Origin of the sequence: Roseovarius sp. (assembly GCF_048262375.1) — a bacterium.
Taxonomy (GTDB): Bacteria; Pseudomonadota; Alphaproteobacteria; order Rhodobacterales; family Rhodobacteraceae; genus Roseovarius.
Genome location: NZ_JBLXFE010000011.1, coordinates 56238 through 113908, shown reverse-complemented (window position 1 = coordinate 113908; position 57671 = coordinate 56238). Strand labels below are relative to the sequence as shown.

The following is a 57671-nucleotide window of genomic DNA, read 5'->3' as shown; positions in this document are numbered from 1 at the left end:
GCGCATGACCCCCACTGCGCGCGGTCAGTGCCTGCGCCGTCTGGGTGATCTTCTGGCCGACCACTCGGAACGCTTGGGCGAGGTAGAGACCCGCGATTCCGGCAAGATGTTCAAGGAAACCCGCTGGCAGGCCAAGTATATCGCCGAATTCCTGCATTTCTACGGCGGGGCCGCCGACAAGATCACCGGCGAAACCCTGCCCATCGACAAGCCCGACATGTTCGTCTTTACCAACCGCGAACCCTTGGGTGTGGTGGCGGCCATCGTGCCGTGGAATTCCCAGCTTTTCCTGACGGCGGTCAAACTCGGCCCGGCGCTGGCGGCGGGCAATACGCTCGTGCTCAAGACCTCGGAACACGCCCCCGCCGTGATCCTCGAATTCGGGCGGCTCATCGCGCAGGCGGGCATCCCCGACGGCGTGGTCAATATCGTCACCGGCCACGGCGACCCCTGCGGACGGGTGCTGACCTCGCATCCGCTCATCGCCCGGATCAGCTTTACCGGCGGCCCCAACGCCGCGCGCCATGTGCTGATGAATTCCACCCAGAACTTCGCGCAGGTCAGCCTTGAGTTGGGCGGAAAATCCCCTTTCATTGTCTTTGCCGACGCCGATATCGAGAGCGCCGTAAACGGCGCCATCGCGGGTATCTTTGGGGCTTCGGGCCAAAGCTGCGTCGCAGGTTCGCGCCTCATCGTGCATGCGGACATTGCCGATGACTTCCTCGCCCGCCTCAGCGCCATCACCAGCGCCATCCGCATTGGCGACCCGATGGACGAGGACACGCAAATGGGCCCGCTCTGCACCCGCGCGCAACTGGATCATATCGAGCGCGAGGTCGCCCATGCTCAATCCCAGGGCGCACGGCTGATCTGTGGCGGCAAACGGGCGGCGGCAGGCGAGATGTTCTTTGAACCGACGATTCTCGACTGTCCCTCACCCGATCTGCGCATCCTCGACACCGAGCTTTTCGGCCCGGTCCTGTCGGTCCTGCGGTTCAAGACCGAGGCCGAGGCCCTGACCCTCGCAAATGGGTCAGAGCATGGTCTTGCCGCCGGCATCTTTACCCGCGACAGCGCCCGCGCGCTGCGGATGTCGCGCGCCGTGCGCGCAGGCATCGTCTGGGTCAACACCTACCGCGCCATCAGCCCTATTGCGGAATTCGGCGGCACGAAATCCAGCGGCTATGGCCGCGAGAGCGGCTTTCAGGCGCTCTATGACTACACCCGGCCCAAGACCGTTTGGATGAACATGTCCGACGCTCCCATGGCCAACCCCTTTCAGATGCGCTGATCATAGGAGACAGACATGAAATTCCACCTCGCAATCAACCTTGAGCGGCTCGATCCCACCGCAGATATGAAGGCGCTGCGCGATCACACCCTCGAAATGGTGCAGATGGCCGAAGCGGCAGGCTTTGAAATCGCATGGGCGGCAGAGCATCACGCGCTGGAAATGACCATCGCCCCCAACCCGTTTCAGATCCTGACATGGTGGGGCGAACACACCAGCCGCATCCGGCTGGGCGTGGGCGTGGTCAACGCCGCCTATTGGCATCCCATCCGTCTGGCCGGTGAGGCGGCGATGCTCGATCTTCTGAGCGACGGACGCCTCGAATTCGGCATCGGCTCGGGCGCCTATCAGCGCGAATTTGACCGCATGATGCCCGGACTCGCGCAGCCCGACAGCTGGCGCTACATGCAGGAATCGTTGCCCGTGGTGCAACGCCTCTGGGAAGGCGACTATGCCCATGACGGCGAATACTGGCAGTTTCCCACCGCCACCTCCTGCCCCAAGCCGGTGCAGACGGAGGTGCCGATCTGGGTCGCCGCCCGCGCGCCCATCACCTTTGACTACGCTGTGGAACATGGTTGCGACATCATGAGCTGGCCGCTCACCATGCCCTTCTCCGAGGCCGAGTCTTACCGCGCCCGGCTCGACGCGGCGATTGCCAAAAACGGCGGGCGTTATGACGGACGCTGGGCGCTGATGCGGCACACGGCTGTCTATGAAACCGAGGAGGACCGGCAGGCGGCCTTGGCCGCACTCCGCCGCGTGCTGGGGCAATTCGGCAATCTGATGATGAAACGCGGCGAGGTGGTCAACGGCTTCCCCGATCCCGTCCCGCTGGCAGAACTGGAGGGCAACGCCCGCACCGACCCCGCCATGCTCGAGGAAAATCTCGCCTTCGGCAGCCCCGAAACCGTGGCCGAAAAGGTGCGCCAATACGAGGCTTTGGGCGTCGATGCCTTCATCTATTACGCCTCGATGGGCCTTGATATGGAGCGCCAGAAACGCTCGCTGCAACTCTTCATCGACAAGGTAATGCCGCAGTTCGCCGGGCAAAGCATCGCCGCAGCGGAATAACCCAACCGGGCCGGTCTGTCATGCATGTGAGGGAAAATGGCGCGGTTGACGGGGCTCGAACCCGCGACCCCCGGCGTGACAGGCCGGTACTCTAACCAACTGAGCTACAACCGCCCGCAGCAACACCGGGGGTCACCCCCCGACGTGTGGCGCTTCTATGCCGGGGCCACGCGCCCGTCAAGCGCCCGGTTGCGGAAAATTTCAACTTTCAGTCACCGCATCGCACCACAGGCAAATCGTGATCCGCGGCCCGCCCGAAAGGTTTGATTTTCCGCGTCAGCCTTGCCACACTCCGCCCAAGCCTCGGGGAGAGATGTCAATGCGGCCCATCCTGCTGTCGATCCTGTGCCTTATGTTCGCGGCGCCCGTCGGCGCGGCACCGTCCGGCACCTTTCGGCATGCCCATAACGTGGGCTTTGGCGCACATTCGAGTCTCGATCCCGCCTCCAAGGGACGGGTCCTGCAAATCATCGAGAAAATCCAGAGCCGCCTCGTGCGCCCCGGTCGCGGCGGCAAACCTGCCCCCGATCTTGCCACCTCCTGGACGCCCAATGCCGATGGCACCGTCTGGACCTTTCAAATCCGCGACGGCGTGCGCTTTCACGACGGCCGCGTGCTTGATGCGGAGGACGTGGTCTATTCCATTGCCCGCGTGATCGATCCCGATTACGGCAGCCCCGCCCGCGCCGCCGTCAAGATGATCACCAGCATCACCGCCACCGGGCCGCTCAGCGTTGAAATGCGCCTCGATTCGCCATTTGCCGATCTGCCGCTGCAATTGATGGACCCCCGCCTGCGCATCATCCCCGAAGGCTCGGGTGAGACCATAGATCAGACCGGCATCGGCACCGGACCGTTCCGGGTCGAGAAATTTGACCCCGATGGCATCACCGTGCTGACCGCCAATGAGGAGTATTGGGAAGGCCCCCCCGCCCTCGCCCGGATCGAGGTGATCGGTGTGCCCGACGCGCAGGCGCGGCTTCAGGCCTTTCTTAGCGGGCAGTTGGACATGGAACGCGGCATCGTACCGATGCTGCGCCGGGCGCTGGATAAATCGTTGCGTTATCAACTGCTGGAGATTCCAACCGGCAACTGGATGGGGCTGGCGTTTCGCACAGATGTGCCACCGTTCGATGACCCGCGGGTCCGGCAGGCGCTGCGCCTCGCGGTGGACCGTGACGAGATGCTGCAACTGGCACTGGATGGCGGCGGGGTGATTTCCTGTGACACGCCCGTGGCCCCCAATGACCAATACCGCGCCGAGATGGACTGCCCCCCCGATCCAGAGCGGGCCCGCGCCCTGCTGACCGAGGCGGGCTACCCTGACGGGATTGATGTCGATGTGCATGTCTCGGTGCTTGATCCCAGTTGGCCGGTGATCGGTGTCACATTTCAGGAACAGGCAGCGCGGGCAGGCATCCGCGTCAACCTGATCAACGCCGCCGCCGATGGCTATTGGTCAAATATCTGGATGAAAAAGGACGCCTTCAGCACCAGTTGGGGTGAACGCCCCGCCGATCAGGCGCTGAATGAGGCGTTTCATTCCACCGCCAAATGGAACGAGACCCATTACACCAGCCCAGACTTCGACCGGCTGATCGAAACCGCCCGCGCCGAACTGGATTTCAAACGCCGCCGCGCGCTCTATGTCGAAGCGCAGGAATATCTGGCGATGAACTCGGGCACACTGATTCCCTTTCACGTCACACAATTGGTGGTGCTCTCGAATCGCGTGACGCATTTCGACCCCGTGCCCAACGACGCGCTGCGCTGGCATCTGGTGACGGTGGTGGATTGAGGGGGTAGAGAGAAAAACAAGTCGCGGGAGCATAGCCGCGCCGGGCCCGACCGCCGGGTGGGCGTCGCAACACAAGTAATGGGCACTTTATGCCTGCCAAGTCTTTCGCGTTTTCAATCGCAGGAAACCTTGCAAAAGCGCCCGCCTGAGGGGGCCGTCGGGCGCTGCGCGGCGGCACCTGCGGTGCCTTGATTCCGCGCTATGGTGATTGGGGCGAATGTCCGTTCAAAGCCCCCCTCAATACGTCCCCGCCACATATTTCGCGATGGCCCCGCCGCGCGAGTTCACGTCGAGCTTCTGATAGATCGCCTTGAGGTAATATTTGACCGTATTCTCCGACAGCCCCAGCCGCGCCGAAATCTGGAAATTCGTCAGCCCATCGACCAAAAGCCCCAGAATTTCATGCTCGCGCCGGGTCAGGCTGTCGCCTTGCTCGCCCATCAACCGTTTGAGGATTTCCACCGGCAGGATGCTATGCCCCTCGACCAGATGACCCAGCACGCGCGGCAGACTGGTCAGAACCTGTCCCATCATGCAGACCGAATGCGCCCCCGCTTTGACGGCCGTGCGGATAAACGCAAACTCTGCCTCTTCGGCGACCACCACCACCATCACGCGCGGATGATCGCGCCGCAGCATATCAAGCACCCGACCCAGATCGGCATCCGCCAAACGCACTCCCAACACGAGGATCACCCGACCCGACCGCTCGCCCAGCGCCTTGCGCAGGCTCGCCAGATCGGTGGCAAAGGGACCAAGTCGCACGGCCTCGATCTGCGCCACCAGCGATCCCAGCCCCTGACAGACAATCGCCTGCCGGTCGGCAACGATCACCTCGGGCAGGTCCAATCCTGCGTCCTCAACGGTCGCGTTAATCATATCTCGCACAGTCTCCTCCTCCTGCCCCCTTATACAAGACCAAGGAACGTCCTGAAATCAAACGATTTTTCAGAATGCAACGGCATACCGCCGCGCCCCCACCGGGTAGCCCCCGCCTACCCGCCAGGGCTATGCGCGCCCCGCATGGCCGCGCTTTTCCATGCGCGCGGGCATTACGCCACGTCCCCGCCGGCCGCATAAAGAAGGCCAGCCTGAAGGAGGACAGACATGAACGGCCATTCCCATCTTTTCATTCCCGGACCCACAAATGTGCCTGACGAGGTGCGTCGCGCCATGAACATTCCCATGGAGGATATGCGCGCCCCCGATTTCGGCGACTTCATCCTGCCGCTGCTCGCGGATCTGAAAAAGGTGTTCCGCCTGACGCATGGCCGCGTCTTTGTCTATCCGACCTCCGGCACCGGCGCGTGGGAGGCGGCGATTTCCAACACACTCAACACCGGCGATCGCGTGCTCATGTCACGTTTCGGCCAGTTTTCAACGCTTTGGGTCGATATGGCCGAACGGCTTGGTCTCGATGTGGACCTCTGCGAGGTCGAGTGGGGCAAAGGCGTGCCGGTCGAGGACTACGCCGCCAAACTCGCCGCCGATAAGGAGCACAAGATCAAGGCGGTCTTTGCCACCCATAATGAAACCGCAACCGGCGTCACCTCAAATATTGCCGCCATTCGCGCCGCCATGGATGCTGTGAACCATCCCGCCCTGCTCTTCGTCGATGGCGTCAGCTCCATCGGCTCGATCGAATTCGAGATGGAGGATTGGGGCGTCGATCTCGCCGTCGCAGGCTCGCAAAAGGGCTTCATGCTCCCCGCCGGTCTGGGCCTGCTCGGGGTCAGCAACAAGGCGCTTGACGCCCATGAGCGCGCGCAAATGCCGCGCTGCTACTTCAGCTTTGCCGATATGATCAAACTGAACGACACCGGCTATTTCCCCTATACCCCCGCCACGCAGCTCCTGCGCGGCTTGCGCTGCTCGCTCGACATGCTGCTGGCCGCGGGAATGGAGAGCGTGTGGGACCGTCACCACCGCCTCGCCTCCGGCGTGCGCGCTGCCGTGGCCGAATGGCAGGGCTGCCGCCTCGTCGCACATGGCCCGGTATGGCAATCCGATACCGTCTCAGCGATCTATGCCCCCGACGGCGTTGATGCCCGCGACGTGATCGCAACCGCCTATCACAAATACCAGACCTCGCTCGGCTCGGGCCTCGCCAAGCTGGCCGGTCGCGCGTTCCGCATCGGGCATCTGGGCTCGCTCAACCCGGTGATGCTCTGCGGTGCCATTTCCGCCGCAGAAATGGCACTGCGCGATGCAGGCGCCGCGATTGAACCGGGCTGCGGCATTGCCGCCGCGCAGGAACATTTCCGCGCCTCCACCCCCACCCTGCAGGCGCGCACCGCGCCCGCCCGTGCCGCCTGATCGGGGAACACCATGAGCTACACACTTCACCCGCTGAAAAAACAACGCCTGCAACGCTCGGAACTCGCTGTTCCCGGCTCCAATCCCGCGATGATCGACAAGGCGGCAGACTCTGACGTTGATTACATCTTTTTCGACCTAGAGGATGCCGTCGCCCCCCCGGACAAGGTGCAGGCCCGCGCCAATATCATTCAGGCGCTCAATGACATCGACTGGAAGGCCAAGGGCAAGACCATCTCGATCCGCATCAACGGGCTGGATACCCATTACATGTATCGCGACGTGGTCGAGATCGTGGAACAGGCAGGCCAGCACCTTGATACCATCCTCGTCCCCAAGGTGGGCGTGCCTGCCGATCTCTACACCGTGGAAACCATGGTCAGCCAGATCGAGACGGCGATGGGCTTTACCCACCGCATCGGCCTTGAGGCCCTGATCGAAACCGCCCTCGGCATGGCCAATGTCGAGGCGATTGCCGCGGCCCCCGGACGGCTTGAGGCGCTGCATTTCGGCGTGGCGGATTACGCCGCCTCCAACCGCGCCCGTACCGTGGTCATCGGCGGGCTCAACCCCGATTACCCCGGCGACCAGTGGCACTTCGCCCTGTCGCGCATGACCGTCGCCTGCCGCGCCTACGGGCTGCGCGCGATCGACGGGCCGTTCGGCGATTTCTCTGATCCAGACGGCTATACGCTCAGCGCCAAACGCGCCGCCGCCTTGGGGATCGAAGGGAAATGGGCCATTCACCCCAGCCAGATCGCGCTCGCCAATGAGGTGTTTTCGCCTCCCGAGGCCGAAGTCACCCGCGCCCGCCGCATCATCGAGGAACTGCGCAAGGCCGAAGCACAGGGCAAAGGCGCCGCCAGCCTCGATGGCAAGATGATCGACGCCGCATCCGAGCGCATGGCCAATAACGTGATCAGCGTCGCCGACGCCATCGCCGCCAAAGGCTGAAGGCCAACCAGAAAAGCCCAACCAGAAAAGGGAGGACTACCAAATGGATATCCATGAATTCCAAGCCAAGGAACTCTTGAAACGCTTTGGCGTGCAAGTGCCGCGCGGCGGCATCGCCTATAGCCCCGAACAGGCGGTCTACCGCGCCTCGGAACTGTCGGGCGACCGCTGGGTGGTCAAGGCTCAGATCCACTCTGGCGCACGCGGCAAGGCAGGCGGAGTACGAATCTGCAAGAACGAGGCCGAGATTTCCGAGGCCGCGCAATGGATGCTGGGCCGCATGCTCGTCACCCATCAGACCGGGCCACAGGGCAAACTGGTGAGCCGCCTCTATGTCGAAGAAGCCACCAGCATCGCGCAGGAAATCTATCTGGCCTTCGTGATGGACCGCAAGGAAGAGCGCGTCGTCGTTGTGGCCTCCGGTCAAGGTGGGATGGAAATCGAAGAGATTTCCGCGCAGGAACCCGAATCGATCATCCGCTCTGTGGTTGATCCGGCGGTCGGCATGCAGGCGTTTCAGGCGCGCGAGATCGCCTTTTCCCTCGGGCTTGACGCCGCCCTCATCCCGCAGGCGGTCAAGACCATCATCGGCTGTTACCGCATGATGGAGGAAACCGACGCCAATATGGTGGAAATCAACCCGCTCGTCGTCACCACCTCGGGCGAGATCATGGCGCTGGACGCCAAGGTCAGCTTTGACGACAACGCACTTTTCCGTCGCCCCGAAATCTCGGAACTGCGCGACAAGAGCCAAGAAGACCCGCGCGAAACCTTCGCGGGCGACCGGGGCCTCAACTACATTGGTCTCGATGGTGAAATCGGCTGTATCGTCAACGGCGCGGGCCTTGCGATGGCGACGCTCGACATGATCAAGATGGCGGGCGGCGAGCCTGCCAACTTTCTCGACGTGGGCGGCGGGGCCAGCCCGGAACGGGTGTTGATGTCCTTCAATGCCGTGCTCAACGACCGCAACGTCGAGGCGATTCTCGTCAATATCTTTGCAGGCATCAACCGTTGCGACTGGATTGCCGAGGGCGTCATTCGCGCGGTGCGCGAATTGAACCTCACCCTGCCCCTCGTCGTGCGCCTGTCGGGCACCAATGTCGAAGAGGGCCGCAAACTGATCGCGGAAAGCGGCCTGCCTATCCTGACTGCCGAAACCTTGGCCGACGCCGCCGATCTGGTGGTGCGCGCCTGGTCTGATACGAAACCCGCTGCAAAAGGAGCCGCATGATGGCCATTCTCATCGACAAGTCGAGCCGCGTACTGGTGACCGGCCTTACCGGTCGCATCGGCAGCTTTCATACGCAGGACATGATCAACCACGGCACCAATGTCGTGGGCGGCGTGACCCCGGGCAAGGGCGGCACCAAGCATAACGGCCTGCCTGTCTTCAACACTGTCAAGGGGGCCGTGGCCGAGACCGGCGCCGATCTGGTGATCTGCTTTGTGCCGCCCCCTTTCGCCGCCGATTCGATCATGGAGGCGGCGGATGCTGGTATTCAGACATGCGTTTGCATCGCGGATGGCATCCCGGCGAGCGACATGATCAAGGTCAAGCGCTACATGCGCCGCTACAAGGCGGAAAAGCGCATGCGCCTGATTGGCCCCAACTGCGCCGGTATCATCACCCCCGGACAGGCCTTTGCCGGTCTCATGCCGCCGCATATCTACAAACCCGGCCGCGTGGGCATCATCGGGCGCTCGGGCACGCTTGGCTATGAGGCCGCATCCCAGATGAAAGAACGCGGCATCGGTGTCTCGACCTCGGTGGGCATCGGCGGCGATCCGATCAACGGCTCCTCCTTCCGCGACATTCTCGAACTGTTCGAGAATGACGAAGGAACCGACGCCGTGGTCATGGTCGGCGAAATCGGCGGCCCGCAAGAGGCCGAGGCCGCCGCCTATATCCGCGACCACATGACCAAGCCGGTCGCCGCCTATATCGCCGGTCTGTCGGCCCCCAAGGGGCGGCGCATGGGCCATGCCGGGGCGATCGTGTCTGCCTTTGGCGAATCGGCACAGGAAAAGGTCGAGATCCTCTCCGAGGCGGGCGTGACCATCGTGCCGACCCCCTCATCGTTTGGCGACGTGGTTGAGCGCATGGTCGCCTGAAACCCGTCCCTCCGGGGTCGCCTGTCCCTGCGGGCGGCCCCACCGGGCCTTGTGTACACAAATCGCGTACAGAATGGACACTCTGTACACACTTGCCCCGCCCTGCACCCCGCCCTAGGTTGCCCGAAACTCTAGCCATAGGTGCCTGATGCGCGCAGCCCTCCTGACCCGCTATAACACTCCCACCGAAATTACCGACGTCCCCGATCCCGAATGTCCACGCGACGGCGCGGTGATCGCCGTGCGGGCCTGTGGCGTGTGCCGCTCTGACCATCATGCATGGAAAGGGGCCGATCCCGATGTCATCCTGCCGCATGTCATGGGGCATGAGTTTGCAGGTGAAGTCATTGAAATCGGAGAAGAATGTAAAAGTTTCGCCGTTGGCGACCGGGTCACGGCACCGTTCATTCTGGGCTGTGGCATCTGTCCCGATTGCCGGGGCGGCGAACCCACGATCTGCAACCATCAACAGGTAATCGGCTTTACCGGCTGGGGTGCCTTTGCTGAGCGGTTGGCAATTTCACGCGCCGATTTCAACCTCGTGCGCCTGCCGGACGCGATGGATTACGCCGCCGCCGCTGGCATGGGATGCCGCGTCACCACCGCCTTTCGTGCGGTAGTTGACCGGGCAAAAACCAAACAAGATGAATGGCTTACCGTGCATGGCTGCGGTGGCGTGGGGCTCTCGGCGATCATGATCGGGGCTGCTATTGGTGCCCGCGTGCTCGCCGTGGACGTTAACCCCAAGGCGCTCCAGATCGCGCAATCGCTCGGCGCAAACGTGATCCTCAATGCCAGCCAAACATCAGATGTTGGGGCCGCAGTGCGCGATCTCACGGATGGCGGCTCTCATGTTTCGCTCGACGCGCTCGGGATCACGGAAACCTTCCACAACTCTCTGAAAAGCCTACGAAAAATGGGGAGACATGTGCAAATTGGCATGCCCCTTGGTCGCCATGCCACGCCCGAACTGCCACTGCTGGAACTGGTTTATTCACGGCAAATCACCCTCCACGGCACCCGAGGCATTGGCGCGGATCGCTTTGCCGCCCTCTTCGACATGATCAGTGCCGGGCGTCTTGACCCAGAGCGCCTGATCACCAAACGCATCGGATTATCGGGGCTGAATGAAGCGCTCCACGCGATGGATAGTTTTCAGGGGTATGGCGTCACCGTGGTGGATCAGTTAAGCGCCTGATTCGTCATAGTTTTGCCACAATCGCTCCCTAACCGCGCCCTCAAAATTACCGATACTTTAACAAGAACAATAGCTAAGCCACCAAGGCTTGCCACCCATGAACGGAGCAGTCCCATGCCACAGGCCATCCCCCCGTCAAGCGGGGCCAAATCAGCGCCTCCGCACCCAGTCCAAAACCCACAGCCCAAGGCCGGCACAGCGCCCGTCTATCAGGATTACGCCAGTATCTGAGCAATAAAAAAGGCCGTATCCCAAAGGGATACGGCCTTTTCTTTAGGTATCGCTTTAAGATTAACCGACCAACTCGAGACCCGAGAAGAAATAGGCGATTTCAACTGCAGCGGTCTCGGCTGCATCAGAACCGTGAACAGAGTTTTCACCAACCGACTCGGCAAATTCCGCGCGGACGGTGCCGGCGGCTGCATCGGTGGGATTGGTCGCGCCCATCACTTCGCGATTCTTGGCAACAGCACCTTCGCCTTCGAGAACCTGAACGACAACCGGGCCAGATGCCATAAATTCGCACAGCTCGCCGTAAAACGGGCGCTCTTTGTGCACTTCATAGAAGACTCCCGCCTGTTCCGGGGTCAACTGGATACGCTTCTGCGCGACGATGCGCAGACCGGCATCTTCGAACTTGGCATTGATCTTGCCGGTCAGGTTGCGCTTGGTTGCGTCGGGTTTAATGATGCTCAGCGTGCGTTCAACAGCCATTTCAGCCTCTTTTCCGTAGGTTTTACCGGCCCGGCCCCTTGCCCGACCGCGTTTGATCGCGGGTCCGATAGCATGCGCGCCGCCCCTTGAAAAGCCGCGATTGACGGCGGCGCGCGCATGCGGCATGCGGGGGCCATGTTACATATTGATGATATCACCTATTCGGTCGCCGGGCGCACCCTGATCGAGAACGCCTCTGCCAGCATCCCCGACGGCCACAAGGTTGGCATCGTGGGCCGCAACGGCACGGGCAAAACCACCCTCTTTCGGTTGATCCGGGGCGAGTTGGCACTGGAAGGCGGCAGCATCAACCTGCCACCGCGCGCACGGATCGGAGGCGTGGCACAAGAGGTGCCGGGAAACGAGGTGTCGTTGCTGCAAACCGTGTTGAGCTATGACACCGAACGCACTGAATTAATGGAAGAATCTGAGCGATCGACCGATGGCGCACGGATTGCTGAAATTCAGACAAGGCTCGCGGATATTGACGCTTGGTCCGCCGAGGCACGGGCAGCTTCCATTCTCAAAGGGCTGGGATTTAACGACGACGAACAGCTCATGCCCTGTTCTGCCTTTTCAGGTGGCTGGCGCATGCGCGTGGCCTTGGCGGGGGTGCTCTTTTCGCAACCCGATCTGCTGCTCTTGGACGAACCAACCAACTATCTCGACCTTGAGGGCGCGCTGTGGCTGGAAACCTATCTGGCGCGGTATCCGCATACCGTGTTGATCGTTAGCCATGATCGTGGGCTTTTGAACCGGGCTGTAGGTTCAATCCTACATCTTGAGGACAAAAAACTTACGCTTTATCAAGGGGGTTACGAGACATTCGCCGAAACCCGTGCCGCGCGTCTGGCAGCCGCGGCCTCTGAGGCCAAAAAGCAGGATGCGCGGCGCGCGCATCTCCAGAGCTTTGTGGACCGTTTCCGCGCCAAGGCAAGCAAGGCGGTGCAGGCGCAATCCCGCCTCAAGATGATCGCCAAGCTCAAGCCGATCACGACACCGCAAGAGGCAGCGCTGAAACGCTTTACCTTTCCCACGCCTGAAGAACTCTCGCCCCCCATCTTGCGGATCGAAAGCGGATCAGTTGGCTATGACGGCGTGCCAGTACTGCGGCGGCTCAACCTGCGGATTGATCAGGATGACCGGATCGCCCTATTGGGTCGAAACGGAGAAGGAAAATCTACTCTTTCCAAGCTTTTGGCGGGAAAACTTCAACCTCTTGAAGGGCAAATTCACAAAGCATCCAAGCTGCGCGTTGGCTATTTTGCGCAGCATCAGGTCGAAGAACTGCACCTTGATGAGACCCCAATCGACCATATTCGCCGCATGCGCCCAACCGAAACGCCCGCCAAGTTAAGAGCTCGTTTAGGGGGCTTTGGTATTGGAGCGGAACAGGCGGAAACGCTGGTGGGCAAACTGTCGGGGGGACAGAAGGCGCGGTTGTCTTTGATGCTGGCGACGTTGGATGCGCCGCATATGCTGATTCTGGACGAGCCGACAAACCACCTTGATATCGAGAGCCGCGAAGCGCTGGTAGAAGCGTTGACCGCCTATTCCGGGGCGATCATTCTGGTCAGTCACGACATGCATCTCCTCGGTCTGGTGGCGGATCGGTTGTGGCTGGTACGCGGCGGCGAAGTCGCCCCCTATGAGGGCGATCTGGAGAGTTATCGCGCCATGCTGCTGAGCGGCTCCGACACAGAGAAGCCCGCCGAAAAACCAAAAGAAATCAAAGTGAAACGGCCATCTCGAGATGCGATCCTCAAGCTGCGGCAGGATGTCAAACGCTGCGAGGAGCGCATTGCAAAGCTGCAGGATATGGAGCGCAAGGTGGCCGACAAACTGGGCGACCCGGCGATCTATGACGACATCCACGGGCTGACCCAATGGCAAAAGAAATATGCCGAGATCAAGGATGGTCTGGCACTTGCCGAAACGCTCTGGATGGAGTCGCTGGAGCGGCTAGAGACAGCGGAGCGCTGAGGTGCGCCGTACGGTTGTGCGGTTAAACCGTACGGCCGTACGATGCTTATCTCGATGACGCTGTGGGTCGCGGCAGGGCGCGCCACTGCATCCCTCCCATTGTGCCGACGACGAGGGCAACGATCCCCGCCGCGATCTGTCCGACGGGATTGGTGATCCAGAGACCCGAGCCGATAAGGCCAACAGTCATCGCCACCCAAGCGAAATCACCGAGACAGAAGAACAGCACCTCGGATCGTTGGGGGGTTCGGCCACGAGCCTGGCTGAGCCAGAGCAGAACGCCGTTGCCGAGCAGTCCCGCGCCAAGCGCCGCAACGAGCCAGACCGGGGGCGAGCCAAGAATGCCCGCCACACCCCCCGGCGCGACGACAAAGAGAAGGCCAAATCCAAGGCAGGAGGCGGCGTTCAGACGTAAGACGGTTGCAAGGTGCATGAGAGTCCTCCATTGTTGTCAACGTAATTGACAAGATACTGGAGCCATCCAAGATGTCAACAAAGTTGACAACCTCCATGTCGGACAGCCTGACGCTCGACCTCTACCATGCGGCGCGGGGCTTTGAGGAGCGGCTAACGCGGCATCTGGCGGCGGCACTCAGCGCACAGCACGGTATCGCGCTCAGTCCGGCGCAGCTTGGGTTCCTGGCCGCGCTGATCTGTGGCGAGAATACCGCCTCGGATGTGGCAAGGCGGATGGGGGTCAGCAGACAGGCGACACAGCGACAGGCGACGGCGCTGGCCAATCTGGGATATCTTGAAGTCATGCCCGATCCGGTGCGGCGCAACCAGAGCCGGATCACCTTTACCGATGACGGCACGCGGCTGATGGCGCTCTGCCGCGCCAAGCTGGCGGAGTGGGATACCGAACTGCTAGCAGAGGCCGATACCCTACGCCGGGCGGCTGAAATCATGGCGCTGTCCCTGCCGGAGTGAGATTGCGCTTGGCAAGGGTCACGCAACATGGTGCAAGGCGCACAAAACCGCGCTAGGCTGACCTGTATGGATACCGCATTTCTGATCACCGCCTTTGTCACGCTCTTTGTGATCATTGATCCTATCGGCATGACGCCGCTTTTCGTGGCACTGACCCAAGGCATGCGCACGGAGCGGCGGCGGGCGATTGCCATTCGTGCCTGCGTCACCTCGGCGCTGCTGCTCATTCTCTTTGCCGCGCTTGGCGAGGCGGTTCTGGGCTTTATCGGCATTTCCATGCCTGCGTTTCGCATCGCGGGCGGGCTGCTGTTGTTTTTGACCGCGCTCGACATGCTGTTTGAGCGGCGTGGTCAGCGCCGCAAGGGACAGGCCGATGCGGCGGAAGAGGAAGATGGCGACGATCCGTCGATCTTTCCCATCGCCATTCCACTGATTGCCGGGCCCGGGTCGATTGCCACGGTGATCCTCTTGGCCGGGCAGAACCCGGGGGCAGAAGGGCTGATCTGGGTGATTGGTGTCATGCTGTCGGTGATCGCACTGGTGTTTGTGATGTTCCTGACCTCAGGGCTGTTAGAGCGCGCGCTTGGCAATGTTGGGATCAATGTGGTGACACGGCTTTTGGGCATGTTGCTGGCGGCGCTTGCGGTGCAATTCGTCCTAGATGGCTTGCGCGGCTTTGGCCTTGCGGGCTGAGCGCCTATATCCGAGCCATGGAACAGATTAATTACTCACAATTGACCTATCTTGTCATTCTAGGGTCGGTGATCCTGCTGTGGTTCGTGGTTCAAAACCGCGCGTCGCTGGGAAAGTTGATGCAGCAGGCGCTGATCTGGGGGTTGATTTTCCTCGGGGTGTTGGCCGCGGTCGGGCTGTGGGAGGATATTCGTCAGACGGTGCGCCCGATGCAGAGCGTGGTGTCAGGCGACCGGATCGAGCTGCCGCGTGCACCGGATGGACATTATTACCTGACCGCAGAGGTCAGCGGTGTGCCCGTGCGCTTTGTCGTCGATACCGGCGCAAGCCAGATCGTGCTGAACCAAGCCGACGCCGAGCGGATCGGGATCGACACCGGGGCGCTGGCCTATATGGGGCGGGCGTTCACCGCCAATGGCGCGGTGCGCACCGCATCCGTGCGGTTGGAGAGCGTGGCGGTGGGCCCGGTGCGCCATGCCGATGTACGCGCGGTGGTGAACGAGGGCGACATGGGACAATCCCTGTTGGGAATGGAGTATTTGCAGCGGTTTTCCAGCATTGAGATCACAGGGGGCACGCTGGTTTTGACCCGCTAGGCCGCACATGGCAGATTAAGGCCAATGGTCACCCCAAGGCTAAAGCCGCAACAAAGCATTTCGGTCTTTCGTTGACATAGCGAAATGCTTTAAATCTTTGATTGGTCGCGGTTTCACACCTAAAAAGTCTATCGACTTTCTCTTGAACTTCTCTCGATCGCCTTTACCGAATGACGATTTCGTCGCTGCGCAGCAGGCCCAGAACTTCGCGCGCCTGTTGGTCCAGAAGATCAAGATCAAGATAGCTGTCCGACAACCGCCGCGTCAGGTTCTCCATCCGCGCAACCCGCGCGTTGAGCGCCTCTAGCTGCGCCTGCAATTCCACACTCTGCGCCACGATTTCGGCACGGCGGAACAGGCCGTAATCCCCCTGCACAGCGGCAAAGGTGAAATAAGCCCCCAGAAAGAAGGCGATCATGAAAAAGATCAACAGGCCCCAAGGGCGGCTGCGGGGTATCATGCTGTGCTCTGCCTCGTCATTCCGCCTCGTGCCGGGCGTTGGTTGCACCATGCCACAGGAGATTTGCTTTGTGAATCCCCTTTCACCACGGCACGACCCGCTCTAGCATACTCGCAAAAGGAGAGCCCGATGCACGAAAGCCCGGCTGAGGATATGTTTGACAGTCATCAGGTCGTGAACCAGCCTGCAGCGCGCGGGGATCTCGATCTCTGGGCAGGCGATCCGGCGTTGCGGACGCATGTTCAGGCCGCCGGGGCCGATCCTGAAAGTCTCGCGGTTTACGGTGCGCGACTGGGCAGCGAGGCGTTGCGCGCGGCCGGGCGCGCCGCCAACCGCCATCCGCCCGAACTGTTGCTCTTTGATGCGGGCGGCCGCAGGCGCGACGAGGTGATGTTTCACCCGGCCTATCACGAACTGATGCGGGTGGGCATTGGCGCGGGCTATGCCGCCCTGCCATGGGAGGGGGCGCCGGGTGGGCACGCCACCCATGCCGCGATGGTCTATCTTACCTCTCAGGTAGAGCCGGGCGTCTGCTGTCCGATGACCATGACCTATGCCGCGGTGCCAGCCCTCAAGGCCGACAAGGCGCTCTTTTCCGAATGGGTGCCAAAGCTGACCGCGCGCACCTATGACCCGAGTACCAAGCCGCTGGCGCGCAAGCCCGCCGCGACGCTGGGCATGGCGATGACCGAAAAGCAGGGCGGATCGGATATCCGTGCCAATGCCACCACGGCCACGCCGGAGGGCGATCACTACCGCCTCTTGGGTCATAAATGGTTCTGCTCTGCACCGATGTCAGATGGATTTCTGACGCTGGCGCAGGCGCATGGCGGGCTCACCTGCTTTCTGGTGCCGCGCTGGCTGGAGGGGGCGCGCAACCCTATCCGTATCCAGAGGCTCAAGGACAAGCTGGGCAATCGGGCCAATGCCTCGGCTGAGATCGAGTATCACGGGGCCCTTGCCTATCGGCTGGGTGAAGAGGGCGCGGGGCTGCGCACCATTCTGGAGATGGTGCATCATACCCGGCTCGATACCGCCATGGCCCCGGCGGGGCTGATGCGGGCCGCACTCGATTCGGCACATCACTGGGCCTGTCATCGGTCAGCGTTCCAGAAACAGCTCATTGATCAGCCGCTGATGCGCGCCGTTCTGGCCGATCTGGCGCTGGACTGGGAGGGCACGCTGGCGCTTGGCCTTTGTGTGGCGCGGGCGTTTGACGGGCGCACCGCACAAGACCGGGCATTTGCCCGGCTTGGGGTGGCCCTGGCCAAATTCCTCGGCAACAAGCTCTGTCCCGGTGTGGTCTATGAGGCAATGGAGGCGATGGGCGGCATGGGATATGTCGAGGATACCCCCCTGCCCCTGCTCTACCGCGAGGCGCCGCTCAATTCGATCTGGGAAGGGTCGGGCAATGTCATCTGTCTGGATATCCTGCGCACCCTGCGTAAAGAGCCCCTGGCCGGTGAGGCGCTGAGCGCGGAGTTGGCGCAGGTGGCCGGGCAGGATCGCCGGTTTGACGCGGCGATGACCGCGCATATGCAGACCTTTCCTAAATTACCGGACGAGGCACAGGCGCGCTGGTATGCCGAAAGCCTTGCCACGCTTTTGACCGCCTCGGTGCTGATGCGGCATGCACCGGATGCGGTTGCGGGGGCCTATATCGCCACACGGCTGAGCGATCCGCGCGGGCGTGTGGCGGGGGCTGTCGGCACGCTCGACACCGCGCCCATTCTGGCGCGGCTGGGCGATGGAGTTCGTTAAATTCAGAATACGGAATACAGTTGATCCAGATCAAGGTTCGCGTCTGCGCGCGCGGCTAATGGTGCCCCGACAAAACAAAGATCTTTAATTCATCTTTGTCAAAAAGAGGACATCATGCGTAAAACCACCGCAGCTGCGAAACCGTCTGCCGTGGCCGCGCGCCTTCTGGCACAGGAAACGCGGATCATGTCCTCCTAGGGCATGATCCGCGGGGCCGCCTCTCATCCTCATCCGATGTAACGAGTGTTCTGGTTTAGAGCGGAACGATCTTGTGAGGCGGCCCACTATAAAAGGGGGTTTTAACCTCAAGCTGATGTTGGCCGCAAATGATGGGCGGCGCGGTGCCCGTCTACCGGGTTGGTGCTGCAGCATAGTTGGCGGGCACTTAATGCCTGCCAAACGCTTGTGCGTTGTCAATGCGTTGAGCGGTAACCAAAACCCCCGCCCGGTGGGGCGGAGGCGCGCTGCGCGGCGTTAGACCGCGTTGTGGGGATTGGGCCGAACGGCCGCTCTAGACCACAAGCGCCGGCTTCACGCCTCGGCTTTCTTCTCCCAGCGGCCCGCCGCCTCGGACCAGTATTGCGCGGCGCAACCAGCCCCGGTCAGCGCCTTCCACTGTCCACGCGCCACCTGAACCGCCGCATCGTCATTGCCGTCAAAGAGAATGCAGACCCGTTCCAGCGCCTGCACCTCTGCCGCGCTGACCTCGGCCCCGTCGATGGCCATGAGACACACGGCACCATTAGGCCGCTCGGTGCCTGTGGTCAGCAAGACCGGCTGATCGGCGTCCTGCGCGCCGCCCGCGATGCCATGCGGCAGAAACCCGTCCTCCGGCCCCAACCAGAGCCGCTCGTCGAGCGCGGCAAGCCGCGCCGCGTCCTGCCCCCGCACCGCCACCCGCCAACCCGCGCCCAAGGATTTCTCCAAAAGCATGGGCAAGGTTGCCTCAAGCGGCTGGCGCGTGAGGTGATAGAAATAGGCAGCGCCCATCAGCTCTGCTCAAACAGATCCGCCACCAGCCGGTTGAGCGCCATCACACCCCAGCCGGTCGCGCCTTTGGGCGCATAGGTCGTATCCGCCTTGACGCTGGCGACGCCCGCGATGTCGAGATGCACCCAAGGCATGCCATCCTGCACAAAGCGGTGCAGAAACTCTGCTGCCGTGATCGTGCCAGCAGGCCGCCCGCCCGAGTTTTTCACATCGGCGATCTGGCTTTTCATGATGTCGGCATAGCCCTGCCCCAGCGGCAGACGCCATGCGCCTTCGCCCTCGACCTTGGCCGCGCGCAGAACGGCATTGCAGAGGCCGTCATTATTGCTCAGCACGGCGGCATTCTCATGGCCAAGCGCCACGATACACGCCCCGGTGAGGGTTGCCAGATCAACCATGCCACGCGGTTTATAGGTCTCTTGGGCGTACCACATCACATCCGCCAGCACGAGCCGCCCCTCGGCATCGGTGTTGATGACTTCGATGGTGTCACCCTTCATCGAGGTCACAACATCGCCGGGGCGGGTGGCGCGGTCCGAGGGCATGTTTTCCACCAACCCGACCAAACCCACCACATTCGCGCGCGCCTTGCGCAGCGCCAGTGTGCGCATGACGCCCGCGACCACGCCCGCGCCGCCCATATCCATAGTCATCTCTTCCATGCCCGCCGCCGGTTTGATGCTGATGCCGCCGGTGTCGAACACCACACCCTTGCCGATCAGTGCCAGCGGGGCCTCGTCTGCCGCGCCCCCCTGCCATTCCATCACCGCCAGTTTCGAGGGGCTGGCGCTGCCTTGGCCCACAGACAGAATCGCACCCATGCCGAACTTTTCCATGTCGGATTCTTCTAGAACGGTGATTTTCAGCCCCAAATCCTGCATCGCGGTAATGCGGTTGGCAAATTCCGTGGTGGTCAGGTGATTTGCAGGCTCGTTGACCAGATCGCGGGTGAAGAACACGCCCTCTGCCACGGCCAGCGCCGGGGCGGCCTCGGACTCGATCTCGTCGGGCTTGCCGGACATCAGGGTGATGGCCCCCGGCTCTTCTGGGGTTTTATCGGTCTTGGCCTTTGTCTTGTGGGTGGTGAACTCATAGGCACGCAGCACCGCGCCAAGGATCACATCCACCGGGCGGCGTAGCGACGCCCCCAGAATGAGCAACGGCTTGCCGTTCTTGAGGCGGCCAAGGGCGACCCCGGCACGGCGGCTCTCGGCGGGGCTGGCGCTGCGCGGCAGGATCACCACATCCACCGCCTCGGCGGCCATGCCAGTGGGCCAGTTGATCGTGATCACATCGCCGGGTTTCTTTTCGCCAAGCGCCGCCGCCTCGATCAGCCGCGCCAAGGTCCCGCGTGTCAGCCGGTTGATCCGGCGCGCGCCCGCGTCAAGCTTGCCTTCGGGTGGAATGATCACGGCGATCCGACCGGGCGCAGTGGCAAGTACATCAAGGTCGGTCTCGGCGAAGACTACGGGCAAAGGTCGGGTCATCGGGGGCTCCTCAGGGTTCTGCTTTTCCAAGACCTAGCGCGGCTTGCCGCCAAAGACCAGTTAGCAGTTTTCCCCCGCAATCAATTCGGCTAGGTTGCCCGACAATACTGCTGCCACGGGGGATATAAGTGACCAGATTCGACAGATACATGCTGTCGCAATTCATGGTTCTGTTCGGTTTTTTTTCGCTCGTTCTGGTGTCGATCTTTTGGATCAACAAGGCCGTGCGGATGTTTGACCGGCTGATCGGGGATGGCCAGCCCGCTTGGGTTTTTGTGGAGTTCACGGCACTGACCCTGCCGGGGGTGATTGGTGTTGTGTTGCCGATTGCGGCCTTTGCGGCCACTGTCTATGTGGTCAATCGCCTGTCCAGCGAAAGCGAGCTGACCGTGATGCAGGCCACCGGCTATTCGCCGCTGCGCCTCGTCCGTCCGGTTTTGGTTTTTGGTGTGATGGTTGCTGTGATGATGTCTCTGCTGGCGCATTTTCTCATTCCCAACAGCCTGAGCCAATTGCGGCTGCGTCAGGATGAGGTATCACGCAATATTACGGCCAAGCTGCTGAGCGAAGGAGAATTCCTGCACCCTGCTCCCGGCGTTACCTTTTATATTCGCGAAATCACCCTCTCGGGGGAATTGCGCGACGTGTTCCTGTCGGACCGTCGCACCCCCCAAGCGCCGATCACCTATACCTCGTCGCGTGCCTATCTGGTGCAAGAGGGCGGTGGCACGCGGTTGGTGATGGTCTCTGGGTTGGCGCAGAATATCCGCGCCGATCAGAACCGGCTGTTCACAACCTATTTCGATGATTTTTCCTATGATATCAGCAGCCTTATCAGCCGCGATGTGGTTAATCTCGATGAGGTGGCCTTTGCCAACACGCTCGAGATGCTGCGCGACCCCGAGGCTGTGGCGGCGCGCACCGGCACAAGCTATGGCATCGTCATGTCACAGACCCATGGCCGCATCACCGCGGCGCTGCTTTGTGTGATTGCGGCGCTGGTGGGGTTCTGCACCCTTTTGGTGGGCGCCCACAGCCGCTTTGGCGTCTGGCGTCAGGTGCTCTTGGCCTTTGGTCTGCTGGTAGGGATCAAGATCGTCGAGGGCATTGTGGTGGGCCCGGTACTTGTCAATGGTGCGCTCTGGCCGCTTCTTTATCTGCCGGTGCTGCTTGGGTTGGGTCTTTCGGGCCTGCTGCTGTCAATCGCCAGCCATCCGGGCGTCTGGCGGCGGCTGACCGGGCGTGGACGCCGTGCGGCAGAGGTGCAGGCATGATTCTCGAGCGATATTTCGGACGCCGGTTTTTCATGAATTTCTTCGGGGTCACCGTCACGCTTGTGGTGATGCTGGGACTGATTGATCTGGTGGACGAGTTGGAGAATTTTCCCGAACTGGCGTTCGGTCAGGTGCTGGGTATTGTGCTGTTGAAACTGCCGGAAGCCTATTACGAGATCATTCCGCTGGTGATGATCCTCGCCTCGGTCGCGCTTTTTTTACGGCTGGCGCGGACATCGGAACTGGTGGTGCTGCGGGCATCGGGACGCTCTGCGGTGCGCGGGCTTCTGGCACCGGCGGCGGTGGCTTTGGGCATCGGTCTTTTGGGGCTTGCGGTGGGCAACCCGCTGGTGGCGGCCACGTCAAAACGCCATCACGATCTGGTCAACAGTTATTCCGGCGGGGCGTCATCGGATCTGGCGATCGCCTCGGAGGGGTTGTGGCTGCGTCAGGGCGGGGCGACGGGCCAGACGGTGATTTATGCCGCCCGTGCCAGCTCTGATCTGGGCACGCTTTATGCGCCCAGCTTTTACGACTTTGCGCAAAACGGCCAGCCGTTGCGCCGCATCAGCGCCAGCACGGCACAGCTTGAGGCGGGCGCTTGGGTGCTGACCGAAGCCAAGATCTGGGAGCTTGCCCAAGAGGTCAACCCGGAGGCCTCGGCGCGCGAAGAGGCGGTGATGCGGGTTCCCTCGGATCTGACACAAGACCGCATTCTCGATGGTTTCGGCAGCCCTGAATATGTGCCGATCTGGGAATTGCCACGGTTCATTGGTCAATTGGAAGAGGCAGGATTTTCTGCTCGTCGCTACACCGTCTGGTTTCAGAGCGAATTGGCGCAGCCGGTCTTTTTGGTGGCTCTCGTGCTGATCTCGGCCGCGTTCACCATGCAGCACACGCGCGGGGCAAATGTCGGGCTGTCGGTGTTGACGGCGGTGCTCTTGGGGTTTGGCCTGCATTACATTCGAAATTTCGCGCATATCCTTGGGGAAAATGGCCAGATTCCGATCCTGCTGGCAGCTTGGGCGCCGCCCTTGGCCTCGCTCTTTATCGGTCTTGGCATTCTTTTGCATCTGGAGGACGGATGATACGGCACCTGCGCCTCATTTTAGGATTGCTGCTGCTGGTGGCGACGCCGCTTGGCGCGCAGGACAGCACCGGCGACACCGCGGTGCTGGTGGCCGACGATGTGCGGGTCACTGCAGACAACCGACTGATCGCCTCGGGCAATGTCGAGGCGTTGTATCAGGGCCGGCGCCTGAAAGCGCGGGAAATCACCTACGACCGCGCCACCGAACATTTGGTGATCAGCGGGCCACTGACCCTTACGGATGGCGAGGGCACCGTGGTCGTGGCGCAGAGCGCCGAACTGGACCGCGACCTGACCAATGGCATCCTGCGCAGTGCGCGGGTCGTCATGCAGGACCAATTGCAACTTGCGGCGGTCGAGATGCGCCGCACCGATGCCCGCTTTAACCAGCTTTACAAGGCGGCTGTCACCTCTTGCCGGGTCTGTGATACCGGGCGTCCCCCGCTCTGGCAGATTCGGGCGCAGCGGGTGATCCATGACGAGCAAGCGCGGCAACTTTATTTCGACAATGCGCAATTCCGCATTCTGAATACGACCGTGCTCTACCTGCCGCGCCTGCGCCTGCCCGATGCCACACTGGACCGCGCCCGAGGATTTCTGACCCCGTCGCTGGTGAATTCGTCGCTCTTGGGCACCGGCATCCGCGTGCCCTATTTCATTCCCATCGGCGAGAGCCGAGACCTGACGCTGGCGCCGTTCCTTGCGACCAATTCCAAACGGCTGGAGTTCCGTTATCGGCAGGCCTTTCGCACGGGCGAGATTGAATTCAACGGGGCCGTGGCCGAGGATGATTTCAGCCGCGATCCGACGCGCGGCTATCTGTTTGGCCAGGGGCGGTTCGAACTGCCTCGTGATTTCATCCTGCGGTTCAACATCGAGCTGACCAGCGACGACACCTTTCTTCTGGATCATGATTTCTCGGATAAGGACCGCCTGACCAACGAGATTTCGATCGAACGCGCCCGGCGCGACGAATACGCCCGGATTGCGCTGTCTCAGTTTCAGTCGCTAAGGGTGGGTGAAAGCAACACCACCTTGCCAACCGTGGCGGGCAATGCCGAATACGAGCGCCGGTTCTTTCCGACACGTCTTGGCGGCGAGCTGCGGTTTGGGGCAGCCCTGCACAGCCATTATCGCAGTTCTGATTCAACGGTTGCCACGCTGGACCGCTATGCCGATGGGCGCGATGTGACCCGGTTCACCAGCCGGGTTGACTGGTATCGCGGCTGGACCCTGCCTTTGGGCGTGCTGGCCAGTTTCCAGACCGGGTTGATCCTCGATCATTTTGAAATTTCTCAGGCCGGGATCACCTCGGCTGCGGATGCGACCGAACTGACCCCCACTTTGTCGTTTGAAGTGCGCTGGCCGCTGCTGAAATCAACCCACTATGCCGTGACCCATGTGGTTGAACCCGTGGCGCAACTGGCATGGGCTGGCGGGTCCAATCCCGATGTTCCGCTTGATGAGGCGACGCTGATCGAATTTGACGAGGGCAATCTCTTTAACCCGTCACGGTTCAATGCGCCGGACCGGCGCGAACGCGGCTATCGGGCGGCTTATGGGGTCAACTGGACGCGGATTGATCCTGCAGGCTGGCAAGGCAGCCTTGCTTTGGGGCAGGTCTGGCGTAACGAACGGTTGATCGAGCGCGATGGTATTACCCCCACTTTCAGCAAGTCGTCGGGTCTGAGCGATCACAACTCGGATCTGCTTATCGCCGGGCAGTTTCGCAATGCCACCGGATTGACCGTCACGGCGCGCAGCCTGTTTGACTCTGTATTCGACACCACCCGGGCCGAGGCCCGCGCCAGTTGGCGCAACGACTATACGAACATCGGGGCGACCTATGTCTGGCTATCGGCTGATCCGGCGGAAAACCGGCCTTCGAACGTGTCGGAATGGGCCATTGACGGCAGCTACCGCTTTGCCAAACATTGGACCGGCCATGCTGACTGGCGCTTTGACGCGGTGGCGAATCGCAGCGTGCGCGCGGGTGCCGGGCTGACCTATTCCAACGAATGCGTTGACATCACGCTTTCGGTCTCGCGCCGCTTTACCTCTTCGACTATCCTTGAACCGGAAACCAACATCGGCTTTACGGTAGGGTTTACGGGGTTTTCGTCCGCGACCCGTGACAAGAGCTTTACCCGGACATGCAGGAACTGACCAGAATGATACCGATCCTACGCCACCCGATTGCCGCCCTTACCCTTGCCGCGATTGGCCTGACGGGATGGGGTTTGCCCGGAGGGGTGGGCATGGCGCAGGCGCAAAACCTGTTTTCGCCACAGATCCACGTCAACGATCAGGCCATCACCGGATATGAGCTTCAACAGCGCGCGCGCATGCTGACGCTGTTTCGTGCACCGGGCGATGCGCAGCGGTTGGCCCGCGAGCAGCTGATTGAAGAACGCATCAAGCTGGATGCCGCCAAAGCCGCCGGGCTGGTGATCGAAGATGACATGGTGCGATCCGGCATGGAGGAATTCGCCGGACGCGCGAATATGAGCGCCGATCAACTGATCGCCGCGCTTGAAAGCGCTGGGGTGTCGCAGCAATCGTTTCGGGAATTTGTCCGCGCCGGGATCACTTGGCGGGAGTTGACGCGCGCACGCTTTGCCTCACGCGTATCGGTGAGCGAAGACGATCTGGAGCGCGCGACGCGCGCGCTGACGGGGGGCGCTGCCGTGCGGGTGCTGTTGTCGGAAATCATTCTGCCTGTCACCGGGTTGGAGGATTCCGAGGCCAAGCAAGCGTTGGCGTCGTCGATCGCCGAATCTGGCAGCGAAGGGGCGTTCGCAGCCGCTGCACGCCAGTATTCCGCCGCCCCCTCAGCCGGGCGTGGCGGGCGAATGAATTGGGTGGCGCTCTCGGACCTGCCTGCCGGTTTGCGCCCGATCGTTCTGGGCCTTGCACCCGGCGAGGTGTCTGACCCGCTGCCGATCGACGGCGCATTGGCGCTGTTTTACATGCGTGACATCGAGGAAACCTCAGTGCCCGCACCAGAATATTCCGCCATTGAATATGCCGCCTATTACATTCCCGGCGGACGCAGCGAGGCTGCGCTGCAGCGTGCGGCGCAGGTGCGCGCGGCCGTCGATACCTGTGACGATCTCTATGGCGTCGCCCAAGGCCAGCCGCCCGAGGTGCTGGAGCGTGGCTCTAAGGCGCCTGAGGAAATTCCGCAGGATATCGCCGTGGCGCTGGCCCAGCTCGATCCCGGCGAATCCACGACCAGCGTGACCCGTGCCAATGGGCAAACGCTGGTGTTCCTCATGCTGTGTGGTCGTGCGCCCAAGCTGGATGGTGAGGCGCCCACGGTCGAGGATCTGTCGAATTTCATTCGCAATCAGCGGATCGAATCCTTTGCCAATGGGTATCTCGAACAGTTGCGTGCCGAGGCGCGGATCGTAGAGCGGTGAGCGCGCCGATTGCGCTGAGTTGTGGGGAACCGGCAGGCATCGGACCGGAAACAGCCGCCGCTGCGTGGGAGCGCCTGCGCGGGGGGTTGCCGTTCTTTTTCATCGGAGACCCCGCGCATCTGCCCAAGGGCACACCCATCGCCTGCATCACCGACCCTGCGGCGGCCATCGCCGCCTCGGCTCATGCCCTGCCGGTGCTGGTGCATGCGTTTGACGGGCCATTAACCCCCGGCGTCCCTAATCCCGCGCATGCGACATCGGTGATCGACGTGATCGCGCGGGGGGTGGATCTGGTGCAATCTGGTGCCGCGCTTGCGCTCTGCACCGCGCCCATTCACAAACAGGCGCTTCAGGATGGGGCGGGGTTTGTCTTTCCGGGCCATACCGAGTTTCTGGCGCATCTGGCGGGGGTTGACCGCGTGGTGATGATGCTGGCCTCGGATCGCTTGCGCGTCGTGCCCACGACCATTCACATTCCGCTCAAGGAGGTTCCGCAGGCGCTGACGCCCGATCTTCTGGAAGAGACCCTCCGCATCACTCAGGCTGCCCTGATCCGTGACTTTGGCCTCAGCGCACCACGGATGGCTATTGCCGGGCTTAATCCACATGCGGGTGAAGGTGGCAAGATGGGGCGCGAAGAGATTGAAGTGATTGCACCGGTGCTGGCCCGGTTGCGCGCAGAAGGGCTGGACCTGCGCGGGCCGATGTCTGCGGACACAATGTTTCACGCCGCCGCGCGGGCCACCTATGATGCCGCGATTTGCATGTATCACGATCAGGCCCTTATCCCGATCAAGACGCTTGATTTCGACCGGGGCGTCAATGTCACTCTCGGGCTGCCGTTCATCCGCACGTCGCCGGATCACGGTACCGCGCTGGACATCGCAGGGCAGGACCGCGCCAATCCCACCTCGCTGATCGAGGCGTTGAAAATGGCGCAGCTCATGGGCGAGGCACGCCGCAGATGAGCGCGCTCGACAGTCTCCCGCCGCTGGCCAAGGTTATTGCCGCGCATGGTCTCTCGGCGCGCAAATCCTTGGGGCAGAATTTTCTGTTGGATCTGAACCTGACCGCCAAGATCGCCCGGCAGGCCGGGGATCTGACCGGCTGTGACGTGCTGGAAATCGGCCCCGGTCCAGGTGGGTTGACACGCGGGTTGCTCATGGAGGGCGCGCGGCATGTGCTGGCCATCGAGAAAGACACCCGCTGTTTGCCTGCATTGGCCGAAATCGCCGAGGCCGCGCCGGGGCGTTTGACGGTCCTGAACGCCGATGCGCTGGAGCTCGACCCATTGGCGTATCTGACGCCGCCAATCCGGGTGGTATCGAACCTGCCCTATAATGTCGGCACCGAATTGCTCATTCGCTGGCTGACCCCGCCGGACTGGCCGCCGTTCTGGCAATCTCTGACGCTGATGTTTCAGCGCGAGGTGGCCGAGCGGATCGTGGCACAGCCGGGCGGCAAAGCTTATGGTCGTCTGGCCCTGTTGGCGCAGTGGCGCGCGACCCCGCGCATCGTGATGCATTTGCCGCCGGGTGCGTTTACCCCGCCGCCCAAGGTGTCGAGCGCGGTGGTACATCTGACCGCCCTGCCCGCGCCGCGCTATCCTGCCGATCCCAAGATATTGGAGCGCGTGGTGGCCCGCGCCTTTAACCAACGGCGCAAGATGCTGCGCGCCGCGCTCAAGGGGGCAGCCCCGGATATAGAGGACCGATTGTTGGCGGCGGGTATTCAACCCACCGACCGGGCCGAAACCGTGAGCCTTGAGCAGTTTTGCGCGCTGGCGCGGCGCATGCCGGGTGGGGATGAGGCGTGAGGGGTTTGGCCCTGAGCGGTCGCTGGCCGCAGGAATAATCCGCGCGGGCAAGGGAGACTACCGTCCCCTTTAGGCCATGCCCCCAACTTCCCCAAGGTAAAATTCCCTCTCGCAACCGAAGCGCGATTGGTGTATTAGATAGTTTAATGCTAAACTATCTTTGCCAACAAGGAGTCGCCAGCCCATGGTTGCCCGAAAAAGCACTAAGAAATCAAACGTTTCTGCCGAAAATCTCAAAAAATACTACCGCGACATGCTGCTTATCCGGCGATTCGAGGAAAAGGCGGGCCAGCTCTATGGAATGGGTCTGATTGGCGGGTTCTGCCACCTCTATATCGGGCAAGAAGCGGTGGTTGTGGGCCTTGAGGCCGCAGCGGACGAGGGTGATCGGCGCATAACCACTTACCGCGATCACGGCCACATGCTCGCCTGCGGCATGGAGCCGAACGGCGTTATGGCCGAGTTGACAGGCCGCGAGGGTGGCTACAGCCGCGGCAAGGGCGGCTCAATGCATATGTTTTCGACCGAAAAGCGGTTTTATGGCGGGCATGGCATCGTGGGGGCGAATGTGCCCTTGGGTGCGGGTCTGGCCTTTGCTGACAAATACCTTGGCAATGACCGGGTGACCTTTACCTATTTTGGCGATGGCGCGGCCAATCAGGGACAGGTTTATGAGACCTTCAACATGGCGGCGCTGTGGAGCCTGCCGGTGATCTTTGTGATCGAGAACAACCAGTATGCGATGGGCACCTCGCAGAAACGCTCGACCTCCAGTCCCGATATCTACACGCGTGGGCAGGCCTTTGGCATTCCCGGCGAAATGGTTGATGGCATGGATGTGCTGGCCGTCAAGGAAGCCGGCGACAAGGCCGTGGCACACTGCCGCTCTGGTGCCGGGCCCTACATTCTAGAGATCAAGACCTATCGGTATCGCGGCCATTCGATGTCTGATCCAGCCAAATACCGCACCCGTGAGGAAGTGCAGAAAATGCGCGAGGAAAAAGACGCCATCGAGCATGTGCGCGAATTGCTGATTTCCGGTGGCCATGCCTCTGAAGACGATCTCAAGGCGATCGACAAGGAGATCAAGGAAGTGGTGAACGCCAGTGCCGAATTCGCCAAGGAAAGCCCCGAGCCTGCGCTTGAAGAGCTCTGGACCGATATTATTGCCGATGCGGCGCCGCAGAACGCCTGAGGAGGAGAGACGACAATGGCAACCGAAATCCTGATGCCCGCCCTCTCGCCCACCATGGAAGAAGGCACGCTGGCCAAGTGGCTGGTCAAGGAAGGCGACACCGTCAAGGCCGGTGACATCATGGCCGAGATTGAGACAGACAAGGCAACGATGGAGTTTGAAGCGGTCGATGAGGGCACGATTGGCAAGATCCTGATTGCCGAGGGCACCGAAGGCGTCAAGGTCAACACGCCGATCGCCACGCTCTTGGAGGATGGCGAGAGCGCCGAGGACGCCCAGAGTGCCCCCGCCGCCGCCAAGGCCCCCGAGAACAAGCCCGCTGAGGCGCCCAAATCCGCCCCTGCGGTCGCCAAAGCGCCGGAGGCCCCCAAGGCCAACACCAGCCCCGACTGGCCCGAGGGCACCGAAATGCAGACCATGACGGTGCGCGAGGCGCTCAATTCCGCCATGGCAGAGGAAATGCGCCGTGATGACACGGTGTTTGTCATGGGCGAAGAGGTGGCCGAATATCAGGGCGCTTATAAGATCACCCAGAACCTGCTGGATGAGTTCGGCGCCAAGCGGGTGATCGACACGCCGATCACCGAGCATGGCTTTGCCGGAATCGGGGTTGGTGCCTCTTGGGGTGGGCTGCGGCCTATCGTGGAATTCATGACCTGGAACTTTGCCATGCAGGCGATTGACCAGATCATCAACTCTGCCGCCAAGACGCTTTATATGTCCGGCGGCCAGATGGGCAGCCCGATCGTATTCCGGGGCACCAATGGTGCGGCGGCGCGCGTGGGCGCGCAGCACAGTCAGGACTATGCCGCATGGTATGCACAGGTGCCCGGCTTGCGGGTGGTACAGCCCTATTCGGCGGCGGATGCCAAGGGTCTGTTGAAAACCGCCATTCGTGACCCGAATCCGGTGGTGTTTTTGGAAAATGAAATCCTCTATGGCCGTTCCTTTGAGGTGCCCAAGATCGACGATTTCACCATTCCCTTTGGCAAGGCCCGGATCTGGCGTGAAGGCACGGATGTGACCATCGTCAGTTTCGGCATTGGCATGACCTATGCGCTGGAGGCCGCGGATAAATTGGCCGAGGACGGGATCAGCGCCGAGGTGATCGACCTGCGCACCCTGCGTCCGATGGATACGGATACAGTGATTGCGAGCGTGATGAAAACCAACCGTTGCGTGACGGTGGAAGAGGGCTGGCCGGTGGCCTCGATTGGCAACCATATTTCGGCGGTGCTGATGCAAAGGGCGTTCGATTATCTCGATGCGCCGGTGATCAACTGCACCGGCAAGGATGTGCCGATGCCCTATGCCGCCAATCTGGAAAAGCTGGCCTTGACGTCCACCCAAGAGGTGATCGACGCCGTGCGCCAAGTGACCTATCGTTGAGGGAGACCATAAGATGGCAACCGAAATTCTGATGCCCGCCCTCTCGCCCACCATGGAAGAGGGCACATTGGCGAAATGGCTGGTCAAGGAGGGTGACACCGTGTCTGCGGGCGATCTCTTGGCCGAGATCGAGACCGACAAGGCCACGATGGAATTCGAGGCGGTGGATGAGGGCATCGTCGGCAAGATCCTCGTGGCCGAAGGCACCGAAGGGGTCAAGGTCAACACCCCAATCGCGGTGATGCTGGACGAGGGCGAGAGCGTCGATGACATCGGCAGCCCCCCGGCCAAGCCCGCCGAAGCCCCGTCAACCAAGACGACCGAGGCCGCGCCGCAAAAGGCGGCAGAGGCCAAATCCGCGCCCGCCGCGCCGACGACCGGCGATGGCAGCCGGGTCTTTGCGTCGCCGCTGGCACGGCGGATCGCGGCGGACAAGGGTCTGGACCTGTCACAAATCACCGGCTCTGGCCCGTATGGCCGGATCGTCAAGGCGGATGTGGAAGGAGCAAAACCCTCGGCTGCGCCCGCAGAGGCCGCAGCAGCGGCGCCCGCCGCCAAGGCCCCGGCCCCGGTCGCCGCAGCCCCGGCTGGTTCGTCCTCGGATGCGGTCGTGGCCATGTATCAGGGCCGCGAGTATGAGGAGGTCAAGCTCGACGGGATGCGCAAGACCATCGCCGCGCGTCTGACCGAGGCCAAACAAACCGTGCCGCATTTCTATCTGCGCCGCGAAATCCGTCTGGATGCGCTGATGAAATTCCGCGCCGACCTCAACAAGCAGCTTGAGGCGCGTGGCGTCAAGCTGTCGGTCAACGATTTCATCATCAAGGCCTGTGCGCTGGCGTTGCAGGCAGTGCCGGATGCCAATGCCGTTTGGGCCGGGGACAAGGTGCTGCGGTTGAAGCCGTCGGATGTGGCCGTGGCTGTGGCGATCGAAGGCGGGCTGTTTACACCGGTGCTGAAAGATGCCGAGATGAAATCGCTCTCGGCGCTGTCGGCGGAAATGAAGGATCTGGCCAAGCGCGCGCGCGACCGCAAGCTGGCGCCACAGGAATATCAGGGCGGCACGTTTGCGATTTCCAACCTCGGCATGTTCGGGATTGAGAATTTCGACGCGGTGATCAACCCACCGCATGGCGCGATTCTCGCCGTGGGTGCAGGCCTGAAAAAGCCGGTGGTGGGCAAGGATGGCGAATTGACCGTGGCCACGGTCATGTCGGTGACGCTGTCGGTGGATCACCGGGTGATTGACGGCGCACTTGGCGCGGAGCTGCTGACGCAGATCGTCGAGAACCTCGAAAACCCGATGGTCATGCTGGCCTGAGCGCGACAAGGCCCCTGCCCCGGCCTCTTGGTCGGGGTCGGGGTCGAGGGCTGGCCTTTTGCTGAGCCTGGCCCAGAAAGATGAGCCGCGCCTAGGCGCTTGGGGCCTGCGTCATCTTCAGGCCCTGAGCCCCTCAGAGCGGTGCGCGAAAAATCACAAACGCCCCGGCCGCGATCAATGAAAACCCGACGGCGTGATTCCAAGTGATCGGCTCTTTCAGGTAGAGCACGGAAAAACCAGCAAAGATCACCAGCGTGATCACCTCTTGCATGGTCTTGAGTTCAGCCGCCGAATAAACCCGGTGCCCTAGCCGATTGGCGGGCACTGCGAGCATGTATTCGATAAGCGCGATACCCCAGCTGATCAGCACCACAAGCCACAGCGCGGCATGGGGAAACCTGAGATGCCCATACCACGCGAAAGTCATGAAGATGTTGGACAGGCTCAGGAGCACCACCGGCGCCAGCCACAGCCAGAGGCCGTGCATGATCGTCAGTCGCTCGCGTCGTCGTCAGTGCCCCGCACACCCAAAAGCTGATCCATCTTGACCGAGGGCTGATCACAACCCGCCTCGCCCACGATTCTAGCGGGCACACCGGCGACCGTTTTGCAGGGCGGCACCTCTTGCAGCACGACAGAACCTGCCGCAATGCGCGAGCAGTTGCCCACGCGGATATTGCCCAGCACCTTGGCCCCGGCCCCGATCAGAACACCATTGCCGATCTTGGGATGACGGTCCTCTTCTTCCTTGCCGGTGCCGCCCAAGGTGACGGAATGCAGCATGGAGACATTGTCGCCCACTACGGCGGTTTCACCGATCACTATGGAATGGGCATGGTCGATCATGATGCCCTTGCCGATCCGTGCGGCGGGGTGAATATCGACGCCGAACACCTCTGACGCGCGCATCTGGAAAAAGCGCGCGAGATCGCGGCGGCCCGTGGTCCAGAGCCAATGCGCAATGCGGTAAGCCTGAATCGCCTGAAACCCTTTGAAAAACAGCAGCGGCAGCAAAAACCGATCGCAGGCCGGATCACGTTCATTAACCGCAACGATATCGGCGCGCGCCGCGAGACCGATTTCGGAATCAGAGGCGAGCGCCTTGTCGCAGATCTCGCGCAGGATCTGCTCGGGCATCTCGTTCGAGGTGAGCTTGAGCGAGATGCGATAGGCCAATGCCGATTCGAAGGTGTCGTGGTGCAAAACACTGGAATGGATGAGCCCGCCCAACAGCGGCTCATCTGCGATTGCGGTCTTAGCCTCTTGGGCGATTTGCGCCCAAACCGGATCAAGTTCGGCCAGCTTTCGTCTTGTATGCGCCATGGGCTATGCTCCTGTGGATCGGGGTAACTATACCAGATAGGCAGAGCAGGTAAAATGCAAAGGGGTGGGACAAGGGATCACCAAAATGAATGAGAGGGATCAGGCGCGGTTTCGGGCGCAGATATTGCCCTTGGGCGGTTGGACATTGATCCCGCCGCCACGCGCCGTGTGCCCTGCGCCAATGGCTGAGAGGAACCCGGCCCTTTGAATTGGGGCGACGGGGCAATCATCCGGTGATTCAGGCCGTCGGACTCTCGCCGCGTTGCAGGCGCACCGGGATTTCCCGCGCCAGTTTCAGCAGATGCGCCATATAGGGTTTGTCAGCATCCTCATCACGGATCGCAGCATAGAGGCGCTTGGTCTTGCCCTTGGCAGTCAGGGGGCGGGTCACATAATCCGAGCTGGTCTTGACCTCGCGCACCACCCAATCGGGCAGCACCGCCACGCCGCGATTGGACGCCACCAAGAGCAGGATCACCGCCGTCAGTTCCACCTGCCGGATGCTCTTGGGTTCGACCTTGGCCGGGGTCAGCAATTCGGTAAAGACATCCAGCCGCGAGCGGTCCACCGGATAGGTGATCAGCACCTCGTCGCGGAAATCCGCCGCCTCGACATAGGGTTTCTGCGCCAGCGGATGCTGGCTTGAGGCGACGAACACCGGCTCGTAATCAAACAGCGGCTTGAAGCTGATGCCGGGCAGGTCTTCGGGATCCGACGAGACCACAAGATCCACCTCTTCCTTTTGCAGGGCGGGCAGCGCGTCAAAGGCGAGGCCGGGGCGGATATCGACATCAACTTCACCCCAGGTCTTGCGAAACCGCTCCAGCACCGGAAAGAGCCATTCGAAACAGGCGTGGCATTCGATGGCAATATGAAGCCGCCCGGCGCTGCCTTCGCGCAGCCCTTCGAATTCGGCCTCAAGCGCCTCGATTTCCGGCAGAATCCGCTCAGCCAGCCGGAGCAGGCGTTGACCTGCGGCCGAGAGGCGCAAAGGCTTGGACCGCCTCACAAAAAGCTCGACGCCCGCCTGATCCTCCAGCCCCTTGATCTGATGGCTGAGGGCAGATTGGGTGATGTGCAGCAGGTCCGCCGCGCGGGCCAAACCGCCCGCCTGATGAATGGCGCGGATGGTTTTCAGGTGCCGAAACTCAATGTGCATATATTAGCGAACCTCATTCAAACCATGAATTTAATGAAGTTGTCTCACATTGCTGCACCTGCAACAAGTGGGTCAACAGATTTCACTCCTCAACAGGATGCTCCCAGATGAAAACACCACGTATCTCGTTCGAATTCTTTCCACCCAAAACGCTGGAAGCCTCTTTTCGCCTTTGGGACACGGTCAACACGCTGTCCCCGCTTGATCCGCGCTTTGTGTCTGTGACCTATGGCGCAGGTGGCACCACCCGCGAATTGACCCGCGAGGCGGTGGGCACGCTGCACAAGGCCAGCGGCCTCAACGTGGCGGCGCATCTGACCTGTGTTGATGCCAGCCGCGCCGAGACACTTGAGATTGCCGAACAGTTCGCTGCCGCTGGCGTGTCCGAGATCGTGGCGCTGCGGGGCGACCCGCCCAAGGGATCGAACGGGTTTGTTCCCCACCCCGAAGGCTTTGCCAACAGCTGCGAGCTGATCTCGGCGCTGGCGGATACCGGGAAGTTCACCATCCGTGTCGGCGCATACCCTGAGAAGCACCCCGAGGCCGCGGATCAAAAGGCCGATATCGACTGGCTCAAGCGCAAGATTGACGCGGGCGCATCCGAGGCGATCACGCAGTTCTTTTTTGAGGCTGAGACCTTCTTTCGCTTCCGTGACGCCTGTGCCGCGGCCGGTATCAACGCGCCGATCATTCCGGGCGTCCTGCCGATTGAAAACTGGGTTGGCGCGCGCAAATTCGCGGCCTCTTGCGGCACGCAGATCCCGGCATGGCTGGATGAGGCGTTTGACAAAGCAATCCGCGACAACCGTCAGGACCTGCTGGCAACCGCGCTGGCGACAGAGCTATGCAGCGATCTAATTGAAGGCGGGGCTGAGGATCTGCATTTCTACACGCTGAACCGTCCCGAACTGACCCGCGATGTCTGTCATGCATTGGGTGTGACACCCAATGTGGCCCTGCGCAACGTCGCCTGAGCACTTGCCGCCCGCGTCGGCCCCGCCTACCCTGTGAGGAGTAGGGACAGGAGGGGCCGACATGCCGATAAAACACGCCACATCGCTGGAGGAATTGCCAGATTTGCAGGCAATTCTTGCGCGGTCCGGGTTGGCGTTCATCGAAGACCTGATTGCAGGCCGCCTGCCCGCGCCGCCGATTGGTGTGACGCTGGGTTTTGTACCCATCGAAGCCACGCGCGGTCATGTGGTGTTTGAGGGACGGCCCCAATTTGACGCCACCAACCCGATGCGCGGCCTGCATGGTGGCTGGTATGGCGCAATTCTTGACAGTTGCATGGGCTGCGCTGTGATGACGGCACTGGAGCGCGGCGAGACCTATACCACGTTGGAATACAAGGTGAATATCACCCGTGCCCTGCCCTTGGATACGCCGGTTCACGCCATCGGCACGCTAGAGCACAAGGGACGTTCGACCGCCGTCGCCCGGGGCGAATTACGCGGCGTGGCGGATGGGCGGCTCTATGCCACGGGGTCAACCACCTGCATCGTGATGCGGCCAGAGGTGGTTTAGGCGCGCGGCTCCTGAGAGCTGCATGATTGGCCTAGAGCGGCCATTCGACCCATTTCCCACAGCGCGGACTAAAGGCGCGCAGCGCCCGCGTCCCAATGTCTTGGCATTGCTTCAGGCCGCGAAGACCGCGTCCATATTGGCAAATCCCTTGACCTCGACCGGATTGCCCGAGGGGTCGCGAAAGAACATAGTCCACTGCTCTCCGGGTTCTCCCTCAAAGCGCACCGAAGGCGGGATCACGAAAACGACCCCCGCCGACGTCAGGCGCTCGGCCACGCTGCGCCATGTTTCGAGTGGCAGCACCACACCGAAATGCGGCATCGGCACCATGTGATCGCCGACCTTGCCAGTGGCCTGCGTGGCGAAGGGCGTGCCAAGGTGCAGGCTGAGTTGGTGGCCAAAGAAATCGAAATCCACCCAAGTCTGGGTCGAGCGCCCCTCGACCCCGCCCAGAAGGGCCCCATAAAAGCCACGCGCGGCATCAAGATCGGTGACATTGATTGCCAGATGAAAGGGATGTGCCATAACTTACTCCTCATGCCCGTTGCATGGCACCTAGCGATGCCTTAACCGGGTTTGCAAGATTTATGACGCGGAAGGACAGATAAATGACCTATGGCTTTGATACGTTGCAAGTTCATGCGGGCGCGCGCCCCGATCCGGCCACCGGCGCACGGCAGGTGCCGATTTACCAGACCACGGCCTATGTGTTTCGCGATGCCGATCACGCCGCCGCCCTGTTTAACCTGCAAGAGGTGGGGTACATCTATTCGCGCCTGACCAACCCGACCGTGGCCGCGCTGCAAGAGCGGGTGGCGACGCTGGAGGGCGGCGCAGGTGCGGTGTGCTGTTCGTCGGGGCATGCGGCGCAGATCATGGCGCTGTTCCCGCTGATGGGTCCGGGGCTGAATGTGGTGGTCTCTACCCGGCTTTATGGCGGGTCAATCACGCAGTTCAGCCAGACCATCAAACGCTTTGGCTGGTCGGCCAAGTTTGTCGATATCGACGACGCCGACGCGATCAATGCCGCGATTGATGACAATACGCGCGCGATCTTTTGCGAATCCATCGCCAATCCGGGGGGTCACATCGCCGATCTTGATGCGATTGCGGCGGTTGCAGACAAGGCGGGCCTGCCGCTTATCGTCGATAACACCTCGGCCACGCCCTATCTCTGCCGCCCCATCGAGCATGGCGCGACGCTGGTGGTGCACTCGATGACCAAGTTCCTGACAGGGAATGGCACGGTCACCGGCGGCGTTGTGGTGGACTCGGGGAATTTCGACTGGTCGGCCTCGGACAAGTTCCCCTCGCTCTCGGCCCCCGAACCCGCCTATCACGGGCTGAAGTTCCACGAGACCTTTGGCCCGCTGGCCTTCACCTTTCACGGCATTGCCATCGGGCTGCGCGATCTGGGCATGACGCTCAATCCGCAGGCGGCGCATTACACGCTGATGGGGATCGAAACCCTGTCCTTGCGCATGGCGCGGCATGTTGAGAACGCGGAAAAGGTGGCAAGCTGGCTGGAAGGTCATCCGGCGGTTGAGGCGGTGACCTATGCAGGCCTCAAATCCTCGCCTTGGCATGACCGGGTGGCGCGGATCTGTCCCAAGGGGGCGGGCGGGTTGTTCACCGTGGCGCTCAAGGGCGGCTATGACGCCTGCCTCAAGCTGGTGGATAATCTCAATCTTTTCAGCCATGTGGCCAATCTGGGCGATACCCGTTCGCTGATCATCCATTCGGCCTCGACCACCCACCGGCAGTTGACGCCAGAGCAACAAACCGCCGCCGGGGCCGCGCCCAATGTGGTGCGAATCTCGATCGGGATCGAGGATGCCAAGGACATCATTGCTGATCTGGATCAGGCGTTGGCCAAGGCTACTGCCTGACACGCGATGGCGCCGGGGCCGGTCTGATGGTTGGCCTCGGCGCGAAGCTGCTGTAAAATGGTGAGGATGATAGCAAAGACTCCCGCTGACGCTGGACCAGTGTTAAAGCGTTACTTATGAAACCGAATTTCGCCTTGTCCCTGTCCTTTGAAGGCATTGGCCTTTTGCACCGCGCGGGCAGCGCGGGATGGCATTTGGTTGGCGAGGTGGCGATTGATGCGGCCGATCTGACAGGCGAATTGGCGGCGCTGCGCGCAAAGGCGGCGCGTCTTGACCCTTCGGGGCTTGCGACCAAACTGATCATCCCCGACGAGCAGATCAAATACCTCAACCTGCCCGCCGCGAGCGCGCATGAGGGGGATTACGACCAGACCGCAGCCGAGGCGCTGGAGGGGGCCACGCCCTATCACATCAACGATCTGGTCTATGACTGGAGCGTGGACAAGGGCCGTCTTTATATCGCCGCCGTCGCCAGCGAGACATTGAACGAGGCTGAGGCGTTTGCGCTTGAGCATCGGTTCAACCCGGTCAGCTTTGTCGCGCGGCCACGGTCGGATCACTTTGCGGGCGAGCCGTTCTTTGGATCTGCGGCGCAGGCCAAGGGCGTGGACCGCGATGACGCGCCGGTGCGCATCATCGGCAGCGCGCGACTGCCCGAAGTGACACCCCCCGCAGAACCGCAAGTCGCCAAACCCGACGCGCCAAAATCCGAGACAGCGCCCAAGCCCGTGCCCCCAGCCCCAAAGGCTGAACCTGAATTGCCCGCCTTGTCGTTTTCCAGCATCCGCGCCGAGCGTACAGCCCCGGTCGAGGGTGCGCCCAAGCTCTCGGGCGCGGCGCGGTCCCTACCGTTGCCGGATACCGATCCGGCCCCGGACGTGCCGAGACCGGGTGCCACCCCGCTCTTGACCGGGGGGGCGAACCCGGCCCTGACAGACTTGGCTGCTGCCAGCCTTGCGCCCAAGGCCGAGAAATCACCGGGTTTGTCCGGTCTGTTGTCGCGGCGCGAGACAGCGGCAGCCGCGCCTGCAATCGCCCTTGCAACGCCCGCCGATGAGGCGCAGCGCATGACAATTTTTGGCGCACGCAGCCAGCCCGAGACGCGCGGCAAGCCGCGCTTTCTGGGGCTGATCCTGACCGCGCTCTTGCTGCTCTTTCTGATCGGGGTCGCGGCGTGGTCCACGATCTTTAGCCAAGACGGGCTGTCCGGTCTTTTGAAAGGCTCAGAGCCGCAGGTTGCAGTAACGCCAGCCTTCGATCTGAAGCCGGATGAGGTCACCCAGACCGAGGCGACAACCGAGACCACGAGCGCGCCTGAGGAGGTCCTGACGCCGCCTGCGCCGCTCGAGACCGCAGCAGACCCTATCGCAGAGCCGGATACCCCAGAGACCGACGCCATCGTTGTGGCCCCGGCCCTGCCGGAAGAGTTAACGCCAGAGCAGGCGCTGACCCGCTATGCCGCGACCGGCATCTGGCAGATGGCCCCCGAACCGCCCGCGCAGGCCGAGTCGACCGATCAGGGAGAGTTTTATCTGACCTCAATCGATGAGGCGGTGAACTTTCAGGATGCGGTGGCGCTTCCGCCGCACCCGGATGTCGGGCGGGACCAGCGCCCCGAAACGCCCGCCTCTCCGGCCCCGCCGGGCACCGAATTCACACTTGATGCGCGCGGGCTTGTGCAGGCGACACCAGAGGGCGCTCTGACACCGGACGGTGTGCTGGTGCGCGCAGGTCCGCCGCCCCTGCGCCCGCCCGAAACCCCGGTGCGGGCCCTGCCCGTTCCCGGTCTGGAACAGAGCGCCGAAACCGCGGCCGAAGCTGCACGGCTTGGCGGTATCCGGCCACGCACCCGGCCCGAGAACCTGATCGAGCAGCAAGAACGCGGCGCACTGTCGGGTCTTACACGCTCAGAGCTGGCGGCGCTGCGTCCGCGCACGCGCCCTCAATCGGTTATTGAGGCCGCCACCGCCCAGCCCGACGCCCCCGAAGTGATGCCTGCCGATGTCAGCTCCGCCTCGCTTGCTGCGGCATTGATCGAGGCCAATCGGGGGGCGGTGGACGGCACAGACAGCCTGCCGCAGGCCGTGGCCAGTTCGATCAAGCCCAAGCTGCGGCCGCAGGTTCTGGAACGTGCCGCGCGCGCCCCCGCGCGGGATCAGGCCACCCCGGGCGAGGATGACGAACCCGAGGTGCAAACCGCCGCCGCGCGCGCGACCCCCAACATTCCCACCACGGCCTCTGTTGCCCGCTCTGCGACAGACGTCAATGCCATCAACCTGCGCAACGTCAACCTGATCGGCGTCTATGGTGGCCCGCAGAGCCGCCGCGCGCTGGTGCGTCTGGCGAATGGCCGCTACCAAAAGGTGCAGATCGGCGACAAGCTGGATGGTGGGCGGGTGTCTGCGATTGGCGACACCGAATTGCGCTACAACAAACGCGGCCGTGATGTAGTGCTGCGCATGCCCAAAGGGTAACGCCATGTCACAGAACCACGTTGCGCGCGGCTGATGGAAGGGTTTCTTTTTCAGGCCACGATCTATCTTGCAGCCACTGTGATCGCGGTGCCGCTGGCGGCGCGTCTGGGGTTTGGCTCTGTGCTGGGCTATCTGGCGGCGGGTATCTTGATCGGCCCGGTTTTTGGTCTGGTGGGGGGGCACGAGACCGCCGAGTTGCAGCATGTCGCCGAGTTCGGCGTGGTCATGATGCTGTTTCTCATCGGGCTCGAGCTTGAGCCGCGCGCGCTCTGGGATATGCGCCACCGGCTGTTGGGCCTTGGCGGATTGCAGATCACCCTGACAACGCTGGCGGTGATGTGGGCAGGCATGCACCTCTTGGGGCTGGGGTGGAGCGTGGCCTTGGCGGTGGGGCTGATCTTTGCGCTCTCGTCAACCGCCATCGTGCTGCAAACCCTGTCGGAAAAGGGGTTGATGCAGACAGGCGGCGGACGCTCGGCGTTCTCGGTGCTGTTGACGCAGGATATCGCGGTCATTCCGATGCTGGCCTTTTTACCCCTGCTTGCCCTGCCCAAGACGCCGGATATGATCATGGGCGAGATTCTGTCGCGCGGCACCGAACCTTTGGAGCATGGTGACACCAGCGCCCCGCATCAGGCAGCGCAGAGCTTTATCGCCTCCTTGCCCGGATGGGGGGCGACGCTGGTAACGATTGCGGCGGTGGCGGCGATCATCCTGACCGGCATTTATCTGACCCGGCCTGTATTCCGGTTCATCCATTCCGCCCGCCTGCGTGAAATGTACACAGCCATCGCCCTTTTGATCGTGGTCGGCATTTCCTTTTTGATGATGCTGGTGGGGCTCTCGCCCGCTCTGGGCGCATTTCTGGCCGGGGTGGTTCTGGCCAACAGCGAATTCCGTCACGAACTGGAAAGCGATCTGGCGCCGTTCAAGGGGCTGCTCTTGGGTCTCTTCTTTATCACCGTGGGGGCGGGGATCAATTTCACCGTGCTGTTTGGCGCGCCCGTGCTTATTGTCGGTCTGGCCGTCGTGGTGATCCTGACCAAGGGGGCGGTGCTCTATATCCTTGGTCGGCTCTTTGCCCTGCGCGGGCGCGATCTGTGGCTCTTTACCCTGTCGCTGGCACAGGCGGGCGAGTTTGGTTTTGTCCTTGTCGGATTTTCCGTGCAGCAGCATGTGCTGCCCATCGCGCTGAGCGAGGTGATCTTGCTGGTGATCGCCCTTACCATGCTGATCACGCCGCTGTTATTCATCCTCTACGACATCCTGTCACGGCGCTTGCGGGACAGTGCCGAGACCCCCGAAGCGGACACCATCGACCAGACCGGGCCAGTGATCATCGCGGGGATCGGGCGGTTTGGGCAGGTGGTCAACCGGCTGGTGCGCTCAAGCGGGTTTGAAACCGTGGTTCTGGATCATGACCTGCTTGCGATCCAGCGGATGCGCCGGTTTGGGGTCAAGGGTTTCTTTGGCGACCCGACGCGGCCTGACCTCTTGCACGCGGCAGGGCTGGGACAGGCGCGGATACTGGTGGCAGCGCTGGACAATCCTGATGCCACGGTGCAGCTAGTGAGTTTTGCCCGGCGCGAGCGGCCCGACCTGCATATCATTGCCCGCGCCTATGATCGCACGCATGTCTTCCGGCTCTATCAGGCGGGGGCCAATGACATCGTGCGAGAGCTTTTTGACAGCTCATTGCGGGCGGGACGCTATGTGTTGGAAAACATGGGTTTGACAGAGTTCGAGGCGGCGGAACTGGAAAAAACCTTTTACCATCACGACCGCCATTCAGTGCGTGAACTGGCGGCGCTCTGGGACCCGGACAAGCCGACGGTCGAGAACGAGGCCTATATCACCCGCGCCCGCGCGTTGGAGGAAGAGTTGCAAACCATGCTCTTGTCCCAACTGGAAGAGACCGGCACGCCCACGGGCGTAGGCAAGCCGAAACAGTGATCCGGGCGGGTGCGGGTCATATCCCGCCCTGTTGCTTGAGCCCCCCGGTCAGACGCGGACCACGCCAGCCGCGCCGCACCGCCACGCCCACGCTGTCGTGCAGCCGCTCTGAGCGGTCACGCCCCACCACACGGGCGCGACGCAGCACAAGGATCTTACCCCAACCCGCCCATGTGCCCACCGAGGGTGCATTCACATCCTGCGGAAAGCGCGCGCGCCATCCCTCGGGCAAGGGCAGCCCGCAGCCCTCTATCCGCTCAAGCATCCACACGAGCGGGATATTGGCGAGGGGGCGGGCCGCATCGACACCGCAAAGCTGCCCGCCCACATCGGAATGACACCCCCGGAACCAGACCTGTTCGACATGACCATCAAATTCCGGCGGGCATTCCCAGAGCACGGGCGTATAGGCATTGCGGGTCTCATCCAGCGCCAGCGCATGATACCCGTGCCGGGTGGTCCGCCCCAGATGGTGATTGTGAAAGCCATGCGCATCAACACGGAACCGCCAGAGAATGGGGACGCGCAAGCCAAGCGCCTTGACCGTATCCCAGACGCCGATCATCTCGACATGGGTATCGGCATGACAATTGGCACGGGCAAAGGCCTGTGCCGCGCGGCCCGATGGCGTGCAGCGGTAATGCCGAAACGCCTGATGCACATTGCGTTCGGTCGCCGCCTCAGCGCGCAAGAGGCCGATACGGTCGATCACCCCCGCCAGAGAGCGCACCGCATAGGCGCCGCGCGAATAGCCCAGCAGAAAAATCCGGTCACCGGGACGGTAGCGGTTGGAAAGATAGCCATAGGCCCGACGGATCTGGCGGTTGATGCCCCGGCCAAGGATGATATCGCCGGTGGCGCGCCAGTCGCGCCATTGTATTCCCGCCTCATAATAGACCGAGAGAGACGCCCCCGACATCTCGCGCAGCAATTTATAGGTCAGACCGGCGTTGGTCTCATACCCCGGTGTCAGGCTGGACATGGTGCCATCAAGGATCAGAACATGGTTGACCGGCCCGCGCCGATGGCCAAAGGGCGGATGCCCCTCACGCGGGCCCGGCCGCAGCCAGTCGAAAATGCTCTTGGTCCATCCCCGCCACGACATGCAACACCTGCCTTTGACGCCCGGAGAAGCATCCGCAGGTTTACGGGCACGTCCGAGCCATGACTTAAGCTTGCGCAGAAATCCGTTACGATTCCATGAAATTCGGCGTGAGCGCGCTGTTACAGTTGCGCCACGGTCACAATCTCGCGCAGGCCATAGCCGTTGAAATCGGTGCTGAGGCTGCGGGTATAGGCCCCCATGCCCGCAATCAGCAGGTAATCGCCCTCGTCCAGATCTGCGGGCAAGGGCAGAGGATCAGGCAGCCGATCAATGCTGTCACAGGTCGGACCAAACACCACACGCGGCAGCGGTGCGCCGGTGCGCGGCATGCCGTCAGGGGACATAACGGTGATCCGGTCGGGTGCGCCGATGTCACGAATCTCGGTCAGCCCGCCATAAACCCCGTCATTGACGAACACCGCGCCTGTATCGCGCAACGTCTTGACGCGCACCAGCATGCTGAACGCCTCGGCCACCATGGCGCGGCCCGGCTCACAGACCAGAGCGGGCGCATCCGCCCCAAAGACCCGTGCCACCTCGGCCCCGATATGGTCGAAAATCGCGGTCAGGTCCGGCGTGGGTCCGGTCCGATGCGCGGCAAAGCCGCCGCCCACGTTGATCCGCGCCAGACGCACGCCCGCTGCGCGCGCCACATCCGCGACAACGCCGATATAGGCCCCCCAAGCAGCGGGGTCGGCGCATTGGGTGCCGGGATGAAAGGTCATCGAAGGGGTAAAGCCACGCTCTGCCACAGCGCGCAGCAACTCTGCCGCACGATCCGGTCCAACACCGAATTTGGCCCCGAAATCATAAGCCGCGCCGCGCACCGGCAGCGCAAGGCGCACCGTGATTTCAGAACCAGTGTCCACGCGGCCGGTCAGCTTGTCCAATTCGCGCAGGCAGTCGATGGAATAGGAGCGCACGCCCATCAGAGCGGCAACCTCAATCTCCGAAACCGAGCGCACCGGGTTGTTGTAATGCAGCACCGCATTCGGACAAACGCTGCGCACGGCGCGCATTTCCTCGGGGCTGGCCACGTCAAAGGCCGTGATCCCCGCTGCCACCAGATTGGCCAGCACCTCGGCCCCCGGATTGGCCTTGACCGCATAGGTCACAAGGCCGGGAAACCCGGCCTGAAAGGCGCGCGCCGTAGCATGCAGTTGATCCGGCGCAAAATAGAGCAGCGCCGCATCAGGGGTCTGACGCATCAGATGGGCGCGGGGATTGGCCCAAGGGGCGGCGTTTTTCATTGGGAAACCTCAATCTGCTGCGAATTTTCTTTGAGTGTGCCGCGAAATCTCGTCGATTCGAGATGTCATTTCGTATAAATCGCCGTAAACTTTCGTCATAATGATGAGGATTACATGCAAACCGACGACACAGATCGCGCCTTGATCACGCTTTTGCAGGAAAACGCCCGATTGCCAGTGGCCACATTGGCGCGCCGGCTGGGGCTGGCGCGCACCACCGTCCAAGCGCGGCTGGAGCGGCTCGAATCCTCTGGCGTGATCGCGGGTTACACGCTGCGGCTGAGCGCCAAAGCCCAACCTGCCCTGCGCGCCACCGCCCTTGTCAGCATCGAACCGCGCTCTGGCCCTGCTGTGCTGGCACGGTTGAAATCGCTGCCACAGGTGCGCCGGGTGCACACCACCTCGGGGCGGTTCGATCTGATCGTGATGATCGAGGCCAACACCACCGAGGCGCTGGATGAGACGCTGGACCGGATTGGCGAGGCAAAAGGCGTCAAAGGCTCGGAAAGCCTTATTCACCTCTCGACCAAACTTGACCGGGGTGACTGAGTGCAGCAGTCTGACCGTAACCACACAAGCGGAGTCGCGGGCATGGACACGGTCAGTTTCAGACAAATGAAGGACGGCACCAAAGAGGAATACGAATTCCTCACCGCGCATGAGATTGACCATACCCGACACACCGCAAAACGGCTGCTGAGCGCGCTGGTCGAACTGGATCAGAGCCTGTCAGGCTATCAGATCACCCGGCTGGGGCATTCTGTTCAGTCGGCCACGCGGGCTTGGCGCGACGGTGCGGATATCGATTGGGTGGTCGCGGCACTCTTGCACGACATCGGCGATATCTATGCGCCCTACAATCATGACGAATACGCCGCGACGATCCTCAAGCCCTTTTTGCGCGAACAATGCACTTGGTGTGTGGCCACCCATGGCGATTTCCAGATGCTGTATTACGGCCACCACCTTGAGGGGTTTGACCAGCACAAGCGCGAGCGTCACCGGGGCCACGCCTATTTCGACGATTGCGCCGAGTTCTGCGAACGCTGGGATCAGGCCAGCTTTGATCCCGATTACGACGACCTGCCGCTGGCATTCTTTGCCCCGCTGGTCGAAGAGGTGTTTGCGCGCAAGCCTTATGATCCGGCGGTGATCCGCACGGGCGCGCGCATGCCGCTGACCGATGCCGCCATGGCAGAGGCACGACAGAACCGTGGCTAACGCCGCCCCAAAAGCCCAATGCGCCAGAATAGTGTCATCAAGACCAGCCCCAACACCACCAGCCCGATGCAGACCGCCCAGAACGCGCGCGCATCATCCGCGCCGGGAATGCCGCCCACGTTGATCCCCAACAGCCCGGTGATCAGCCCCAGCGGCAGGAAAATTGCGGCCACCACGGATAAGAGCAGCATCTGACGATTCATCGTTTCGGCGCGGGCGTCCATGATCTGATCATGCACCACCTGTGCGCGGTCGCGGAGTGCGTCGAGTTCCTCGGCCAGCCGCGTCACCCGCTCTGTTGCCTCACGCAAGCGGCTGCGATCATGGCTGCGAATCCACGGCATGTCCTCGATCTCAAAGGTGCTGAGCGCATCGCGTTGCGGTGCCATATGTCGCCGCAACACAATGGCCATGCGCCGCACCTCCGCCAGTTCGCGCCGGTCCAGCACACTCAGGTTGTCGATCACCTGATCTTCGAGCAAATCCAGCTTTTCATTCAACCCGGCCACCACAGGCTCTGCCCGGTCCGCAAGCCGCAGCGCCAGACGCGCCACCAGTTCCGCCGCCCCATCCGGCCCCTGATTGCTCGCGATCCCCTCCATGACATCGCTCACCGCCATCAGACGGCGCAGTTGCACGCTGACCACCACCCCTTCGGTAACCCACATCCGCAGGGACACCATATCTTCGACCTCGTCCCCGGGGTTGAGATTGACACCGCGCAGATTGATGAGCACGCCGGACCCATGCACGGTTGCGCGTGGCCGGGTTTCGGGGGCCAGCAGGGCACGCAGCACCAAAGGCTCCAGCGCCGTCGCCTCGAGCCATTCACGCGCGCCGGGTTGGGCGCAATTGACATGCACCCATGTCAGCGCCTCAGGCACAGACCAGTCCGCAGGGGCCGTGCCGCTGAGATCAATCTTGCTGGCGTTGCCATCCCGGCGCATCCGCCATTGCCGGACCCCCTCCATATCCCTGTTCTCCCTGCCAATCTGTTGCGGGCAGTCTGCGTCATTTCACCCCCTCTTGTCACGCAGATGGGTCAAGAAAATCCGTGCTTTGGCTTTTCCTCTGATCCCACATTAGGTAGAGCAGATGAAAACCCGGTTTTTGCAGGATCAATACGTCATGGCGATGGAAAAAACATTCGACGCGGCCGAGGCCGAGACGCGGCTCTATCAGGCGTGGGAGGACGCAGGCGCGTTCCGGGCCGGGGCCAATGCGGCACCGGGGGCCGAGACCTTCAGCATCATGATCCCGCCCCCCAACGTGACCGGCAGCCTGCACATGGGCCATGCGTTCAACAACACGCTTCAGGATATTCTGATCCGCTGGCACCGGATGCGCGGGCATGACACGCTGTGGCAACCGGGGCAGGATCACGCAGGCATCGCCACGCAGATGGTGGTCGAGCGCAAGCTGGCGGCTGAGGGCGCGCCCTCGCGCCGCGAAATGGGGCGCGAGGCGTTTCTCAACAAGGTCTGGGAGTGGAAAACGCAATCCGGCGGTACGATCATCAATCAGCTGAAGCGGCTTGGCGCCTCCTGCGACTGGTCACGCAACGCCTTTACCATGTCCGGTGCGCCGGGGGCGCCTGCGGGCGAAGAGGGCAATTTCCATGACGCGGTGATCAAGGTCTTTGTCGATATGCACAATAAGGGCCTGATCTATCGCGGCAAGCGGCTGGTCAATTGGGACCCGCATTTCGAGACCGCGATTTCAGATCTTGAGGTCGAGAATATCGAGGTCGCAGGCCATATGTGGCATTTCAAATACCCGCTGGCCGGGGGTCAGACCTATGAGTATGTCGAGAAAGACGCTGACGGCAATGTAACCCTGCGCGAAACCCGTGACTACATTTCCATCGCCACGACACGACCCGAAACCATGCTGGGCGATGGCGCGGTCGCCGTTCATCCATCAGATGAACGTTACGCGCCAATTGTCGGAAAACTCTGCGAAATTCCGGTGGGACCAAAGGAACATCGCCGCCTCATTCCGATCATCACCGACGACTATCCCGATCCGAATTTCGGAAGCGGTGCGGTCAAGATCACTGGCGCACATGATTTCAACGACTATGGCGTGGCACAGCGCGGCGGCATCCCGATGTACCGCCTGATGGACACCCGCGCGCAGATGCGGGCCGATGGCGCGCCCTACGCCGAGACCGCCAAACGCGCGCAGGAAATCGCGGAAGGCGCCGATTTCACGATCGAGGAAGTCGACACACTCAACCTGATCCCGGATCACCTGCGCGGTCTGGACCGGTTCGACGCGCGCGCTCGGGTGGTCGAAGAGATCACCGCCGAAGGTCTGGCTGTGATGGTGACACATGAGGACGGCGAAGCGGTGCCGCTGGTCGAGGCCAAACCGATCATGCAGCCCTTTGGCGACCGCTCCAAGGTGGTGATCGAACCGATGCTCACCGATCAGTGGTTCGTGGACACGGCCAAAATCGTCGGCCCCGCGCTCGATGCCGTGCACTCGGGCGAGGTGACGATCCTGCCCGAGAGCGATCGCAAGGTCTATTTCCACTGGCTGGAGAATATCGAGCCGTGGTGCATTTCCCGGCAACTCTGGTGGGGCCATCAGATTCCGGTGTGGTATGGGTTTGACCTGAGCGCGCCGGATTTCCACGATGAAGAGGGCGACGGCACGCTCGATCTGGTGGAAATGCTGCAGCTTCTGAACGAGGGGCATCTGAGCCCCCTGATGCAATGCGGCGCGGATTTCGGGACGATTTCCGACAGGTTTCACGACAATCTTGCCAGCCTGCCGCTGCCTCTGGCCGCGATGCAGGTGGTCGAGGTCGAGAACCGCGAAGCGGCGCTGCACCGGCTGGCCAGCGCACTGGCGGAGTATACGGCCACGCAGGACCCCACGCATCTGGTCTATCCGGTCTGGCGCGACCCCGACGTCCTTGACACATGGTTCTCGTCGGGTCTCTGGCCCATCGGCACGCTGGGTTGGCCCGAGGACACCGAAGAACTCAAGCGGTATTTCCCGACCTCAGTGCTGATCACCGGGTTTGACATCATCTTTTTCTGGGTCGCCCGGATGATGATGATGCAATATGCCGTGGTTGGGCAAAAGCCGTTCTCTCATGTCTATGTGCATGCCCTCGTGCGCGACGAGAAGGGCAAGAAGATGTCCAAATCCTTGGGCAATGTGCTCGACCCGCTCGACCTGATCGCGGATTACGGCACCGATGCCGTGCGCTTTACCCTAACGGCAATGGCGGCCATGGGGCGCGATCTGAAACTGTCGAAAGAGCGCATTGCGGGCTATCGCAATTTCACCACCAAGCTGTGGAATGCCGCCCGCTTTGCCGAGATGAATGGCGCGGTCGGCTCGACCGGCACGGTGCCCAGCCCCACCGCGACGGTCAACCAATGGATCATCGGCGAGACCGCCAAGACGCGGGCCGCCGTCGATGAGGCGCTGGAAAACTTCCGCTTCAACGATGCGGCCAACGCGCTATATGCCTTTGTCTGGGGCACGGTCTGCGACTGGTATGTCGAGTTTTCCAAGCCGCTGCTCTTGGATGGCGATGCGGCCACCAAGGCCGAGACGCAGGCGACGATGGCCTGGGTCATAGATCAATGTCTGATCCTCTTGCATCCGATCATGCCCTTTGTGACCGAAGAGCTTTGGGGCACGCTGAGCGCGGCGCGGCCCAAGATGCTGGTGCATACGGATTGGCCGACCTATGGCTCCGAGTTGATCGACCCCGCCGCCGACCGTGAAATGAACTGGGTGATCGCACTGATCGAGCAAATCCGCTCGGCGCGCGCGCAGATGCATGTGCCAGCCGGTCTCTATGTGCCGCTTCTGGTCACGGAACTGGGCGAGGCCGGACGCGGCGCATGGGCGCGCAACGAAGTGATGATCAAGCGACTGGCGCGGGTCGAGAGCCTGACCGATGTGGGCAGCTTCCCCAAGGGCTGTGTCACGGTGGCGGTCGAGGGCGGCAGCTTTGGTCTGCCGCTCGCGGATATCATCGACGTGGCCGAGGAAAAGGCGCGGCTGGAAAAGACCCTGGGCAAGCTGGAAAAAGAACTGGGCGGGCTGCGCGGGCGGCTGAACAACCCCAATTTCGTGGCCTCCGCGCCTGAGGATGTCGTGACCGAAGCGCGCGAAAATCTGGCGCTGCGCGAAGAAGAAGAAGGCAAACTGCGCGCGGCCCTCGCCCGGCTGGCAGAACTGGGCTGAGCCGCAGCTTGCGGTCAGACCGGAGGCGTTGCACCCGAAAAGGTCGATGCCTCCGGCGGGGTATGATCAAGGAAAAATTCATTCCTTACAGCGTGATAGTCTTCAAGCTGTTTTATATCCGCATTTTTCCCACACAGCGAGCGCTGCCTTTTATCGCCATTTGAAATTCCGCTGAAAGTGTTATCAGCACGCAAAACGCACCTCAGTGTTCAGAAACGCACTAAGAGCTGTCATTTCAAGAAGACGGATATCCCAGCATAAAAAGAGGCCCAAAAGCCTCTATGCCTTCAAGCACGCTTTACCGTGACGCACGCGGGACTCGCTTCAATGTGACATTTGAAGGGCACAGCGTTTCTCAGGATCAGGCCCAACTCGTTTCGTATCCGTCTGGCTGATGCGCTCTGACCTGCCGTCAGAGCGCCTTGGCCGAACCGACACCTTACGATGGCCTAAGTCATGAGTTCTGAATTCCGCGCAGCCAGCGTATGGTCCGACAGATGTGACGCAATCGGTTTCACCCCTCTCTTAAAGAGATACAGGGTTCGATAGCCAGATAAAGCGCTGAGACATCTTCTGCGGACACACTCAGGCGATATTAATCTGCTTGCCTCCAGCCCTGTCTTCCTTGGACCAAAGTGTCAGTTCAGCGATCAACGCTACAGCCTTGGCGACATTGAAAGGCTTGCGAATAAACCCATTCATGCCGGCATCAAAAGCCGCCTGTTTTTGCTCTTCAAGAACACCGGCCGTGAAGGCTAGGATGGGAATGCTGGTGAGTTTGAGATCATTGCGGATCCTCCGACAGGTCTCATACCCATCCATGCCCGGCATGTGCAGATCAAGCAGGATGATATCAAACCCCCGCGCAGAGGCATTTTCCAATTCTTGCAGAGCCTGAGCCCCGCTGAGTGCGCTGGTAACATGTGCCCCAGCTTTGGCCATGATCGCAGAGGCAATTACTAGGTTCACCTCATTATCATCTACCAAAAGCAGTTTCACTTCCTTGATCGAAGTGGCAGCGGGAGACGGCACTTCAACACGTTTTTCAGGCAACATGTCAGCACACGTCTTGCGTTCAAATTTTGCGGCCAGCCGTTGAAGTGAATTCGGAAGAATGGGCTTGGTCACATCGGCACTGATGATATTGCGAACCATCAGGTCTTTCGCTTTATCTTTTTCCGCAGGCAATCGCATCATGCAGAGTGGCGGGCAGTCTTCACCCAGAAAAGCGCGTATTCTTTTAGCAACCTGCTTCACATCCGGATTTGTCAGCCCACCGCTGAGCAGGATGACGTCTGGAAACGGCTCTTGGCGGTTCTTAAGATTCATTACCCTCAGGATGGCCGCGTCCCCCGAAGATGCTGTCAGTGGCTGACAGTGTAGAAACTCGACGGATCTCGCCGTAGCTTCCAGAGCGTCAAGGTTTTCGTCGACGATCAGGACGCTGTGTGATCCGCTGATTTTCTTGTCGGCAACGGGCTTCAACTCCACTTGGGCATCAAGGTCAAACGAGAAGCAACTGCCTTTCCCGAGGTCGGACTCAAGGTAAAGCTTTGACCCCATCATGGACAGGAGCCTCTCACAGATCGAAAGCCCCAACCCTGCACCACGGCGGCGGCCTTCGACGGTGTTTGTCGCCTGCTCAAAAGGCGTAAAAATCCGTTTCTGATCGTCTTTTGAAATGCCTATGCCTGTGTCCCGGACTTCAAATCTCAGGTTCCGGCCACCGGTCGCTTTCACAGATAGTACGACGCTGCCTTTATGTGTGAACTTGGCCGCATTGCTAAGCAGGTTCATGAGAACCCGGATCAGATGGACAGGGTCCACCACAATTTGCTCGATCTGTGGATCTGGAACAATGATAAACTCAACTAGCTTGTCCGCGAACGAAATCCGAATGTTGGTGGCAATGTTTTCGAGAATTTCGATTAGGGACACCGGATTGGCGTTGATTGGGATCTTCCCGGCCTCCAGCCTTGAGAAATCGAGAATGTCATCCACGATGCCCAATAGCAGGTTGCACGCCATGCTCTGCTGGCTCACGTAGCATGCCTGCTCATCTGTCAGCTCTGTGTCCGACATAAGATGCGCCAATCCCATGAGTGTGTTGAGGGGCGTGCGGATGTCATGGCTCATATTAGACAGGAAGTCAGCCTTGACGCGTGCGTTATGCTCTGCTTCTTCCTTTGCTTTCAGATAGGATTCAGTGCGCTCTGCGACGAGTTTCTCAAGGTCATCTTGATGCGCCTTAAGGCGCTGGTTCATCAGCACACGCTCGGAGACGTCGACCACGCTTGCCACGACGACATCTGCACCGCCGAGTTGTGCCGCCTCAAAGCCGACTTCCACATGGATCGCGCCGCCATCTTTTCGAACGCCAGGAAAGGCTTGATCTCCGCCCATTTTACGGCGCATCGGATTCTTGAAAAACGCCCCTCTTAAATCAACATGCCGCGCCTTGTGATCACACGGCACCAAATCTTCGACTTTCATCCCGATGAGTTCACTAGGTTCATATCCGAAGATGCGGTTGATCTCATCATTGGCTTCGAGAATGTTCCCGGTTTCACCAACGACGAAAACACCGATGGGAGACGAGTCGAAAGCAACTTTGTAAACGTCCTGACCCATGTGGATGTATCTTCTTCTCAAAATTTCGGGGATTAATCAGAGCACTGGTAAACTGAACGGGCGGTGAGTGTCTCTCAATGTAAGAACCGTTCATGAACATCATAATTTCACCGGCGATCAGGATTGCAACAGATTTATGACATTTGGATCAACCTTTTCCTTTGGACAGCACCACAGCGCACTTTGGTGCCACAAGAGTCACAACGACAGGTTTGTGCAATGGTTTACCGGAACAGTCCAAACTTCGCAGCGATGATGCGACCTGAACCGCCCCGGTTTGACCGAAGCCCTGCAAAACGGCTATGTTGAGAGCTTCAACACCAGGTTTCAGGATGAGGTGCGAAACCGCGTGCTCTTCTATTCGCTGAGCGAGGTTCAGATCATCATCTGAAGGTTGGATAAAACACCACACAACACCAAGCGGCCCCTCCGTGCATTGGGATATCGACCGCCAGCACCAGAAACCATCATCCAGATGGAAATCAGACTGATAATGCACCAACAATCAAGTTGGGCCAGTCAGATCAGGCTACCCCGCCGAGGCGACCGTTGCCGATCTACTTGATGCGGTCAGGCCGCGGATTGCGACCAACACTTGGCGGCCCGCACGCTCGCGTCGCATGAAACGGATATAGTAATCCGGAATCCGGTCTGGTAACGGAAACCTCAGATCGCGCGGGCAAAAAAGCAATTGTTCGACCAATCTTTTCAAGATACGGTTTGGGCATGCCGAATATTCCACACATGATCGCAGTGATTTTGACCGCGCTTGTCATCGTGACAGGCTTTAGCGGATTTGCCGCGGCTTCGAGCAAGTTCGGAGCACATGATCATTGCGTCTTTCCGCACAGCGAGCAGACGCAAGTGTTGTCTGCTGCGGATGATCACATGCATGGTGACGGCGATGTTGCACCGCGCCACTCTTTGCCGAATCATGATCATGAAACCTGCACGGTGCATGCCTGTTCGGCCCTTTTCCCCGCGATATGTAATACCGGTGAGCCGCATAGTGTTCTGCTGACCACTCTTGTTTGGCCCGAGATTTCAATGATCGGACCTGCTCAAACGGACGATCTGCAAAGACCCCCAAGATTCTAATCCCGCTCGCCTGGCGGGCCCTCTGGAATGCACCGGGCTAGAAACTGGCCCGACGACTGCTGTCTAACGGATCTTGGAGTTTCCATTGAAAACCTTACTCTTGCTGGGTATGTCCACGGCGCTTTTGGCCTGTGTGAATGCCCCCGACCTGCCGGCACAGGACGTGCTCGCCCCTGCGGCACGAAACGATGTTGGCATACGCCCCGCGTCCTTTCCCGATCCTCTTGCGGGCTATACCCCTCGGCCCGTCAAAGGGCCCGAGGACTGGCGCCGCCTGAACCAACAGCAATCGCCTGCTGGCGGGGAGGGGCAATGATGCGACAGATGTCGAAACCCGGCCTTGCGCTTTTGGCGTCCGTGGCGCTCGCGGCCTGCGCACCACCGGACCAGGTTGCCCGCCTGTCCGATCCCAAAGCGGGGTTTGCTGAAGTCAGGAACCCGGCGCGTACAATCCTTGGCAAGGACACAGTGATGCTCACGTCTGCGGCTGACATCGAGGCCAATGCCAAACGTGTCCATGCTCTGGTGCATGGAAAGACCATTGATGCCGATACAGCCGTTCAGGTGGCGCTTCTCAATAATCGTGGTCTGCAATCGGCGTATGCGCGGCTTGGGGTATCCTCCGCGGATGTGTGGCAGAGCATCATGCAGCCCAATCCCGTTGCCTCATTGGGGGTGTTCCAGATCGGGGCCGATGGCCTGAATGGCTATGGCACTCTGGAGGGAATGATCGCGTTCAACCTCTTTGCTGCGTTCACACAACAGGATCGCACCCGGCAGGCAGAACTGCGCTTCTCTCAGAGCCAGTTACAGGCGGTAGAAGAAACCCTCCGGGTCGCGGTGGACACGCGGCGCGCCTGGGTCGAGGCAGTATCCGCCTTTGAGACGGCGGGACTGATACGACAGGCGCAGGAAACCGCAGATGCCGGATCTGAGCTCGCGGCGCGTCTTGGGGATACCGGGTATCTCAACAAGGCAGAGCAGGCGAGAGAACACGCGTTCCACGCCGAACTTTCCGGACAGCTTGCCAAGGCCCGGCTCGACGCGCAGCTGACCAAGGAGGCCCTGACACGTCAACTCGGTCTGTGGGGGGGCGAGGTGGATTACTATGTGCCCAATGCCCTGCCGCGTTTGCCTGCCCGCGTGGCGGACCGGTCCGACATAGAAGCCCAAGCGCTGGGAAACCGTGTCGATCTGCTCATTGCCAGATTGGAGCTGCAAGATCTGGCGCAGGCGCGTGGGATGACGAACGCCACACGTTTCGTGAGCGATCTGGAGCTGATCGTGGGCGCCGAGGCCGAACGCGAGAATGACGGGGGCAGTCTGCAATCCGAGACCACTCCCCAGCTTGAGCTGGAATTCGCGATCCCGATCTTTGACAGCGGCAAGGCGCGACTGAAGAAAGCCGAAGCCGCTTATATGATCGCCGCTCATGATCTGGCGCAGCGAGCGGTCAATGTTCGGTCCGAGGCACGTTCGGCACAGGCGGCGCTCGTGGGTAGCCACCGGATCGCGCGGCACTATCGCGATGCCGTTTTACCGTTGCGCAAGACCGTCGAGGAAGAAGCGCTGCTCAGTTATAACGGAATGATCACCAGCACGTTCGAACTGTTGGCCGACACCCGCGCGCGGACGAACGCCAACCTGACCGAGGCCCAAGCCCGGCGAGATTTCTGGCTGGCCGATGCCAATCTTCTGGCAGCGATCCATGGCGGCGGCGGGGGCATGCAGTCCTCTGGCGTTGGCGGGGGCGCAGAGATCGCCGGAGATGCCGGCGCAGGCCATTGAGAACAGGGAGACAAGAGATGATGAACCGACGTCAAATGCTCACCGCCGGGGCGGGCCTCATGGTCACCGGTGCCGCCGCACGGGCGCAGAACATGGGCCTGCCCGAGGCCCCGGTGATGGAGACCGCCGCCACCCAGATCACGCCGCGCCCGGTGGTCGGGCCGGATTATAACCCCGTGGTCACGCTCAATGGATGGACCCTGCCATTTCGCATGAATGGTAACGTCAAGGAATTCCATCTGGTGGCAGAGCCGGTAGAGCGTGAATTGGCCGACGGCATGATTGCCAATCTTTGGGGATATAACGGCCAGTCCACAGGTCCGACGATCGAGGCGGTTGAAGGCGACCGCGTGCGTATCTTCGTGACCAACAAATTGCCGGAGCATACTTCGGTCCACTGGCATGGCATGATCCTGCCCTCGGGTATGGACGGGGTGGCCGGTCTGTCCCACAAGGGAATTCCGCCCGGCAAGACCTATGTTTACGAGTTCGACCTCGTGAAGTCCGGCACCTTCATGTACCACCCTCATGCCGATGAGATGGTGCAGATGGCCATGGGGATGATGGGGATGTTCATCGTGCACCCCAAGGATCCCACTTTCATGCCAGTGGACCGCGACTTCTGTTTCCTGCTCAATGCCTTCGACATCGTGCCTGGCAGCTATACGCCAAGGGTGATGACCATGACGGATTTCAACTTGTGGTGTTGGAACAGCCGCCTGTTTCCCGATATCGACCCGCTTGTGGTGGGCTTGGGGGACCGCGTCCGCGTTCGCGTCGGCAACCTGACGATGACCAACCATCCCATCCACATGCATGGCTATGATTTCGAGGTCACATGCACCGATGGCGGTTGGGTGCCCAAGGCAGCACGCTGGCCCGAAGTCAGCATCGATATTCCCGTGGGGGCGATGCGCGCCTATGAATTCGATGCCATCCATCCCGGTGACTGGGCCATTCACTGCCACAAATCGCACCATACGATGAATGCCATGGGTCATGACGTGCCCAACTTCATCGGTGCGGACAAACGGCGCGTAACGGGGATGATCCGCAAGCATCAGCCAGAATTCATGCCGATGGGCTCTAACGGCATGGCAGAAATGGGCATGATGTCGATGGAGATCCCAGATAACACCGTGCCGATGATGACCGGCTGGGGGCCGCATGGGCCGATTGAAATGGGCGGAATGTTCTCTGTGGTGAAGGTCCGCGAGGGCATCGCACCGGGCGATTATTCCGATCCCGGCTGGTACGAAAACCCTCCCGGAACCGAAGCCTGGGAATGGACCGGCGCGTTGCCGGATTTCACCCGAAACGACAACCCACGCACAAAATACACCCCGACCCGGGGCTGATGGTACGAAACGAAAGAGGATACCTTCTATGAAGATCGCTACATTCACTACATTCTTCGTCCTTGCGGGTGCTGGCGCGGCCCTGGCCGCCGGATCGCACGCGGGCGGACATGACCATGACGACGGCCACATGGCGGGGCATGGTCACGCCGAAATGATGCAGGTCGGCCGACCCGGCGCGCCAGAAGAGGTAACCCGGACAATCGAAATCACGATGCGCGAGACGAATGACGGAGAGATGCTTTTCGAACCCGGAGAGCTTGAATTCGAGCCCGGTGAGACCGTGCGTTTTCGGATCGTCAACGCAGGAAATGTGGAGCACGAGTTTGTCATGGATACCCTTGAAAACAACGAAAAGCATCGCAAGTTAATGCAGAAGTTCCCTGAAATGGAGCATGACGATCCAAACGCCATCCGTCTGGCCCGAGGCGGGTCGGGGGAAATTGTCTGGAGCTTTGCAAATGCGGGGAAATTCCAGTTTGCCTGCCTGATCCCCGGCCATATGGAGGCCGGTATGCATGGCCCCATCCGTGTTGCGAAAAATTGAGCGCCTTAATTCAGGAGATCACCATGAAACCGATCAAGACCACCATCGCCGCCCTGATTGCCGTTCTTTTCGCCGTCTCATCGGCATGGGCCGAGCCGGTTTACACGAAGGGAGTCGTCAAGAATGTCAAACCCGAAGAGGGCAAAGTCACCATCATTCACGAAGAGCTTGTCGACCTCGAAATGCCTGCAATGACCATGGTGTTTCGCGTGTCTGATGATGCCATGTTCGACCGTCTCGACGCGGGCAAGGAGATCGAGTTCATC

The 57671-nt window shown here is 61.3% G+C and carries 51 protein-coding genes and 1 tRNA gene (2 of these 52 cut by a window edge); 37 read left to right on the top strand and 15 right to left on the bottom strand.

Annotated features, from left to right (window positions below; all coding sequences use genetic code 11):
* On the top strand, window positions 1-1291 hold the 3' portion of the coding sequence (locus tag ACN0SW_RS13340) for an aldehyde dehydrogenase (protein WP_417728424.1). Its footprint begins 182 nt before the window's first position; only the last 1291 of its 1473 coding nucleotides appear in the window; its start codon lies off the left edge, out of view; the stop codon is at window positions 1289-1291.
* 15 nt (window positions 1292-1306) lie between these two features.
* Entirely contained in the window at window positions 1307-2365 is a 1059-nt protein-coding gene (locus ACN0SW_RS13335) for an LLM class flavin-dependent oxidoreductase (protein WP_417728423.1), read from the top strand.
* A 37-nt stretch (window positions 2366-2402) separates the two neighbouring features.
* Here the strand turns inward: ACN0SW_RS13335 and ACN0SW_RS13330 are convergent.
* Window positions 2403-2479: transfer RNA gene (locus ACN0SW_RS13330), tRNA-Asp, on the bottom strand.
* A 205-nt stretch (window positions 2480-2684) separates the two neighbouring features.
* Between ACN0SW_RS13330 and ACN0SW_RS13325 the strand changes: the two genes are divergently transcribed.
* Window positions 2685-4163, top strand: a complete 1479-nt coding sequence (locus ACN0SW_RS13325) for an ABC transporter substrate-binding protein (protein ID WP_417728422.1) — start codon at window positions 2685-2687, stop codon at window positions 4161-4163.
* A 237-nt stretch (window positions 4164-4400) separates the two neighbouring features.
* On the opposite strand, the gene ACN0SW_RS13320 is transcribed toward ACN0SW_RS13325, so the two are convergent.
* Window positions 4401-5042, bottom strand: a complete 642-nt coding sequence (locus ACN0SW_RS13320; RefSeq protein WP_417728421.1) for a helix-turn-helix transcriptional regulator — start codon at window positions 5040-5042, stop codon at window positions 4401-4403.
* 228 nt (window positions 5043-5270) lie between these two features.
* Between ACN0SW_RS13320 and ACN0SW_RS13315 the strand changes: the two genes are divergently transcribed.
* The 5 genes from ACN0SW_RS13315 (at window position 5271) to ACN0SW_RS13295 (ending at window position 10746) form a co-directional block, all read left to right on the top strand.
* Entirely contained in the window at window positions 5271-6479 is a 1209-nt protein-coding gene (locus ACN0SW_RS13315) for a pyridoxal-phosphate-dependent aminotransferase family protein (protein WP_417728420.1), read from the top strand.
* Window positions 6480-6491: 12 nt separating this feature from the next.
* A complete protein-coding gene (locus ACN0SW_RS13310) occupies window positions 6492-7433 on the top strand; it encodes an HpcH/HpaI aldolase/citrate lyase family protein (RefSeq protein ID WP_417728419.1) in 942 nt (313 codons plus the stop codon).
* A gap of 43 nt (window positions 7434-7476) precedes the next feature.
* Window positions 7477-8667: a malate--CoA ligase subunit beta gene (locus tag ACN0SW_RS13305; protein ID WP_417728418.1), complete on the top strand. Its 1191-nt coding sequence runs from the start codon at window positions 7477-7479 to the stop codon at window positions 8665-8667.
* On the top strand, window positions 8667-9548 hold the full coding sequence (gene sucD / locus ACN0SW_RS13300; RefSeq protein ID WP_417728417.1) for a succinate--CoA ligase subunit alpha: 882 nt from the start codon (window positions 8667-8669) through the stop codon (window positions 9546-9548). The genes ACN0SW_RS13305 and sucD overlap by 1 nt, the downstream gene beginning before the upstream one ends.
* 148 nt (window positions 9549-9696) lie before the next feature.
* Complete coding sequence (locus ACN0SW_RS13295) at window positions 9697-10746, top strand: zinc-dependent alcohol dehydrogenase family protein (RefSeq protein ID WP_417728416.1); 1050 nt, start codon at window positions 9697-9699, stop codon at window positions 10744-10746.
* Between the two features lie 291 nt (window positions 10747-11037).
* Here the strand turns inward: ACN0SW_RS13295 and ndk are convergent, their stop codons facing one another.
* A complete protein-coding gene (gene ndk / locus ACN0SW_RS13290; RefSeq protein ID WP_417728435.1) occupies window positions 11038-11460 on the bottom strand; it encodes a nucleoside-diphosphate kinase in 423 nt (140 codons plus the stop codon).
* Between the two features lie 135 nt (window positions 11461-11595).
* On the opposite strand from ndk, the gene ACN0SW_RS13285 reads away from it, so the two are divergent.
* Window positions 11596-13443, top strand: a complete 1848-nt coding sequence (locus ACN0SW_RS13285) for an ABC-F family ATP-binding cassette domain-containing protein (RefSeq protein WP_417728415.1) — start codon at window positions 11596-11598, stop codon at window positions 13441-13443.
* 46 nt (window positions 13444-13489) lie between these two features.
* Here ACN0SW_RS13285 and ACN0SW_RS13280 read toward each other — a convergent pair whose 3' ends face one another.
* Window positions 13490-13876, bottom strand: coding sequence for a hypothetical protein (locus tag ACN0SW_RS13280; protein WP_417728414.1), 387 nt, complete (start codon window positions 13874-13876; stop codon window positions 13490-13492).
* Between the two features lie 53 nt (window positions 13877-13929).
* On the opposite strand from ACN0SW_RS13280, the gene ACN0SW_RS13275 reads away from it, so the two are divergent.
* From ACN0SW_RS13275 to ACN0SW_RS13265, 3 genes are all read left to right on the top strand, one after another.
* A complete protein-coding gene (locus ACN0SW_RS13275; RefSeq protein WP_417728413.1) occupies window positions 13930-14373 on the top strand; it encodes a MarR family winged helix-turn-helix transcriptional regulator in 444 nt (147 codons plus the stop codon).
* A gap of 66 nt (window positions 14374-14439) precedes the next feature.
* Entirely contained in the window at window positions 14440-15066 is a 627-nt protein-coding gene (locus ACN0SW_RS13270; RefSeq protein WP_417728412.1) for a MarC family protein, read from the top strand.
* A gap of 17 nt (window positions 15067-15083) precedes the next feature.
* Window positions 15084-15662 carry a retropepsin-like aspartic protease family protein gene (locus tag ACN0SW_RS13265; protein WP_417728411.1) on the top strand — a complete coding sequence of 193 codons (579 nt, stop codon included), beginning with the start codon at window positions 15084-15086 and terminating at the stop codon, window positions 15660-15662.
* A gap of 163 nt (window positions 15663-15825) precedes the next feature.
* On the opposite strand, the gene ACN0SW_RS13260 is transcribed toward ACN0SW_RS13265, so the two are convergent.
* Window positions 15826-16122 (bottom strand): FtsB family cell division protein, encoded by a 297-nt coding sequence (locus ACN0SW_RS13260; protein WP_417728410.1) that lies wholly within the window; start codon window positions 16120-16122, stop codon window positions 15826-15828.
* Window positions 16123-16251: 129 nt separating this feature from the next.
* Here ACN0SW_RS13260 and ACN0SW_RS13255 point away from each other — a divergent pair, with 129 nt between their 5' ends.
* The gene (locus ACN0SW_RS13255; protein ID WP_417728409.1) at window positions 16252-17883 is read left to right on the top strand and encodes an acyl-CoA dehydrogenase family protein; all 1632 of its coding nucleotides are present in this window, start codon (window positions 16252-16254) and stop codon (window positions 17881-17883) included.
* Window positions 17884-18414: 531 nt separating this feature from the next.
* On the opposite strand, the gene ACN0SW_RS13250 is transcribed toward ACN0SW_RS13255, so the two are convergent.
* On the bottom strand, window positions 18415-18873 hold the full coding sequence (locus ACN0SW_RS13250; RefSeq protein ID WP_417728408.1) for a DNA polymerase III subunit chi: 459 nt from the start codon (window positions 18871-18873) through the stop codon (window positions 18415-18417).
* The gene (locus ACN0SW_RS13245) at window positions 18873-20360 is read right to left on the bottom strand and encodes a leucyl aminopeptidase (protein WP_417728407.1); all 1488 of its coding nucleotides are present in this window, start codon (window positions 20358-20360) and stop codon (window positions 18873-18875) included. The genes ACN0SW_RS13250 and ACN0SW_RS13245 overlap by 1 nt, the downstream gene beginning before the upstream one ends.
* 149 nt (window positions 20361-20509) lie before the next feature.
* Here ACN0SW_RS13245 and ACN0SW_RS13240 point away from each other — a divergent pair, with 149 nt between their 5' ends.
* From ACN0SW_RS13240 to ACN0SW_RS13200, 9 genes are all read left to right on the top strand, one after another.
* On the top strand, window positions 20510-21634 hold the full coding sequence (locus tag ACN0SW_RS13240) for an LptF/LptG family permease (RefSeq protein ID WP_417728434.1): 1125 nt from the start codon (window positions 20510-20512) through the stop codon (window positions 21632-21634).
* Window positions 21631-22722, top strand: a complete 1092-nt coding sequence (lptG, locus tag ACN0SW_RS13235; RefSeq protein WP_417728406.1) for an LPS export ABC transporter permease LptG — start codon at window positions 21631-21633, stop codon at window positions 22720-22722. Before ACN0SW_RS13240 ends, lptG begins: the two co-directional genes overlap by 4 nt.
* Window positions 22719-24890 (top strand): LPS-assembly protein LptD, encoded by a 2172-nt coding sequence (locus ACN0SW_RS13230; protein WP_417728405.1) that lies wholly within the window; start codon window positions 22719-22721, stop codon window positions 24888-24890. Before lptG ends, ACN0SW_RS13230 begins: the two co-directional genes overlap by 4 nt.
* Window positions 24891-24895: 5 nt before the next feature.
* Complete coding sequence (locus ACN0SW_RS13225; RefSeq protein ID WP_417728404.1) at window positions 24896-26146, top strand: peptidylprolyl isomerase; 1251 nt, start codon at window positions 24896-24898, stop codon at window positions 26144-26146.
* Window positions 26143-27114: a 4-hydroxythreonine-4-phosphate dehydrogenase PdxA gene (gene pdxA, locus ACN0SW_RS13220; RefSeq protein WP_417728403.1), complete on the top strand. Its 972-nt coding sequence runs from the start codon at window positions 26143-26145 to the stop codon at window positions 27112-27114. Before ACN0SW_RS13225 ends, pdxA begins: the two co-directional genes overlap by 4 nt.
* Window positions 27111-27962, top strand: a complete 852-nt coding sequence (gene rsmA, locus ACN0SW_RS13215; RefSeq protein WP_417728402.1) for a 16S rRNA (adenine(1518)-N(6)/adenine(1519)-N(6))-dimethyltransferase RsmA — start codon at window positions 27111-27113, stop codon at window positions 27960-27962. Before pdxA ends, rsmA begins: the two co-directional genes overlap by 4 nt.
* Window positions 27963-28146: 184 nt before the next feature.
* Window positions 28147-29157, top strand: a complete 1011-nt coding sequence (gene pdhA, locus ACN0SW_RS13210; RefSeq protein WP_417728401.1) for a pyruvate dehydrogenase (acetyl-transferring) E1 component subunit alpha — start codon at window positions 28147-28149, stop codon at window positions 29155-29157.
* A 15-nt stretch (window positions 29158-29172) separates the two neighbouring features.
* Window positions 29173-30546, top strand: a complete 1374-nt coding sequence (locus tag ACN0SW_RS13205) for a pyruvate dehydrogenase complex E1 component subunit beta (protein WP_417728400.1) — start codon at window positions 29173-29175, stop codon at window positions 30544-30546.
* A gap of 13 nt (window positions 30547-30559) precedes the next feature.
* Window positions 30560-31867, top strand: coding sequence for a pyruvate dehydrogenase complex dihydrolipoamide acetyltransferase (locus ACN0SW_RS13200; RefSeq protein WP_417728399.1), 1308 nt, complete (start codon window positions 30560-30562; stop codon window positions 31865-31867).
* 133 nt (window positions 31868-32000) lie between these two features.
* Here the strand turns inward: ACN0SW_RS13200 and ACN0SW_RS13195 are convergent, their stop codons facing one another.
* The 3 genes from ACN0SW_RS13195 to ACN0SW_RS13185 form a co-directional block, all read right to left on the bottom strand.
* Window positions 32001-32354, bottom strand: coding sequence for a DMT family protein (locus tag ACN0SW_RS13195; RefSeq protein WP_417728398.1), 354 nt, complete (start codon window positions 32352-32354; stop codon window positions 32001-32003).
* Between the two features lie 5 nt (window positions 32355-32359).
* Complete coding sequence (gene cysE / locus ACN0SW_RS13190) at window positions 32360-33190, bottom strand: serine O-acetyltransferase (RefSeq protein ID WP_417728397.1); 831 nt, start codon at window positions 33188-33190, stop codon at window positions 32360-32362.
* A gap of 238 nt (window positions 33191-33428) precedes the next feature.
* Window positions 33429-34349 (bottom strand): LysR substrate-binding domain-containing protein, encoded by a 921-nt coding sequence (locus ACN0SW_RS13185; protein ID WP_417728396.1) that lies wholly within the window; start codon window positions 34347-34349, stop codon window positions 33429-33431.
* Between the two features lie 107 nt (window positions 34350-34456).
* On the opposite strand from ACN0SW_RS13185, the gene metF reads away from it, so the two are divergent.
* Both metF and ACN0SW_RS13175 read left to right on the top strand, forming a co-directional pair.
* The gene (gene metF, locus ACN0SW_RS13180) at window positions 34457-35323 is read left to right on the top strand and encodes a methylenetetrahydrofolate reductase [NAD(P)H] (RefSeq protein WP_417728395.1); all 867 of its coding nucleotides are present in this window, start codon (window positions 34457-34459) and stop codon (window positions 35321-35323) included.
* Window positions 35324-35384: 61 nt separating this feature from the next.
* A complete protein-coding gene (locus ACN0SW_RS13175) occupies window positions 35385-35876 on the top strand; it encodes a PaaI family thioesterase (RefSeq protein ID WP_417728394.1) in 492 nt (163 codons plus the stop codon).
* A gap of 111 nt (window positions 35877-35987) precedes the next feature.
* Here ACN0SW_RS13175 and ACN0SW_RS13170 read toward each other — a convergent pair whose 3' ends face one another.
* Entirely contained in the window at window positions 35988-36401 is a 414-nt protein-coding gene (locus ACN0SW_RS13170; RefSeq protein ID WP_417728393.1) for a VOC family protein, read from the bottom strand.
* A gap of 83 nt (window positions 36402-36484) precedes the next feature.
* On the opposite strand from ACN0SW_RS13170, the gene ACN0SW_RS13165 reads away from it, so the two are divergent.
* The 3 genes from ACN0SW_RS13165 (at window position 36485) to ACN0SW_RS13155 (ending at window position 42192) form a co-directional block, all read left to right on the top strand.
* Entirely contained in the window at window positions 36485-37765 is a 1281-nt protein-coding gene (locus ACN0SW_RS13165; protein WP_417728392.1) for an O-acetylhomoserine aminocarboxypropyltransferase/cysteine synthase family protein, read from the top strand.
* Between the two features lie 116 nt (window positions 37766-37881).
* Complete coding sequence (locus tag ACN0SW_RS13160; RefSeq protein WP_417728391.1) at window positions 37882-40239, top strand: hypothetical protein; 2358 nt, start codon at window positions 37882-37884, stop codon at window positions 40237-40239.
* Window positions 40240-40272: 33 nt separating this feature from the next.
* Window positions 40273-42192, top strand: coding sequence for a monovalent cation:proton antiporter-2 (CPA2) family protein (locus ACN0SW_RS13155; protein WP_417728390.1), 1920 nt, complete (start codon window positions 40273-40275; stop codon window positions 42190-42192).
* A 16-nt stretch (window positions 42193-42208) separates the two neighbouring features.
* On the opposite strand, the gene ACN0SW_RS13150 is transcribed toward ACN0SW_RS13155, so the two are convergent.
* Window positions 42209-43297 (bottom strand): DUF2235 domain-containing protein, encoded by a 1089-nt coding sequence (locus ACN0SW_RS13150; protein WP_417728389.1) that lies wholly within the window; start codon window positions 43295-43297, stop codon window positions 42209-42211.
* A gap of 119 nt (window positions 43298-43416) precedes the next feature.
* Complete coding sequence (locus ACN0SW_RS13145; protein WP_417728388.1) at window positions 43417-44547, bottom strand: type III PLP-dependent enzyme; 1131 nt, start codon at window positions 44545-44547, stop codon at window positions 43417-43419.
* Between the two features lie 114 nt (window positions 44548-44661).
* On the opposite strand from ACN0SW_RS13145, the gene ACN0SW_RS13140 reads away from it, so the two are divergent.
* Together ACN0SW_RS13140 and ACN0SW_RS13135 are read left to right on the top strand one after the other, a co-directional pair.
* Window positions 44662-45096 carry an Lrp/AsnC family transcriptional regulator gene (locus tag ACN0SW_RS13140; RefSeq protein WP_417728387.1) on the top strand — a complete coding sequence of 145 codons (435 nt, stop codon included), beginning with the start codon at window positions 44662-44664 and terminating at the stop codon, window positions 45094-45096.
* A 42-nt stretch (window positions 45097-45138) separates the two neighbouring features.
* Window positions 45139-45768, top strand: a complete 630-nt coding sequence (locus ACN0SW_RS13135) for an HD domain-containing protein (RefSeq protein WP_417728386.1) — start codon at window positions 45139-45141, stop codon at window positions 45766-45768.
* Here ACN0SW_RS13135 and ACN0SW_RS13130 read toward each other — a convergent pair.
* Window positions 45765-46739, bottom strand: coding sequence for a zinc transporter ZntB (locus ACN0SW_RS13130; protein WP_417728385.1), 975 nt, complete (start codon window positions 46737-46739; stop codon window positions 45765-45767). The two genes, ACN0SW_RS13135 and ACN0SW_RS13130, sit on opposite strands and share 4 nt — an antisense overlap.
* Window positions 46740-46896: 157 nt before the next feature.
* Here ACN0SW_RS13130 and ACN0SW_RS13125 point away from each other — a divergent pair, with 157 nt between their 5' ends.
* Window positions 46897-49983: a valine--tRNA ligase gene (locus ACN0SW_RS13125; protein WP_417728433.1), complete on the top strand. Its 3087-nt coding sequence runs from the start codon at window positions 46897-46899 to the stop codon at window positions 49981-49983.
* A gap of 585 nt (window positions 49984-50568) precedes the next feature.
* On the opposite strand, the gene ACN0SW_RS13120 is transcribed toward ACN0SW_RS13125, so the two are convergent.
* Window positions 50569-52614 (bottom strand): ATP-binding protein, encoded by a 2046-nt coding sequence (locus ACN0SW_RS13120; RefSeq protein WP_417728384.1) that lies wholly within the window; start codon window positions 52612-52614, stop codon window positions 50569-50571.
* Between the two features lie 277 nt (window positions 52615-52891).
* On the opposite strand from ACN0SW_RS13120, the gene ACN0SW_RS13115 reads away from it, so the two are divergent.
* The 7 genes from ACN0SW_RS13115 to ACN0SW_RS13085 all read left to right on the top strand — a co-directional run.
* Window positions 52892-53005, top strand: coding sequence for an integrase core domain-containing protein (locus ACN0SW_RS13115; protein WP_417728383.1), 114 nt, complete (start codon window positions 52892-52894; stop codon window positions 53003-53005).
* A 335-nt stretch (window positions 53006-53340) separates the two neighbouring features.
* Window positions 53341-53712 (top strand): hypothetical protein, encoded by a 372-nt coding sequence (locus ACN0SW_RS13110; protein ID WP_417728382.1) that lies wholly within the window; start codon window positions 53341-53343, stop codon window positions 53710-53712.
* 85 nt (window positions 53713-53797) lie between these two features.
* Complete coding sequence (locus ACN0SW_RS13105; RefSeq protein WP_417728381.1) at window positions 53798-54028, top strand: hypothetical protein; 231 nt, start codon at window positions 53798-53800, stop codon at window positions 54026-54028.
* Window positions 54025-55500, top strand: coding sequence for a TolC family protein (locus ACN0SW_RS13100; RefSeq protein WP_417728380.1), 1476 nt, complete (start codon window positions 54025-54027; stop codon window positions 55498-55500). Before ACN0SW_RS13105 ends, ACN0SW_RS13100 begins: the two co-directional genes overlap by 4 nt.
* A gap of 17 nt (window positions 55501-55517) precedes the next feature.
* Window positions 55518-56858 (top strand): multicopper oxidase family protein, encoded by a 1341-nt coding sequence (locus tag ACN0SW_RS13095; RefSeq protein ID WP_417728379.1) that lies wholly within the window; start codon window positions 55518-55520, stop codon window positions 56856-56858.
* Between the two features lie 28 nt (window positions 56859-56886).
* Window positions 56887-57405, top strand: a complete 519-nt coding sequence (locus ACN0SW_RS13090; RefSeq protein ID WP_417728378.1) for a cupredoxin domain-containing protein — start codon at window positions 56887-56889, stop codon at window positions 57403-57405.
* A 23-nt stretch (window positions 57406-57428) separates the two neighbouring features.
* Window positions 57429-57671, top strand: partial view of a copper-binding protein gene (locus ACN0SW_RS13085; RefSeq protein WP_417728377.1) — the 5' portion only. The gene runs 45 nt beyond the window's last position; only the first 243 of its 288 coding nucleotides appear in the window; its start codon is at window positions 57429-57431; the stop codon falls past the right edge of the window.

Bases quoted from the DNA above. Each gene is read 5' to 3' on its own strand.
- ACN0SW_RS13335 (WP_417728423.1), top strand. From the start codon at position 1,307: ATGAAATTCCACCTCGCAATCAACCTTGAGCGGCTCGATCCCACCGCA.
- ACN0SW_RS13325 (WP_417728422.1), top strand. From the start codon at position 2,685: ATGCGGCCCATCCTGCTGTCGATCCTGTGCCTTATGTTCGCGGCGCCC.
- ACN0SW_RS13320 (WP_417728421.1), bottom strand. From the start codon at position 5,042: ATGATTAACGCGACCGTTGAGGACGCAGGATTGGACCTGCCCGAGGTG.
- ACN0SW_RS13315 (WP_417728420.1), top strand. From the start codon at position 5,271: ATGAACGGCCATTCCCATCTTTTCATTCCCGGACCCACAAATGTGCCT.
- ACN0SW_RS13310 (WP_417728419.1), top strand. From the start codon at position 6,492: ATGAGCTACACACTTCACCCGCTGAAAAAACAACGCCTGCAACGCTCG.
- ACN0SW_RS13305 (WP_417728418.1), top strand. From the start codon at position 7,477: ATGGATATCCATGAATTCCAAGCCAAGGAACTCTTGAAACGCTTTGGC.
- sucD (WP_417728417.1), top strand. From the start codon at position 8,667: ATGGCCATTCTCATCGACAAGTCGAGCCGCGTACTGGTGACCGGCCTT.
- ACN0SW_RS13295 (WP_417728416.1), top strand. From the start codon at position 9,697: ATGCGCGCAGCCCTCCTGACCCGCTATAACACTCCCACCGAAATTACC.
- ndk (WP_417728435.1), bottom strand. From the start codon at position 11,460: ATGGCTGTTGAACGCACGCTGAGCATCATTAAACCCGACGCAACCAAG.
- ACN0SW_RS13285 (WP_417728415.1), top strand. From the start codon at position 11,596: ATGTTACATATTGATGATATCACCTATTCGGTCGCCGGGCGCACCCTG.
- ACN0SW_RS13280 (WP_417728414.1), bottom strand. From the start codon at position 13,876: ATGCACCTTGCAACCGTCTTACGTCTGAACGCCGCCTCCTGCCTTGGA.
- ACN0SW_RS13275 (WP_417728413.1), top strand. From the start codon at position 13,930: ATGTCAACAAAGTTGACAACCTCCATGTCGGACAGCCTGACGCTCGAC.
- ACN0SW_RS13270 (WP_417728412.1), top strand. From the start codon at position 14,440: ATGGATACCGCATTTCTGATCACCGCCTTTGTCACGCTCTTTGTGATC.
- ACN0SW_RS13265 (WP_417728411.1), top strand. From the start codon at position 15,084: ATGGAACAGATTAATTACTCACAATTGACCTATCTTGTCATTCTAGGG.
- ACN0SW_RS13260 (WP_417728410.1), bottom strand. From the start codon at position 16,122: ATGATACCCCGCAGCCGCCCTTGGGGCCTGTTGATCTTTTTCATGATC.
- ACN0SW_RS13255 (WP_417728409.1), top strand. From the start codon at position 16,252: ATGCACGAAAGCCCGGCTGAGGATATGTTTGACAGTCATCAGGTCGTG.
- ACN0SW_RS13250 (WP_417728408.1), bottom strand. From the start codon at position 18,873: ATGGGCGCTGCCTATTTCTATCACCTCACGCGCCAGCCGCTTGAGGCA.
- ACN0SW_RS13245 (WP_417728407.1), bottom strand. From the start codon at position 20,360: ATGACCCGACCTTTGCCCGTAGTCTTCGCCGAGACCGACCTTGATGTA.
- ACN0SW_RS13240 (WP_417728434.1), top strand. From the start codon at position 20,510: ATGCTGTCGCAATTCATGGTTCTGTTCGGTTTTTTTTCGCTCGTTCTG.
- lptG (WP_417728406.1), top strand. From the start codon at position 21,631: ATGATTCTCGAGCGATATTTCGGACGCCGGTTTTTCATGAATTTCTTC.
- ACN0SW_RS13230 (WP_417728405.1), top strand. From the start codon at position 22,719: ATGATACGGCACCTGCGCCTCATTTTAGGATTGCTGCTGCTGGTGGCG.
- ACN0SW_RS13225 (WP_417728404.1), top strand. From the start codon at position 24,896: ATGATACCGATCCTACGCCACCCGATTGCCGCCCTTACCCTTGCCGCG.
- rsmA (WP_417728402.1), top strand. From the start codon at position 27,111: ATGAGCGCGCTCGACAGTCTCCCGCCGCTGGCCAAGGTTATTGCCGCG.
- pdhA (WP_417728401.1), top strand. From the start codon at position 28,147: ATGGTTGCCCGAAAAAGCACTAAGAAATCAAACGTTTCTGCCGAAAAT.
- ACN0SW_RS13205 (WP_417728400.1), top strand. From the start codon at position 29,173: ATGGCAACCGAAATCCTGATGCCCGCCCTCTCGCCCACCATGGAAGAA.
- ACN0SW_RS13200 (WP_417728399.1), top strand. From the start codon at position 30,560: ATGGCAACCGAAATTCTGATGCCCGCCCTCTCGCCCACCATGGAAGAG.
- ACN0SW_RS13195 (WP_417728398.1), bottom strand. From the start codon at position 32,354: ATGCACGGCCTCTGGCTGTGGCTGGCGCCGGTGGTGCTCCTGAGCCTG.
- cysE (WP_417728397.1), bottom strand. From the start codon at position 33,190: ATGGCGCATACAAGACGAAAGCTGGCCGAACTTGATCCGGTTTGGGCG.
- ACN0SW_RS13185 (WP_417728396.1), bottom strand. From the start codon at position 34,349: ATGCACATTGAGTTTCGGCACCTGAAAACCATCCGCGCCATTCATCAG.
- metF (WP_417728395.1), top strand. From the start codon at position 34,457: ATGAAAACACCACGTATCTCGTTCGAATTCTTTCCACCCAAAACGCTG.
- ACN0SW_RS13175 (WP_417728394.1), top strand. From the start codon at position 35,385: ATGCCGATAAAACACGCCACATCGCTGGAGGAATTGCCAGATTTGCAG.
- ACN0SW_RS13170 (WP_417728393.1), bottom strand. From the start codon at position 36,401: ATGGCACATCCCTTTCATCTGGCAATCAATGTCACCGATCTTGATGCC.
- ACN0SW_RS13165 (WP_417728392.1), top strand. From the start codon at position 36,485: ATGACCTATGGCTTTGATACGTTGCAAGTTCATGCGGGCGCGCGCCCC.
- ACN0SW_RS13160 (WP_417728391.1), top strand. From the start codon at position 37,882: ATGAAACCGAATTTCGCCTTGTCCCTGTCCTTTGAAGGCATTGGCCTT.
- ACN0SW_RS13155 (WP_417728390.1), top strand. From the start codon at position 40,273: ATGGAAGGGTTTCTTTTTCAGGCCACGATCTATCTTGCAGCCACTGTG.
- ACN0SW_RS13150 (WP_417728389.1), bottom strand. From the start codon at position 43,297: ATGTCGTGGCGGGGATGGACCAAGAGCATTTTCGACTGGCTGCGGCCG.
- ACN0SW_RS13145 (WP_417728388.1), bottom strand. From the start codon at position 44,547: ATGAAAAACGCCGCCCCTTGGGCCAATCCCCGCGCCCATCTGATGCGT.
- ACN0SW_RS13140 (WP_417728387.1), top strand. From the start codon at position 44,662: ATGCAAACCGACGACACAGATCGCGCCTTGATCACGCTTTTGCAGGAA.
- ACN0SW_RS13135 (WP_417728386.1), top strand. From the start codon at position 45,139: ATGGACACGGTCAGTTTCAGACAAATGAAGGACGGCACCAAAGAGGAA.
- ACN0SW_RS13130 (WP_417728385.1), bottom strand. From the start codon at position 46,739: ATGGAGGGGGTCCGGCAATGGCGGATGCGCCGGGATGGCAACGCCAGC.
- ACN0SW_RS13125 (WP_417728433.1), top strand. From the start codon at position 46,897: ATGGCGATGGAAAAAACATTCGACGCGGCCGAGGCCGAGACGCGGCTC.
- ACN0SW_RS13120 (WP_417728384.1), bottom strand. From the start codon at position 52,614: ATGGGTCAGGACGTTTACAAAGTTGCTTTCGACTCGTCTCCCATCGGT.
- ACN0SW_RS13110 (WP_417728382.1), top strand. From the start codon at position 53,341: ATGCCGAATATTCCACACATGATCGCAGTGATTTTGACCGCGCTTGTC.
- ACN0SW_RS13100 (WP_417728380.1), top strand. From the start codon at position 54,025: ATGATGCGACAGATGTCGAAACCCGGCCTTGCGCTTTTGGCGTCCGTG.
- ACN0SW_RS13095 (WP_417728379.1), top strand. From the start codon at position 55,518: ATGATGAACCGACGTCAAATGCTCACCGCCGGGGCGGGCCTCATGGTC.
- ACN0SW_RS13090 (WP_417728378.1), top strand. From the start codon at position 56,887: ATGAAGATCGCTACATTCACTACATTCTTCGTCCTTGCGGGTGCTGGC.